Origin of the sequence: Metaclostridioides mangenotii (assembly GCF_018917235.1) — a bacterium.
Classification (GTDB): Bacteria; Bacillota; Clostridia; order Peptostreptococcales; family Peptostreptococcaceae; genus Metaclostridioides.
Map to the genome: position 1 here is coordinate 57,672 of NZ_JAHLOF010000002.1, position 57,671 is coordinate 115,342.

The 57,671-nt window shown below is 30.0% G+C and carries 55 protein-coding genes (2 of these 55 cut by a window edge); 14 read left to right on the plus strand and 41 right to left on the minus strand.

Going from position 1 to position 57,671, the window contains the following annotated elements; genetic code table 11:
* The 7 genes from KQI18_RS03580 to KQI18_RS03610 form a co-directional block, all read right to left on the minus strand.
* Positions 1 to 732, minus strand: partial view of an N-acetylmuramoyl-L-alanine amidase gene (locus KQI18_RS03580; RefSeq protein ID WP_216466303.1) — the 5' end (the start) only. 1,296 nt of this gene lie to the left of the window's left edge; the window shows 732 of its 2,028 coding nt (coding positions 1–732); its start codon is at positions 730 to 732; the stop codon falls past the left edge of the window.
* A 182-nt stretch (positions 733 to 914) separates the two neighbouring features.
* On the minus strand, positions 915 to 2,216 hold the full coding sequence (locus KQI18_RS03585; protein ID WP_216466304.1) for an acyltransferase family protein: 1,302 nt from the start codon (positions 2,214 to 2,216) through the stop codon (positions 915 to 917).
* 129 nt (positions 2,217 to 2,345) lie between these two features.
* The gene (locus KQI18_RS03590) at positions 2,346 to 4,223 is read right to left on the minus strand and encodes a cell wall-binding repeat-containing protein (protein ID WP_216466305.1); all 1,878 of its coding nucleotides are present in this window, start codon (positions 4,221 to 4,223) and stop codon (positions 2,346 to 2,348) included.
* 311 nt (positions 4,224 to 4,534) lie between these two features.
* On the minus strand, positions 4,535 to 6,886 hold the full coding sequence (gene secA, locus KQI18_RS03595; protein WP_216466306.1) for a preprotein translocase subunit SecA: 2,352 nt from the start codon (positions 6,884 to 6,886) through the stop codon (positions 4,535 to 4,537).
* Between the two features lie 305 nt (positions 6,887 to 7,191).
* A complete protein-coding gene (locus KQI18_RS03600; protein ID WP_216466307.1) occupies positions 7,192 to 9,294 on the minus strand; it encodes a cell wall-binding repeat-containing protein in 2,103 nt (700 codons plus the stop codon).
* Positions 9,295 to 9,492: 198 nt separating this feature from the next.
* Complete coding sequence (locus tag KQI18_RS03605) at positions 9,493 to 9,771, minus strand: Mor transcription activator family protein (RefSeq protein ID WP_216466308.1); 279 nt, start codon at positions 9,769 to 9,771, stop codon at positions 9,493 to 9,495.
* A 187-nt stretch (positions 9,772 to 9,958) separates the two neighbouring features.
* Positions 9,959 to 10,210, minus strand: a complete 252-nt coding sequence (locus tag KQI18_RS03610; RefSeq protein WP_216466309.1) for a Mor transcription activator family protein — start codon at positions 10,208 to 10,210, stop codon at positions 9,959 to 9,961.
* A gap of 193 nt (positions 10,211 to 10,403) precedes the next feature.
* Here KQI18_RS03610 and KQI18_RS03615 point away from each other — a divergent pair, with 193 nt between their 5' ends.
* The 5 genes from KQI18_RS03615 (at position 10,404) to KQI18_RS03635 (ending at position 13,704) form a co-directional block, all read left to right on the plus strand.
* On the plus strand, positions 10,404 to 10,625 hold the full coding sequence (locus KQI18_RS03615) for a DUF1659 domain-containing protein (RefSeq protein ID WP_216466310.1): 222 nt from the start codon (positions 10,404 to 10,406) through the stop codon (positions 10,623 to 10,625).
* Between the two features lie 32 nt (positions 10,626 to 10,657).
* Positions 10,658 to 10,882, plus strand: coding sequence for a DUF2922 domain-containing protein (locus tag KQI18_RS03620; protein WP_216466311.1), 225 nt, complete (start codon positions 10,658 to 10,660; stop codon positions 10,880 to 10,882).
* A gap of 12 nt (positions 10,883 to 10,894) precedes the next feature.
* Positions 10,895 to 11,041 carry a YvrJ family protein gene (locus KQI18_RS03625; protein ID WP_216466312.1) on the plus strand — a complete coding sequence of 49 codons (147 nt, stop codon included), beginning with the start codon at positions 10,895 to 10,897 and terminating at the stop codon, positions 11,039 to 11,041.
* A gap of 338 nt (positions 11,042 to 11,379) precedes the next feature.
* Positions 11,380 to 11,850: a pyridoxamine 5'-phosphate oxidase family protein gene (locus tag KQI18_RS03630; protein WP_216466313.1), complete on the plus strand. Its 471-nt coding sequence runs from the start codon at positions 11,380 to 11,382 to the stop codon at positions 11,848 to 11,850.
* A gap of 792 nt (positions 11,851 to 12,642) precedes the next feature.
* On the plus strand, positions 12,643 to 13,704 hold the full coding sequence (locus KQI18_RS03635) for an NAD(P)-dependent alcohol dehydrogenase (protein WP_330654351.1): 1,062 nt from the start codon (positions 12,643 to 12,645) through the stop codon (positions 13,702 to 13,704).
* 122 nt (positions 13,705 to 13,826) lie between these two features.
* Here the strand turns inward: KQI18_RS03635 and KQI18_RS03640 are convergent, their stop codons facing one another.
* From KQI18_RS03640 to KQI18_RS03745, 22 genes are all read right to left on the minus strand, one after another.
* On the minus strand, positions 13,827 to 14,456 hold the full coding sequence (locus KQI18_RS03640) for a hypothetical protein (RefSeq protein WP_216466314.1): 630 nt from the start codon (positions 14,454 to 14,456) through the stop codon (positions 13,827 to 13,829).
* A 61-nt stretch (positions 14,457 to 14,517) separates the two neighbouring features.
* Positions 14,518 to 15,108: a hypothetical protein gene (locus KQI18_RS03645; RefSeq protein ID WP_216466315.1), complete on the minus strand. Its 591-nt coding sequence runs from the start codon at positions 15,106 to 15,108 to the stop codon at positions 14,518 to 14,520.
* A gap of 256 nt (positions 15,109 to 15,364) precedes the next feature.
* Positions 15,365 to 16,093, minus strand: a complete 729-nt coding sequence (locus tag KQI18_RS03650) for a DUF5714 domain-containing protein (protein WP_216466316.1) — start codon at positions 16,091 to 16,093, stop codon at positions 15,365 to 15,367.
* 511 nt (positions 16,094 to 16,604) lie between these two features.
* Complete coding sequence (locus KQI18_RS03655; RefSeq protein WP_216466317.1) at positions 16,605 to 19,373, minus strand: AAA domain-containing protein; 2,769 nt, start codon at positions 19,371 to 19,373, stop codon at positions 16,605 to 16,607.
* Positions 19,374 to 19,488: 115 nt separating this feature from the next.
* Positions 19,489 to 20,784 (minus strand): hypothetical protein, encoded by a 1,296-nt coding sequence (locus KQI18_RS03660; protein WP_216466318.1) that lies wholly within the window; start codon positions 20,782 to 20,784, stop codon positions 19,489 to 19,491.
* 430 nt (positions 20,785 to 21,214) lie between these two features.
* Complete coding sequence (locus tag KQI18_RS03665) at positions 21,215 to 22,387, minus strand: lysylphosphatidylglycerol synthase transmembrane domain-containing protein (protein WP_216466319.1); 1,173 nt, start codon at positions 22,385 to 22,387, stop codon at positions 21,215 to 21,217.
* A 2-nt stretch (positions 22,388 to 22,389) separates the two neighbouring features.
* Positions 22,390 to 23,100 (minus strand): polysaccharide deacetylase family protein, encoded by a 711-nt coding sequence (locus KQI18_RS03670; protein WP_216466320.1) that lies wholly within the window; start codon positions 23,098 to 23,100, stop codon positions 22,390 to 22,392.
* Positions 23,091 to 24,260, minus strand: coding sequence for an MGDG synthase family glycosyltransferase (locus tag KQI18_RS03675; protein WP_216466321.1), 1,170 nt, complete (start codon positions 24,258 to 24,260; stop codon positions 23,091 to 23,093). Before KQI18_RS03675 ends, KQI18_RS03670 begins: the two co-directional genes overlap by 10 nt.
* A 270-nt stretch (positions 24,261 to 24,530) precedes the next feature.
* Positions 24,531 to 25,859, minus strand: a complete 1,329-nt coding sequence (locus KQI18_RS03680) for a HAMP domain-containing sensor histidine kinase (RefSeq protein ID WP_216466322.1) — start codon at positions 25,857 to 25,859, stop codon at positions 24,531 to 24,533.
* Positions 25,852 to 26,556, minus strand: a complete 705-nt coding sequence (locus KQI18_RS03685) for a response regulator transcription factor (RefSeq protein ID WP_216466323.1) — start codon at positions 26,554 to 26,556, stop codon at positions 25,852 to 25,854. The genes KQI18_RS03680 and KQI18_RS03685 overlap by 8 nt, the downstream gene beginning before the upstream one ends.
* 196 nt (positions 26,557 to 26,752) lie before the next feature.
* A complete protein-coding gene (locus KQI18_RS03690) occupies positions 26,753 to 27,529 on the minus strand; it encodes a hypothetical protein (protein ID WP_216466324.1) in 777 nt (258 codons plus the stop codon).
* Positions 27,522 to 28,004 carry an RNA polymerase sigma factor gene (locus KQI18_RS03695; RefSeq protein ID WP_216466325.1) on the minus strand — a complete coding sequence of 161 codons (483 nt, stop codon included), beginning with the start codon at positions 28,002 to 28,004 and terminating at the stop codon, positions 27,522 to 27,524. Before KQI18_RS03695 ends, KQI18_RS03690 begins: the two co-directional genes overlap by 8 nt.
* Before the next feature lie 226 nt (positions 28,005 to 28,230).
* Positions 28,231 to 28,374: a six-cysteine ranthipeptide SCIFF gene (gene scfA / locus KQI18_RS03700; protein ID WP_065365606.1), complete on the minus strand. Its 144-nt coding sequence runs from the start codon at positions 28,372 to 28,374 to the stop codon at positions 28,231 to 28,233.
* A 63-nt stretch (positions 28,375 to 28,437) separates the two neighbouring features.
* On the minus strand, positions 28,438 to 28,800 hold the full coding sequence (locus KQI18_RS03705) for a TIGR04086 family membrane protein (protein WP_216466326.1): 363 nt from the start codon (positions 28,798 to 28,800) through the stop codon (positions 28,438 to 28,440).
* A 48-nt stretch (positions 28,801 to 28,848) separates the two neighbouring features.
* Positions 28,849 to 29,160 (minus strand): preprotein translocase subunit YajC, encoded by a 312-nt coding sequence (yajC, locus tag KQI18_RS03710; RefSeq protein ID WP_216466328.1) that lies wholly within the window; start codon positions 29,158 to 29,160, stop codon positions 28,849 to 28,851.
* A 108-nt stretch (positions 29,161 to 29,268) separates the two neighbouring features.
* Positions 29,269 to 30,390 carry a tRNA guanosine(34) transglycosylase Tgt gene (tgt, locus tag KQI18_RS03715; RefSeq protein ID WP_216466331.1) on the minus strand — a complete coding sequence of 374 codons (1,122 nt, stop codon included), beginning with the start codon at positions 30,388 to 30,390 and terminating at the stop codon, positions 29,269 to 29,271.
* A 52-nt stretch (positions 30,391 to 30,442) separates the two neighbouring features.
* Positions 30,443 to 30,934, minus strand: coding sequence for a phosphate-starvation-inducible PsiE family protein (locus tag KQI18_RS03720; protein ID WP_216466333.1), 492 nt, complete (start codon positions 30,932 to 30,934; stop codon positions 30,443 to 30,445).
* 139 nt (positions 30,935 to 31,073) lie between these two features.
* Positions 31,074 to 32,099 (minus strand): tRNA preQ1(34) S-adenosylmethionine ribosyltransferase-isomerase QueA, encoded by a 1,026-nt coding sequence (queA, locus tag KQI18_RS03725; RefSeq protein WP_216466334.1) that lies wholly within the window; start codon positions 32,097 to 32,099, stop codon positions 31,074 to 31,076.
* A gap of 98 nt (positions 32,100 to 32,197) precedes the next feature.
* Complete coding sequence (gene ruvB, locus KQI18_RS03730) at positions 32,198 to 33,217, minus strand: Holliday junction branch migration DNA helicase RuvB (RefSeq protein WP_216466336.1); 1,020 nt, start codon at positions 33,215 to 33,217, stop codon at positions 32,198 to 32,200.
* Between the two features lie 27 nt (positions 33,218 to 33,244).
* On the minus strand, positions 33,245 to 33,838 hold the full coding sequence (gene ruvA / locus KQI18_RS03735; protein WP_216466337.1) for a Holliday junction branch migration protein RuvA: 594 nt from the start codon (positions 33,836 to 33,838) through the stop codon (positions 33,245 to 33,247).
* The gene (gene ruvC, locus KQI18_RS03740; protein WP_216466338.1) at positions 33,831 to 34,340 is read right to left on the minus strand and encodes a crossover junction endodeoxyribonuclease RuvC; all 510 of its coding nucleotides are present in this window, start codon (positions 34,338 to 34,340) and stop codon (positions 33,831 to 33,833) included. The genes ruvA and ruvC overlap by 8 nt, the downstream gene beginning before the upstream one ends.
* 272 nt (positions 34,341 to 34,612) lie before the next feature.
* Positions 34,613 to 35,233, minus strand: coding sequence for a hypothetical protein (locus tag KQI18_RS03745; protein ID WP_216466340.1), 621 nt, complete (start codon positions 35,231 to 35,233; stop codon positions 34,613 to 34,615).
* 147 nt (positions 35,234 to 35,380) lie between these two features.
* Here KQI18_RS03745 and KQI18_RS03750 point away from each other — a divergent pair, with 147 nt between their 5' ends.
* Both KQI18_RS03750 and KQI18_RS03755 read left to right on the plus strand, forming a co-directional pair.
* Positions 35,381 to 35,704, plus strand: a complete 324-nt coding sequence (locus tag KQI18_RS03750; RefSeq protein ID WP_216466342.1) for a DUF1540 domain-containing protein — start codon at positions 35,381 to 35,383, stop codon at positions 35,702 to 35,704.
* 209 nt (positions 35,705 to 35,913) lie between these two features.
* On the plus strand, positions 35,914 to 36,687 hold the full coding sequence (locus tag KQI18_RS03755) for a DUF975 family protein (protein WP_216466343.1): 774 nt from the start codon (positions 35,914 to 35,916) through the stop codon (positions 36,685 to 36,687).
* Between the two features lie 209 nt (positions 36,688 to 36,896).
* Here KQI18_RS03755 and KQI18_RS03760 read toward each other — a convergent pair whose 3' ends face one another.
* Entirely contained in the window at positions 36,897 to 37,358 is a 462-nt protein-coding gene (locus KQI18_RS03760; protein ID WP_216466344.1) for a GNAT family N-acetyltransferase, read from the minus strand.
* Positions 37,359 to 38,051: 693 nt separating this feature from the next.
* On the opposite strand from KQI18_RS03760, the gene KQI18_RS03765 reads away from it, so the two are divergent.
* Genes KQI18_RS03765 through KQI18_RS03775 form a run of 3 tightly spaced genes read left to right on the plus strand, consistent with a single transcriptional unit; the run spans position 38,052 to position 40,029 of the window.
* The gene (locus KQI18_RS03765) at positions 38,052 to 39,278 is read left to right on the plus strand and encodes a GHKL domain-containing protein (RefSeq protein WP_216466346.1); all 1,227 of its coding nucleotides are present in this window, start codon (positions 38,052 to 38,054) and stop codon (positions 39,276 to 39,278) included.
* 18 nt (positions 39,279 to 39,296) lie between these two features.
* On the plus strand, positions 39,297 to 39,899 hold the full coding sequence (locus KQI18_RS03770; RefSeq protein WP_216466347.1) for an accessory gene regulator ArgB-like protein: 603 nt from the start codon (positions 39,297 to 39,299) through the stop codon (positions 39,897 to 39,899).
* Positions 39,883 to 40,029 (plus strand): AgrD family cyclic lactone autoinducer peptide, encoded by a 147-nt coding sequence (locus KQI18_RS03775; RefSeq protein ID WP_216466349.1) that lies wholly within the window; start codon positions 39,883 to 39,885, stop codon positions 40,027 to 40,029. Before KQI18_RS03770 ends, KQI18_RS03775 begins: the two co-directional genes overlap by 17 nt.
* 201 nt (positions 40,030 to 40,230) lie before the next feature.
* On the opposite strand, the gene KQI18_RS03780 is transcribed toward KQI18_RS03775, so the two are convergent.
* Positions 40,231 to 41,169: an SGNH/GDSL hydrolase family protein gene (locus tag KQI18_RS03780; RefSeq protein WP_216466351.1), complete on the minus strand. Its 939-nt coding sequence runs from the start codon at positions 41,167 to 41,169 to the stop codon at positions 40,231 to 40,233.
* A 231-nt stretch (positions 41,170 to 41,400) separates the two neighbouring features.
* Here KQI18_RS03780 and KQI18_RS03785 point away from each other — a divergent pair, with 231 nt between their 5' ends.
* Both KQI18_RS03785 and KQI18_RS03790 read left to right on the plus strand, forming a co-directional pair.
* On the plus strand, positions 41,401 to 41,958 hold the full coding sequence (locus KQI18_RS03785; RefSeq protein ID WP_216466352.1) for a sigma-70 family RNA polymerase sigma factor: 558 nt from the start codon (positions 41,401 to 41,403) through the stop codon (positions 41,956 to 41,958).
* 1 nt (position 41,959) lies between these two features.
* Positions 41,960 to 43,018 carry a DUF4179 domain-containing protein gene (locus KQI18_RS03790; protein ID WP_216466353.1) on the plus strand — a complete coding sequence of 353 codons (1,059 nt, stop codon included), beginning with the start codon at positions 41,960 to 41,962 and terminating at the stop codon, positions 43,016 to 43,018.
* Positions 43,019 to 43,093: 75 nt separating this feature from the next.
* Here the strand turns inward: KQI18_RS03790 and KQI18_RS03795 are convergent, their stop codons facing one another.
* From KQI18_RS03795 to KQI18_RS03805, 3 genes are all read right to left on the minus strand, one after another.
* Positions 43,094 to 44,902, minus strand: a complete 1,809-nt coding sequence (locus tag KQI18_RS03795) for an ABC transporter ATP-binding protein (RefSeq protein WP_216466354.1) — start codon at positions 44,900 to 44,902, stop codon at positions 43,094 to 43,096.
* A complete protein-coding gene (locus tag KQI18_RS03800; RefSeq protein WP_216466355.1) occupies positions 44,902 to 46,629 on the minus strand; it encodes an ABC transporter ATP-binding protein in 1,728 nt (575 codons plus the stop codon). The genes KQI18_RS03795 and KQI18_RS03800 overlap by 1 nt, the downstream gene beginning before the upstream one ends.
* A 227-nt stretch (positions 46,630 to 46,856) precedes the next feature.
* Positions 46,857 to 48,155, minus strand: coding sequence for a cytochrome c biogenesis protein/redoxin (locus KQI18_RS03805; protein WP_216466356.1), 1,299 nt, complete (start codon positions 48,153 to 48,155; stop codon positions 46,857 to 46,859).
* 228 nt (positions 48,156 to 48,383) lie between these two features.
* Here KQI18_RS03805 and KQI18_RS03810 point away from each other — a divergent pair, with 228 nt between their 5' ends.
* Entirely contained in the window at positions 48,384 to 49,799 is a 1,416-nt protein-coding gene (locus tag KQI18_RS03810; RefSeq protein WP_216466357.1) for a potassium/proton antiporter, read from the plus strand.
* Positions 49,800 to 49,903: 104 nt separating this feature from the next.
* Here KQI18_RS03810 and KQI18_RS03815 read toward each other — a convergent pair whose 3' ends face one another.
* Positions 49,904 to 51,082, minus strand: a complete 1,179-nt coding sequence (locus KQI18_RS03815) for a cation diffusion facilitator family transporter (RefSeq protein WP_216466358.1) — start codon at positions 51,080 to 51,082, stop codon at positions 49,904 to 49,906.
* A 220-nt stretch (positions 51,083 to 51,302) separates the two neighbouring features.
* On the opposite strand from KQI18_RS03815, the gene KQI18_RS03820 reads away from it, so the two are divergent.
* Positions 51,303 to 51,815: a ferritin gene (locus KQI18_RS03820; protein WP_216466359.1), complete on the plus strand. Its 513-nt coding sequence runs from the start codon at positions 51,303 to 51,305 to the stop codon at positions 51,813 to 51,815.
* A gap of 77 nt (positions 51,816 to 51,892) precedes the next feature.
* On the opposite strand, the gene KQI18_RS03825 is transcribed toward KQI18_RS03820, so the two are convergent.
* From KQI18_RS03825 to KQI18_RS03850, 6 genes are all read right to left on the minus strand, one after another.
* Positions 51,893 to 52,777 carry a putative RNA methyltransferase gene (locus tag KQI18_RS03825; RefSeq protein ID WP_216466360.1) on the minus strand — a complete coding sequence of 295 codons (885 nt, stop codon included), beginning with the start codon at positions 52,775 to 52,777 and terminating at the stop codon, positions 51,893 to 51,895.
* 311 nt (positions 52,778 to 53,088) lie between these two features.
* Complete coding sequence (locus KQI18_RS03830) at positions 53,089 to 54,060, minus strand: acyl-CoA dehydratase activase (protein ID WP_216466361.1); 972 nt, start codon at positions 54,058 to 54,060, stop codon at positions 53,089 to 53,091.
* Positions 54,060 to 55,139 carry a 2-hydroxyacyl-CoA dehydratase gene (locus KQI18_RS03835; protein WP_216466362.1) on the minus strand — a complete coding sequence of 360 codons (1,080 nt, stop codon included), beginning with the start codon at positions 55,137 to 55,139 and terminating at the stop codon, positions 54,060 to 54,062. The genes KQI18_RS03830 and KQI18_RS03835 overlap by 1 nt, the downstream gene beginning before the upstream one ends.
* 2 nt (positions 55,140 to 55,141) lie before the next feature.
* Complete coding sequence (locus KQI18_RS03840; protein WP_216466363.1) at positions 55,142 to 56,098, minus strand: acyl-CoA dehydratase activase-related protein; 957 nt, start codon at positions 56,096 to 56,098, stop codon at positions 55,142 to 55,144.
* Between the two features lie 230 nt (positions 56,099 to 56,328).
* A complete protein-coding gene (locus tag KQI18_RS03845) occupies positions 56,329 to 57,036 on the minus strand; it encodes a flavodoxin family protein (RefSeq protein ID WP_216466364.1) in 708 nt (235 codons plus the stop codon).
* A 201-nt stretch (positions 57,037 to 57,237) separates the two neighbouring features.
* A protein-coding gene (locus KQI18_RS03850; protein WP_216466365.1) for a DUF3793 family protein crosses the window boundary here: on the minus strand, positions 57,238 to 57,671 show its 3' portion. 202 nt of this gene lie beyond the right edge of the window; the window shows 434 of its 636 coding nt (coding positions 203–636); its start codon lies off the right edge, out of view; it ends in the stop codon at positions 57,238 to 57,240.

A 57,671-nucleotide genomic window follows, 5' to 3' on the forward strand; every position in this document is an offset into this window, starting at 1 on the left:
TATTATCTTATTTGGATTTAATCTCTTTAATTCTTGCTTAGTGCTACTTGGAAGACTATTTTTGTAAGATAAAAGTATCGGTGCATCATTAGCTGTAGCTAATGGAGTACCCGCTATTCCGTCCGCACTAGCCTCTCCATTAACAATTACTACAGTTTTAGTCCCATTAGGATATGCTTCTTTACTTATAGCAGCTGCTGTATCATATCTTTCAGCACCTGATAATTGTGTTACTGGAGCTGAAGTCTTTTGTGTAAATGCGCGAAGTTCTTTTGGTGAATTCGCATTGCTTATAATAAACTCTTGTGTTACATCGTAGTCGCTAAGTTTAAGACCCATATTTTGAAGATCTTCTTTATTTAAAACCTCAGATTTTTCAGGGTTGTTTATTTTTATACTTTGTAGTTCCCATACGTTTAAGTACTCTGGATCTTTATTGTATTCAATCACACCTTCATATTGTCCAGTCGCACTATTGTAGTTTAGAGTTGCTTCAAGCTCCATATCATAACATAAAAAATTAAGCGTTATGCTGTCAGCATTCGGCTTCTCTTTAAATTTTACACTAGCGTTTGACTTTGTCCCAAGAAGTACACTTTTCTTTTCTAAATTTATATTTAAGTCCGAGTTGTTATTCTCAACTGTACTAGCATTAGCTACTATAGCTACATTTGGTGTCACCATCGCCATAGATAATATTCCGGCTGCAAAAATTTTGTTTAATTTTTTCATAGATCCCCCTCCTAAATTACTCATCTATTTTTAATCTTTTTCCATTATAGCACAATGAATTACAAATTGTAACATTTTTGTAATATATTAAGAATAAAAGTAACAAATTTTTACATTGCTTGTTATTTTTCCCTACATAACTGGATCACAGGAGAGTCTATACAAATATTACCAAAACAGATCTATAACTTAATAACTATATTCCTTTTATATATAAACATCATGATAACCATCCAAAGTATTAAATATCCTATGGAGAAAACTAAAGAATCCCAAGTACTACCTGCCCAAGGTGTTATATAAGTATTAGTGAAGTCACCCGATAAAATTATCTGATTATATGGTGGAATATCAGACGTCACCATTTTATTCCAAAATAAAGTTTGTATACTCTCAAGCAACACATATATAAATATAGGACTGCTTCCAAGGGCTATAATAGGAGTAAATACTTTATTTAAATTGAAAATATCGCAAATCAAATATAATATAGAAAGCAAAACCCCATAATATCCTGCTGTAAGTAGAACAAACGAGCTAGACCACAGCTTCTTATTGTATGGAAAATATTCATTGAACTGTTTTGAAAGTACCAGCATCAGTATACCAAAAGCCAATAGTATAAAGAATTTCTTATACTCTCCTAGCTTTTTATTATTAACAATACATCCCATACTGCACCCTAGCATTCCAGAAGATATAGCTACAATACTTGTCAAAAATCCATCAGGTTCAAAATTAGGATTATATAGATGTCCATCAAAGAAAAACATATCCACCCTTTGCGCTAAACTACCCTCTAATTGGAAGCCATAAGGTTTAGCTACAAAGTAATAACCAACTATTATACATGCTGATATTGCAATCATTGAAGATATTATAAATAAATCCTTCTTTTTAGCTTTTTTCATAAGTAGATAAGTAAAGCTAGTTACCAGATATACTATTGACATTCTTTGAAGAACCCCTAGTATTCTTATAGTGTTTAAATCCTGATCCTTTAAATAGTTTAAAAACAGTCCAATCATAAAAAGCATAACACTTCTTCTTAATATATTTAGAGATATCTTCTGTATAGACTCTTTCTTTTTAAGTCTTCTATCTATCGATACGGGAATAGTAACCCCTAAAGCAATAACAAAGAATGGAAAACCTAAGTCGGCCAAAACATAACCATTCCACTCTACATGTCTAAGTTGAGGATAGATTCTCGCCCAATTCCCCGGGTTATTACATATTATCATTAGCGCTATAGTCAATCCTCTTATAACATCAATTGATTTAATCCTATTTTTTGCACCGCTGTATATACTAGATTTACTTGATTTACCTGATTTTTTACTTTTACCGTATTTGACACTGCTAGAACCTTGATCGTTTAAATCTTCTAATACATCTCTACCATCTACAGATTTACTTGCTTTAGTTAGTGTATCTTTTGATTTTTTCAAAAATAAAGGTTTTAAAATCGCCGTACTGCCCATAAAATCACCGCCATAAATAAGTCTTTGAAGCTAAAAGACTCACTGAAATTAAAGTTAATTTTCAATGAGTCTTATTTGTTTGCCTAGTTACGCTGTTTATTAAGTCTTAGTTCCCTGATATCTTACTTATTACCATCCTAATATACTTGCTAATTTAGTATAAACAGCTGTTTTTATTCCGTTACCTATTTGTATAACATTTGATGGTTTAACTTCTTTAGCTTTAATAGAATTCTCTTGAGAATCAGTTATTTGATCTGTCGCAAGAAGTATTGGACCATTTCCAGCAGCAAGTGGACCTGCTGCAAGAGCATCTATAAGCATATTATTGTTTCCATATCCATCTTTTGCAACATATAGAGTATCTATTTTATCATAATATTTTTCTATTACTTTTGCATTAGTATCGTGTCTAGTCTCTCCTTCAACTCTCTCTACTTTGCTATCTTTAGCAACTAATTTTAAGTCATTTTCTAGAGAATTAGACACATTATTTGATCCACCGATTATATCGATTTCTTTGTCTTTAAGCATAGTCATTGATTCATTAGATAATCCTGACCAACCATTTACTATTATTGGAGAATTACCTTCTGCAGCCTTTGCAGCTATACTCATAGCATCTGGCTCACCCTTAGCTCCAACAACATACGCTTTAGTAGCTGGATTTGTCTCTGTCATAGCTTTTGCAACTTCTAGTGAAGTCGTATGTCTATCGTCTCCAGATATTCTCTCAACATTTTTTGTTATATTAGTAAGTTGTTTTTCTGCTTCTTTAGAAACAGCTGACTCCCCACCTACTATGTATATGTTAGCTGAAGGCTTTGTTTTTATAACTGATTTTATGTAATCTAAAGTAACTTGTGGTACTTCAGTGTCTGAAGCTAACACTATAGGAGCTGACTTCATCTTAGCAAATGGAGTTGCTGCAAGACCATCAACTATCTTATTTGAGTTTACTATTACTATATTGTCATTAAGTCCAGATTCTTTAGCAATCTCAATAGCAGTTGAATATCTGTCCTCACCAGCTACTACATTTACTTTTACTTCATTTTTAGCTAGAGCGTTTTTTGATTTCTCTAAATTCGTTTTGCTTGTACTCTCAACTGTAAGTTCTATTGGATTTCCAGAAGCATCTATGTATTTAACTACATAGCTGTATTTTCCTGTTTGTTCATCTTTTTCTGAAATTTCTCCTATTAACTTATCTTTATCCTTTGCTATTTCTACACCTTTAGCTGATAATCTGAAACCATCATATATATCAGAAGAATCTACAATAGCAAGTTCCCCGTTTTTAACAGTAACTTCTTTTATATCTTTATCTGGTATAGCTTCTGGATCTGCATCTGCAAATGCAACTATCGTACTTAAATCTAGTTCATTTTTTAGCTCTATCTCTTTACCATCTTTATCTAATGGCTTAGCTTTAAGGTTTACCTTGTTATCTCCAATGTTTAGATTAATAGTTTTCTTAGATTCGTTGGCTTTACTCTCTAAAGTTATACTTAATATATCTTTATCAGTTGTACTCTTTTTAAGTTCTGCACTTACATTTGCTATACTGTATATACCTTCTCTATTTTCAGCAACTTCATTAGCAGTTTTTATGTTTTGTACCTCTCCTGAAAGATCTGCATATGTTTTATATGATCCAACAGCTTTTGATACATACTTACCGTCAGCATCCTTTGCATGACCTTTATCTTTTATAGTTACTACTAACTGAGCATTATTAGGAATATCATTGATCATTTTCTTAAGGTCATCTGACTTAGTGATAACTTCATTACCCGCTTTAATTTCATAAACTGGAGCTACAGTCTCACCATCACCATTGTATTTAATCTTTAATAAGTTTTCTACTTCTTTAATTAAACTACCTGCTTCTTTTACAGTTATAGTTTCTTTTGTTACAGTGTTTTCTTCTGCGGCAAAAACTGGTGCCACTGATGTAGCTACTGTTGCTCCCGCCATTAATACTGCAAGGTATTTTTTATTCATATATTTACCTCCATTTATTTTTTATTCTAATCAATTCATTATATTACATTTTTTTGTAGCTTTCAACAATTTTACCACTATTAACCTAATATGAGAAAAAAAGGTTACAATTTTGTAACATCTTTCTTTTAAAAAGCAATTATTCAATAGACATCCGAAAATCTTTATAGTATAATAGCTAATAGGAAGAAAGAAATTTAAAACATCTCTTTTTTTCCGTATTTCTCACACGAAAAAAGAGACCGATTAATCGGTCTCTTTTTTATTTATTTTTTACTTTTTAAAGTTAAAGTCAATATTAATTAAATATGTTATTCTGCATCGTCAAACATGTACAGATATTTAACAGTGTTTATTCTAATATTTCTATTTAGCTCATCGAACATTCCAAACCCTTCGATCTCATATTCTTTGACCGGATCTTTTTGACCTATGGCTCTTAGACCTATATACTGTCTCAACTGATCCATCGCATCGATATGATCGACCCAGTATGAATCAACCACCTGAAGTAAAATCCTCTTCTCAAGAGTTTTCACTCTATCTATACCTGTAACCATCTTTTTAAAATCATATATCTTTTTAGATATATCGTAAGTATACTCAACAAGTTCATCTACACTTTTACTGTCCATATCCGGAATAAGTACTGTGTTTAGAGGCATAAACGCATTGTAGAGGAATTTTAAATATCTTACATAATCCCTATTTTTTGTTAAGTACTTCTCAGCAGACTCTTCTATTATGCTTCTTACCATCTTTTGAATCTCTTCTGATAGATCAGCACCGTCAAGGACTTTGTCTCTCTCTCCGTAGATTATCTTTCTCTGTTGATTTATAACATCATCGTATTTAAGTACATTTTTTCTTATCTCGAAGTTTTTACCTTCTATTGCTCTTTGTGCCCTCTCTATATTTTTAGATAGGTTTTTACTCTCAAGAGCATCATTTTCTTCGCCTTTCATTCGGCTCATTATCTTCTCTATACTCTTACCACCGTATAGTTTGATAACCTCATCTTCAAGACTCACGAAGAATCTAGATGTCCCAGGATCACCTTGACGGCCAGAACGACCTCTTAGCTGATTGTCTATTCTTCTCGTCTCATGTCTCTCAGTACCAATTACGTAAAGTCCACCTAGTGCCTTTACTTGCTCCTCTTCTTCTTTATCTCCTGCACCTAAAGCAATATCAGTTCCCCTACCTGCCATATTTGTAGCGATAGTCACCGAATCGAGTTTACCAGCTTTAGCTACTATAGCCGCTTCCTTGTCGTGTTGCTTTGCATTAAGCACTTGATGTTTTATACCTCTCTTCTTCAATAACTCAGAAAGCATCTCTGACTTATCTATAGAAACTGTACCAACAAGTATCGGTTGTCTAGTCTTATGTATTCTTTCTATTTCATCTACAACAGCATCGTACTTAGCCTTTTCTGTTCTAAATACTTTTTCTTGAAGATCCGCTCTAATAACAGGTCTGTTTGTAGGAATCTGTATAACATTCATATTATATGTAGACTCAAACTCAGTCTCTTCAGTCTTGGCTGTACCTGTCATACCTGATAGTTTTTTGTATAATCTAAAGAAATTTTGGAATGTAACTGTAGCCATTGTCTTAGATTCGTTTTTGATCTCAACTCTCTCTTTAGCCTCAACAGCTTGGTGTAGCCCATCTGAATATCTACGTCCATCCATAATTCTACCAGTAAATTCATCAACTATAAGGATTTCTCCGTCTTTTATAACATAGTCCACGTCTTTATCCATTAGCTTATGTGCTCTTAGAGCTTGGTTGATGTGATGGTAAATCTCTATATTATTTACGTGTGTTAGATTTTCAAGTCCAAAGAATGACTCTGCCTTTTTAAGCCCTGACTCAGTCAAATTTGCATAGTTATCCTTTTCATCCACTTCATAATCTTCTTCCTTTAATGTTTCAATTAGTACATTCGCTTGTTCGTATAGACTAGTACTTTCATCACCAGGTCCAGAGATTATAAGAGGTGTCCTAGCTTCGTCTATAAGTATAGAGTCGACCTCATCGACAATTGCAAAGTTAAGATCTCTTTGAACCTTGTCCTCTTTTTTTACAACCATGTTATCTCTCAAGTAGTCAAAACCAAACTCATTGTTTGTACCGTATACAATATCACAGTTGTATTGAGCTTTTCTAATAGTTGGATCCTGATCTTGAATTATGACTCCAACGGACATGCCTAAGAATTCATAAACCGGTTGCATCTGCTCTTTGTCACGTTGTGCTAGATAATCGTTGACAGTTATAACATGTGCACCATCTCCAGACAGAGCGTTTAAGTATACCGGAGCTATAGCAACTAACGTTTTACCTTCTCCAGTTTTCATCTCTGCAATTTTGCCTTGATGAAGAACAATACCACCGATAAGCTGAACTCTATACTGTCTCATACCTAGTATTCTTCTACTAGCTTCTCTTGCAACAGCAAAAGCTTCTGCTAAAATATCATCAAGTGTTTCACCATTATGTAATCTTTCTTTAAAGATAGCAGTCATACCTTGTAACTCTTCATCTGACATTGCCTGCATCTTTTCTTCTAAAGCTTCTATTTTATCTACTATATGATTAAGTGATTTAATTTCTATTTTATCCGATTTATCTACAATTTTATCTAATAACGACATTTTCTTACCTCCCTGTAAAAAATCTACAATTTCTATTATACATTAATTTTTAGAATAAATCTTCTTTTTTAGCCTGAAGAAAACGTCTTCTTGTTTAAAAATTTAAGTAATGGACATTTAATGGAAAATATAGTATAATCGTTTTACTTGAAATAAAGTGGTTACATCTTATTTTAAGTATTTCTCACAAATAAAGTACCTATTATTTAATAGGTACTTTTTATTGTTAAGAATTTTATAAATATAAACAAAAAGATCCCTCCTAAGAGAGATCTTTTCTATATCATAGATTTCATAAGTAAATCTTATAAATCAAAATGGTCTACAATAACTTTTATAACGTCTTTTGTTAAACCTTGACCTACTTGATATAATTTATTAGCTGCATTTTTATCAGCAACAGTCTTAACAAAATCATCTTGATCACTTGATAATTTATCACCAGCTAATACAACAGGTGCTTGTTTAGTTGCAGCAAATGGAGCTATAGCTAAGGCATCTATTAATTGTCCATCTCCACCAGCATAACCATTCTTTGCTATAAACATTGTATTCTTCTTTGTTTTAAAGTGACTATTTAAAACAGCAGCATTTGTATCAGCTCTATCTGCGCCAGATAATCTCGTTGTTTTACCTGCTATTTTATTATCATCTTGTATATCTTTTAATACTTTTGTTGAAACTTTAGTAGTTCCTCCAACTATTGTAACATCTTTTAAATCAGACATATCTTTAAGTTGATCTTTAACATCTCTAGTTAATGCATCTTTTTGAGTAACTAGAATTGGAGCATTCTTTTCAGCTGCAATAGATGCAACACTCATAGCATCAGCCAATCCATCACCACCAACAACGTAAGCAGTCTCTTGTTTAGATCCATCTAAATGGTCTTGTAATTCATCAGCTATCTCTGCAGAAGTAGCATATCTATCTTCTCCAGATACTCTTACAACATTGGCGTTCAATTTATTGATTAATTGTTTTTCTACATCTTTAGATATTGTATTAGTTCCACCTATTAGGTAAACATCACAATCTTCATCTACAACTCTTTCAATTTCTTTCATAGTCATTTGTGGTACTTCATTAGCTTTTGTTAATAGTATTGGTGCACTAACAGCTTTTGCTAAAGGTGCTGAAGCTAATCCATCTACTATTGCATTTTCTCCTACTAATACAACTGCCTTAGCTTTTTTTTCAACTGCACCAGTTTCTTTATAATCTAAGAAAGCTTCTTTACTTATTTCAACAGCTGTTTCGAATCTGTCTGTCCCAGATAAAGATGTTACTTTTCCAGAAGAAACTTTTGTTCCGTTAGTTATAGCATTAACTATTGTATCTAAATCTTTTTTATTGTCTGATTTTAAAACATACTTAACTGGTTTCTCATTATCAGAACCTTTTTTAGCTGTAAATTCTATAGTTAATTCATATCCATCATTTACTGTTTTTATTTTATTATTATCTGTTTGACTATATTTAATAGTGTATCTTGCACCATTTAATACATAAGTTGCACCTTTTACTTGATCAGCATCGGCATCAATTAATGTGTTAACTAAATCTTCACCTTTGTCTGTATAACCATCTTCTGAAGTGTAGAATTTATCAAGATTTTCTTTTATAGTAGTTGTACTTCCAACAGTATATTTACCTACAATTGAAGATGCTTTAGTTATATATTTTTCTTTGTCTTCAGCATTTTTTAATTTCTTGAATCCATTGATTCTCGAAAGAACATTATCATCAGTTGTAGTAGGATCTACTTCAACATCATTTCCTTCTACTGGTTTGTTAAAATCAACTTTATAATCACCAGATGCAAATTCAATTGTTTTTCCACTTAATAATTTCATTTCTACAGTAACTAATTTATCAGAATAATCAGCTGCTTCAATTGCATCTCCATCAATATCGAGCGCTGTAACAGTTCTTACACCTACTGGTAAACCAGCAGTTTTTCCTGCATAATCTGTCGCAATTTTTGCTAATTCTGTAGAATCTATAAATTCATATTTAGTATATTCTTGTTTTGTTATAGATCCATTTACAGTATTATGTCCTTTATCAGTAACTAGAACATGAAAATCTCTGTCTTCTAAATCTGCTTGCTCCATTTGTGATTTTAAATCATGTATATCTGTTATTCTAGAATTAGGTATTACTTTATTGTCTTTATCAAGCTCTTCAATTTTGTATACTGATCTTCTGTATTCTTTACCAGACTCAACTTCTCCATCGCCATTAGTTTCAGCTGGATCAGAATATTTAGTATTTAATAACTTCTCAACCTCTTTTACTAAATCATCTTGAGTAAAATCTTTAACCTCTGCAGCAAATACTGGTGCAACAGAAGTAGCTACAGTAGCAGCAGCCATAACAACTGCTAAGTTTCTTTTCTTGTTCATAATTTCGTTTCCTCCCAACAATATATTAATTACATCTCTCTTTATGTAAATTAACCGTTGTTTCTCGTATTTCTCACATACCTATCATATACTAAAATTTACTCCATTTCAATAGATTTTACCATTTTTATTTCCTTAAATTTGAAATACAATTAAATTTTACTAATTATTTTTTATGTTTTTCACTGTGTTTTATTACTATTTTTTATTCTTAATTATATTTCTTATATGAGTCTCAGACATATGAAATTCTCTGGCTAACTCTCCATAATTTTTCCCATTAAATTCTTTTAATATCAATCTGTCACGTGATTTTCTCAGTATACATTCCTGAGTAGGTAAATATATATGCCCCCCACCCCACTTTTGACTTAACTCTAATAGGTCTTCAATACCTACGACTTTTAAAATTTCTCTTACATTTGCTTTTACATCATCTTCCCTAAACTCCTTGATCAATTTACTAATATTTATCATACTAATCTCCCCCTTAAGTATATTATCTTTTATATGTTTCAATACATATTCATTAAATTACTTAATTTTTGATAGGATTTCACGTCTAGTTTTCGCTGATGATATACAAAATGTTTTTTAAACTTTGTAATTTACACTTCTATATAATTTATATTCTACCTATTTTTGTATACATTTTCATTTATATTTATATATTTTTTACTATTCTTCTTACACTAACAACACTTATGCCATATTTAATAGCTAATTCGTTGACATTTACTCCATTGTATTTTCCAATTATATCTCTATTCCTAGCTTGTCTAATTAGGCTACTATATATTGGAATATACATATTAATTCCTCCATAAAGCTTTGATATCTCTAAGAAATTTTCTATTCCTATTACCTCTATCATTGCATGAAAATTGTTAGGTATGTCATTTAATTTAATCAGCATATATTTTCCCCCTTTCAATTGATTGATTATATTTTAGCCTTTTCTAGATAATAGTTGAATATAAATTAGTTGGACAAACTTTTTTTAAGTTTATTTTGATAACACATGTTATAACTACATGAATATACTTCTTGTTATTATAAAGATACAAAGTAAATGTGCACATACTTTGAATAAAATTAGGAGGTAATATATGGCTATTGTTTCAACTAAAAATACATCTAGTATAAAACTTAGTTTAGATTGCGGTATTGATGGAAAAGGAAAGACTGTCGTTAAAAGTAAATCATTTAATAATTTAAAATCTGACGCAACTGACGACGATATTTATGAGGTTGTTGAATCTACTATAGGCTTACAAGATTTTACTTTGTTAAAAGTAAATAGAATAGACAATTCGACTTTATCTAAGTAATTAAAATGTAAAATAAAATATGGAGGTATGCTATGGAAACTAATAGAAAGTTAGTTATGAGTTTTAAAACTTCGGCTGATAAAACAGTATCTATATCACTTGATAATCCTAAGATTGATTTGACTGAGGAAGAAATAAGAACAACTATGAGTTTAGTTTTAAATAAGAATATATTTGCAGTAGATGGAAAGGATTATGTTTCTTTGGTTAGCGCAAAGGTTGTCGAGACTGATACTACTGTTTATGAGTTAGTATAGGTTGGTGGTAGTATGTATGAGGATATACAATTTTTGATTGCTAATGTCGGCTTTCCTATTGCTTTGTCTATGTACTTGCTTATTAGGATTGAAGGTAAGTTGGTCGGACTTAGTGACAGTATCGATAAGTTGGCTAGGAGTATATTAAAAATAAATTAAACTAAAACTAAAGCCATTGAAGGATATCCTTCAATGGCTTTTTATATCATTTTGCAAATTTATATATCATCCTTATTATCATTATTTATAGTCAATTATATTTTTATTAAAGACTTAACATCTGTTTATTGTTTATTATCATTATTGGTTATTATTAATCAAGATAATTTATTAAATTTTATACTATATTTATTACTGTTTGATAAATTCAATTTGACCATTCATATAATCAATAATCTATAAATTTTTTTAATCTATTAATATATTAAGACGTGATATAATTGGATTAATTACTAATAATATAAAATAGTACATAATTTAAACTGGAGGGATTGCATATGTTTAAAGAAATGAGAAGAAAAGATAGAATGTTGAGTATCAAAGAGTCAAAAGACATCTTAAAAAACTGTGAATATGGAGTTCTGTCATCAATAAGCGATAATGGACACCCATATGGCGTACCTCTTAGCTATGTTTATTTCGACGATGCTATATATTTTCACAGTGCAAGAGAAGGTCACAAAATAGAAAACATTAAAAACAACGAGAAAGTTTCTTTCAGCGCAGTTAGAAATACAGAAATACTACCAGGTGAATTCTCTACCAATTATGAAAGTGTAATCGTCTTTGGAACAGCTAGTGAAGCTCTTGACGACGAAAAGTACTCTGCTCTTATGGAACTTATTAATAAATACGATCCCGATTCAAACAAAACAGATAAAGGCAAAAAATACATAGATGCTCTAACAAAACAAACTTATGTTGTAAAGATATCAATAGATCATATCACTGGAAAATCTAGAAGATAAATTTAATTCTAATATTTAATATTTAATATCGTTAAAATTTTAAAAAATGTGGATAAGCTGTTATTCGAAATAACAGCTTATTTTATTTTTTTAAAAATAATATAAATCTGGTAAAAACTTGTATAAGCTGTTAAATTATAAAAGGAGAATCACCGTATATAAGTACTACTTTTTATGAATTTTTAATAATATAAATAAGTTGATAAATAATAGGAGTGTGTTTTATGTTTCGTCGCAATAAATTGGTTATTTTCAATAGAGTTATTTCTTCTACATTTATAATATTGACTTTGCTATTGTTTTTAACAATGTTTTTTGACATTGAAATTAGCTATAATATAGTTCAACGTTTTTTGGTTATTTATCTTTTTAGTATCTTTGCATTTTTAGCTAGTTTGTTTTTTACTACCGTCATACTTTTATTTATAGTTGATAGACAAACATCAAAAAGAAAGATTTTAAAATTTGTAAAATTATTTTTAAGTTTTATTGCATTATCTTTATTATTTAAAATTTTAAAGCCCGGAGACTTAGACATAATGCATATAATAGTAATATCATTCGGTTCTTCAATAGGAATTATCTATTACGATTTAATCCACAATACTTAATATTAAATTTTATGTTATTCACAAATTAGTTACTAAACTATATATAAATATTAACTATAGAAATTTTTTATATAGTTTTATGTTGACAATCAAAATATAAAGCAATATTATTAAACTAAAGATTAATAATTTATTAACAAACATATCTACAAATTAACCAATTGGAGAGGAGATTATCTATATGAAGATGAAAGGCTTTGCAATGTTGGGAATAGGAAATGTTGGTTGGATCGAAAAGGATGTACCAAAATGCGGTCCTTTAGATGCAATTGTAAAACCACTCGCTGTATCACCATGTACTTCTGATATTCACACAGTATGGGAAGGTGCAATAGGTGAACGTTCTGATATGATATTGGGACATGAAGCAGTAGGTGAGGTTGTAGAGGTTGGATGTGATGTTAAGTCATTTAAAGCTGGAGACAAAGTAATTGTTCCTGCTATTACACCTGATTGGGGTTCTCTTGAAGCTCAAGCTGGATACTCAATGCATTCGGGTGGTATGTTAGCTGGATGGAAATTCTCTAACTTTAAAGATGGAGTTTTCTGTGAGTTCTTCCATGTTAATGAAGCTGATGCAAATTTAGCTATACTTCCTCAAGGTATTGATGTAGCAGATGCTGTTATGCTAAGTGATATGGTTCCAACAGGATTTCACGGTGTAGAGTTAGCTGATGTTCAGTTTGGAGATTCTGTATGCGTAATAGGTATCGGACCAGTAGGCCTTATGGCTGTTGCCGGTGCAGCTCTAAGAGGTGCATCCCATTTATATGGAGTTGGTTCACGTGCAAACTGTGTTGCTGCTGCCAAAGAATACGGCGCTACAGATATAATAAACTACAAAGAAGGCGACATAGTTACTCAAATTATGGACAAGACTCACGGTAAAGGCGTTGATAAAGTTATAATTGCAGGAGGAGATAACGATACTTTTGCCCAAGCTATAGAAATGCTAAAACCTGGTGGTCGTATAGGTAATGTGAACTATCTTGGTTCTGGAGACTATATAAAAATCCCAAGAGTTGAATGGGGTTGCGGTATGGGACACAAGGTAATCGCTGGAGGTCTTATGCCTGGTGGAAGACTACGTATGGAAAAACTAGTTTCTCTAATGGAAACAGGTCGACTTGACACAAGTAAATTATTAACTCATAAATTCAATGGGTTTGATCATATGGAAGAAGCTCTTATGTTGATGAAGGACAAACCTAGAGATTTAATAAAACCAGTAGTAATATTTTAAATAAAAATAGATAATAAATGCAGTAGAAAAGCTTATATCACTTTTCTGCTGCATATTTTTTATTATACGTGGGGTTGAATTTTGTACTCTTTATTTTTAACTCTCAATATTATAAGGACTTGTTAATCTAAATCTTCACCTAATTCAGCTTCTAACTCTCCGAATAAGTTGTATATTTTATTTCCTTTGATTTCACTATCCAAAACTTTTATCCTATCTTGATATTCATTGTATTCTTTTTCAGATATAAGATTATTCTTATCATAATTTCCTGCCTCTTCCTCGAGTTCGTTAATCAATTCTTTTACATTCTTATTTTTTAATTTATCCTCTATTTCTAGTCTCTCTTTGCAGGCGTTTGATTTGTCAGTACAAGCTACTATGATTTTATAGTGTATGTTATTGATTTTATCATCTCTAGAATTAAATTTAGAAAATCCATCAGCCATTTCCCCAAATTTATTTTTATCATTTTTTATATTTTGGATCATAAAGTCATACTTTTCATCTCCGGGGCCTAAATATTCATAATCTGTGTCTACATCATCTATAGTATTCTCAAACTCATTGATATACTTTCCGGATACTTCATCAACTATTGATTTCACCCTAGATATATACTGCTTTTTAGATACTGTTTCAATATTTTTATTTTTATTTGAATCTCCACTTTTTGTATCCCCGATATTGTCTTTAGCACATCCAACTACAAAAATTAACACAACTATTAATAAACATACGATTTTTTTCATAAACTACCCCCACTATTTTTATCATTACTAATATATGTACGATTATCAATTTTTCTAAGCGTTAATCTAAGTTTTCTCCCAATGCTACTTCTAATTCACTCCAAATATCTTCTAATGTCACGCCATCGATTAATCCACCTAACTCATAAATCCTTTTTTCAATATCACTGTATTCCTTTTGAGATATAAGGTTTTCTGGTACAGTTCCAGCCTCTATCTCTAGTTCGTTGACATTCTCCTTTATTCCTACACCCGTAATTTTGTCTTCTAACTCGTCTATTTCTTTGTAGTAATTTGATTTATCAATACATGTCTTTATCAATTTTTCATGCAATTGGTTTATCTCTTTGTCTTTACTTTTAAACTTTGAAAGTTGTTCTCCCATTTCTTTGTACTTTATTTCGCCGGTCTTAAAACTTTCTAGAATTTCTTGGTACTCGTAGTTATCTGGGCTTTTCTCATACATCTCTGCATAGTTTTCTGTAATATCTAAATAATCGTTTCCGTACTTTGAAAACATTTCATCAATTGTTGAACTAAGTCTCTCTGCATATTCCTTTTTTGACAACGTCTCTACTCCATCACTTTTTTCAGTACACCCCACTGTTAAAACCGAAAACAACACCAATAAAGTTACTAATATTTTTTTCATAAAGTCTACCCTCACAATTTAAATTTGAACTGCTTTCCTCAATTTTACTCAAATTATACCAATTATCGTCGACCATATCAAACAAATTGTAAGGCATTTTTGTATATATTAATAACTTAGATTTATTATTTAGTTTTTAATTGATAATTTATAAGAAAGAGTCAAATATTGATAACTTGCATCCCTATATAATTTTATCTCATATTTGCATTTATTGTAGCGCTTAATTAGCACTCTTCTAAACAATTCGGTATCGTTACATAGCTGTCTTTTTATAGTAAAATAAGCAATCTTCTTTTATACACTCATTATTTTCTCTAAAAAATCCACAAACAATGTTTTCTGGAACCTCCATTTTTATATCTTTAAACTTTTCAGTATTCTTTACAGCTTCAATAATAGCTAAAAATAAATCTCTTTTACAACATCTAGGTCCTCCATGCTCTGCGATAGATTTTAATGCTGATGCTGTCATTAAATTTGCATTCTGCCACTCTTTTTTATTTAATGGCGAACATCGAGTTATAATACTGTAGTAAATTCCTGTACTCACGGCCGCTCCACAACATCCATGCATACCACAAAAACCTCCTGGAACTTGCTTACCTCTAACTACCATTTCTTTTAACGACTCTTCTAAGTTAATTTCTCCACCGCTATTTGAATAAGCTGTTAAAAGGCTGGCACCAACTAATATATGGTGTTCTGGTCCATGCATGTAAATGTATGGAAAAGTCATTATACTTTTTGCAATTTCTATTGGATTTGTAGATTCACTCTTCAAACATATATCTACTATTGTTTCTATTCCTTTCTTACTATGGCACTCATCACAAATATAGTGTCCACTTTCACATTTAGCATTGCTCGTATATTCAATATGGCATATTCCACACACCATACTTTCTACTTTTTCTAAATACTTAAGTTCTCCTCCACATACAAGACAAGCATTTGCTTTGCGTTTAGTTATAATATCGCTCATTAAATACATCTCCCTTTATATATAAAAATATTCTAAAATAAAACTCATAATATTCTACTCTTAAGCTTCTTACCTTCTCTACTTGTTGTTATCTGTTACATAATGGATGTCTTTATAAGCTCTCATACTTTTTATTTTATCATATCCAATATCTGAAAAGTATTTTATTAATTATCAATAAACTGTGTCTTAATTGATAAAATCAAACTCGCTATAAATAATATTCTACAAATATTCATTAAAACTATCAGCAAATAATTTAAATTCATCTGGGCCTTACAAATGCCCTTTTTTCCCTTTATCAGAAATACATAAAATCAATAAATAACATCGAAATTCCACCATTATTTATACAGTCAAAAAAATGAATCCATTTAATATATGTCGCGTCAACCCCTATCCTAATCTCTATTTATGCCTATACAAATCAAAATATAGATAATTTTGCATAATCTACCTATATATAAAATTCATACCCATCTTCTGGTTCTCCAACTTAAATAAAAACCGATTAATTCAGTTGCGCACTTTTTAAACCTGTATTTTTAGTTTCTTTTTCTGCATTAGATATCGCATCTTCTACCTTGTATCCTTCCACACTTCCATTAGTTGGCAGACGCAAAATAGGTATCCCATATTTCTTTAAAATAATATTCTTTAATTTATCACGTTTTAACTGTTCTGGTTTGTTTTCATGAAATGAAAAGCCATCTACCTCAATTACTAAAATGCAACTTCTATCTTGTCTTCTAAATATTATAAAGTCTAGAGAAGATCTATTATTTACAAATTTTTCTTCTTCTTTAGTTAGCAATTTAGTATCCTTTAATAAATTACGTAAAAATACACCTTGACTATATCCATAAGAGTTATATTGTTCTTTATTCAATATTCCATCTAAAGTTACTCTCATAACCTCTTCAGATTTATATTTTGCATTAGAATTCATTTTTTCTTTTATAGGGAGTAATCTATCTGAAAACTCTTTATACAATAAATCAAATACCGATACTACCTGACTATTTATTACATTTTCATCCAATGTGTTATATTCTATGTATCTTATGAGATTACTAATGTTTTTCCCATTTTCTGAAAACGAATCTGGATGCGTAACTAAAACGAATTGTTTTATAGCTCTTGAAACACCTACATTAATTATTTTTGGATCATCGACAAAATTAATTCCAATCTTACCTTGGCATGATTTGTCTAATACGGTAGACATAATTATTGATTTTTTTTCACGTCCTTGATATTTATGGACAGTATCACTTTGAATACTATCATCTAACAACTCCATTGCTTTATCTGCCTGCTTACGATATGGTGTAACAATGCCAATATCTTCACTCTGTGCATCAATTACTTTATTTTTCAAAACTTCTTCTTTAATTACATCAAGTTCACGTTGATTGTAGGTTCCTTTAGCGTCACCATTTGTAATTTTTCTCATATGATTTCCTTTTGATGTCTTATAAATAATCAACGGATTATTGGATGAATCTGAATCAGTATAAGGTATTAACTGTCCATCATAATACTCTTGATTGCAAAATTCAATTATCTGAGGATGGCAACGATAATGTTCTCTTAAAGTCACACAAGGTATACTTTTTTCTAACTTTAACATTGATGTTAATATATTATTCTCAAAATAATTGTACTTATTAGATGGTGGATCAATTTTAATTTTTATATTTGTAATTTGTGGGAGTTGTTTTGTATCTCCAACAATAACAACATTTTTACAACATGAAAGTGCTAAAACCCCTGTAAGCAAATCTACCTGTGATGCCTCATCAATAATTACATAGTCTAACATATAATCTTCTGGTATAGAAGCGCGTAATGAATGTGTAGTACTAAAAATTATTGGAAATCTTTTTATAAAATCATTAAAATGATTCTTATAATCTTTTTTGGTTATCTCAGATTCTTTTAAATGTCCATGACTTAAATATAAACTTTTTTTAAATATCTTTTCTGAATATTCCTGGTGATCTTTAAGCATCTTATCAAAGGAAGCATTTTCTAGTTCTTTATCTAACTGTTTAAGTCTATTCTCAAATTCTTTTATCTTCATAAAATAAAACTTTCTTTGCAAAGACAATAAAGTAGATATCTCATTCTGACTCCAATATTTAAAGTCAAGAACACCATATTTTAAAAATAATTTTATTTTATATAATATTTTTTTAGTTTTACCATTATCTTTTGCAAAATTAGTCTCTGCTATAAATGACATTAACTTATCTGGATTTTTACACAAAAGTGGTAATTTGCTTATATATTCTACATTTTGTGCATTAAAATAATTTTCAAAATGCTCCTGTTCTAATTTCCAAGCTCTTAATTTATTTATTAGTTGATATTTTTCTCGATCTTTTTCCTGTAGATCGTTCAATTTACTATTGAGGTTTTTAATTTCTTCAAATAATATATTTTCTTCTTTATCTATATTCCAACCACTTACCTCAGGCATTGGCATATTTTTAAAAAATTCTTCTTTATTATCATTTTTTCCAAGTAAAGCTGTTAAAAAACCATATCCAGGGTTTTTCAACTTCTCAATTACATTTTTTATCGCTTCATTATTATTTGATACAACAGCCACACTTTTGCCTTGAATTGTAACAATATTAGATACAATATTTAAAATAGTCTGTGTCTTACCCGTTCCTGGAGGTCCCTCAATTATAGAAATTGGAGATTCAAGTGCATTTTCAAGGGCTTTTTTTTGACTCAGATTAAAGCTGAATGGAAAGATGGCTCTATTAATATCAATTTTTCTACTTTCAATACTTTTTTCAGATAAATATATACTAAGTACACTTTTTGGATGAACATAATTAAGTTTATTCATTTCTTTTTCTAAAAAGCTTTTTTCTTCATATTTATTCTCTTTATATTTAGAAATTGTTTTAAAATAATCTAATATATTATCATATTCTGATTTTTTATCAACAAAATAAAATTCATCTGACTTAACAACATCAACTTCTCCATTACATTTATATATTCTATATTTATCAAAATCATTTAAAATATATTTCGCTTCATAATTTGGTCTATCGTTAATATATAGAATTTTATCTTCAAGATTTATCACCTTTGGATTTACAAGTATATCAACTTTATCTCTATTATATTTATATGGTTTATTGCTGCTTTTATAGGTAACTATTACTTTATTGCTATTTTTATCAACTGTAAAATCCTGTATTTCTAAAGTTTTATCTTCACCATTTATTATAACCATAACTTTTTTCATATCCATAATATTGATTTAGAATCCTCCTAAATATTATATTTTTTCAATATCCCCTCAATAAATACACTTCTTAATTTATTTTTATAAATAATCTTTATCTAAAATTAGTAGATTAATTTTATTAGAAGGTTTTTTCATTATGCAGATATTGAGTAGCAACAGAGATTAATGATATACATCGTCTATAAAAATAATCATAGTGCCTATTATCTTCAATATTTATTTTCGTTGTTTCATGGTGACGGATTCTAAAGTTATTTCCGATAGATGTAAGTTCAGAAAATTCTTTTTCGAAAAGCTCTTTATAATGCTCTTGACTTCCACTCATGTTACTAATTATTTTATTTACTGATTTCTTTTTATCCAAATTAGGCGAATAATACGTTTTTAATCTTTCGAAAGCATCCCATAGTTTTTCAACAGCGATATTAATATTACCTTTGTCATAATAATTGGCAGCTTCTTGAAGTAACTCTTTAAGCCCTGCTTCTTGTATCTGTGCTAACGTACTATTTATAATTTGTCTGGTAAATGTATTTTCAACTTTACCATGACTTAGCTTTAAATTAATATTATTCAATTTAAACATAGCGTTTACTTCTGATTCAAAATTGTTATCATAGTTATATTTTTCAAAAAACTCAATCACATCTATTACGTAATATGGCACACTATAGCATACAAAGTCTTGTAGGTTATCAGTTTCCACATATTGATTTTTCCTATTATAACACATAGGTATGTAAAATTTCTTAATGTCATATATAACTTGTTCTCTAGTTTCAACATAATATTTACATCCATTTACATCAGTTTCTTGATATACATTATTATATCTTTCTAAAAGTTGATATATTTGATTCCTTACGTTTCTTTTAATTGATAGTACTAATTTTTTCTTTTTTATATCCTTTTCATTTCGTAAAGAATATGGAATAAACATATTGTTTTCTTCTGGACTGAATATTCTCCAACTATAAACATCACGGTTAGATATTTTTTCTGAAGGATATAGTTCATACATGTCATTTTTCAAAAGCTGGTTGACTTTATCATAAAACTCTTTCCAATGCTCTTTTTCAATCCTTACTGCTGGATGAAATATCTCACATATGAATTTCAAATATTCCTCATCAGTTCCATCTTTCAAACCGAAACGTTCATCCTCAAATACCCAACAAAAAGGATAGTCATCATTGATTGTGTGTTGCCTGATATCACCTTCGGCATCAGAATACCTTGTGTCCTTACTTGACATATTATTCAAATCATATAGCCTCTTAAGAAAATCAATTTCTTCCAATCTCCCAAAATAAGGGTAAGTGATTTTTTCTACATCCCATAATACATTAATATCTATTCCATTTTGAAACAATTCAAAAATATCACGTTTCGTTATTTCACTAATTCGGTTCACTGTATTAATTTCTCCTTTGCGTTTATCTCTCTATTGAACATTTTAATATAAATTCATCTTTCAATTATCGCTATCTCTTTTTTCATAAAAGCGTTCGAAAAATCGTATTTTGTATAATTAAACATCATGCTATCAATTTATAAGATTATATTATATTTGTAAATCTACATCATATTACTTTACTATATTTTACCATTGTCATAATTAAAATAAAAGTAAATGCAACATCGTCACAATACTTTGAACATATCTTAAGCTCAACATAAGAACATAAAAAGATGCCTCATTTTAATAGAAGCATCTCTTATACTTAATTTCATTTCTAATGTAAAAACAAAATAAAAAAGTATATGAGATATGGTAATCAATTTAACCATAACTCATATACTATTCTTAATTAAAATTGCTATTCTCTCTTACTCCGATAATTTCATATACGTATCTCTTTTTTATTTATCATGTACTTTTTAAAATCAAAATTTCTTATATTTGCAAGTCTATATACTTTTTTCTTTGAACTTTCTCTCCTTACTTGCTTAACATGTATAAAGAGTGTAATAATCCCACTTATTACTAAAAATGCGTAGAAGTTTAAGATTCTACTTACTAGCATCGCAGGTATTAGCATACTTCCAACAAAGAATACTTTAAACATATTCAAAAACCCTGTTTCAGTTGCTCCAACTGCTCCTGGAAGAGGAAGCGATGAAACTGCAAGTGTAAGTATTGCCTGAACAGCTATTATGTCTAATGCACCGTATCCTTTTAGGTTAAAAGCTCTGTAAACAAAGTACGGTACCAAGAACATTGCAGTCACTTGAACTATTGTTATCACACAAACTTTAAACATAAGAAAAGGATTATTTTTGATATGTTCTGCTCCTTTTTGGTACTCTAGAATTTGTCTATCGACTGTATCCATTGCTTTATCAATATTTTTTACTATTTTAACTTTAGCAAGTACTCTTACTAAAAATTTAATAGCTGTATTTACAAATTTTTTAGAAAATACTATACCGATCATTCCACCGATTAAAATCACATTTGAAATAACCCCGTAGATTAATAGTATCTTCATTGCTCCTAAATCTTCTTTTATAAATGAATATCTCACTAAAAACATTATACCTGCATAAAGTAGAGCTACAAGTTGGTGAAATACTGATAAAATCAAAAGTGTAAGTGATGAATAGGATATGTTAATTTTGTCCTTGTTCATGTAGTAAACTTGAGCTGGCTGACCTCCTGATGCTGAAGGTGTTATAGAGCTAAAATAAAATCCTACAAATGAATATCCGAGTCCTTTAAGTAACGATACTTTTTGACCCAAGGTTTTCATTATCAGGTTTATTCCGACAGCCTCACAACCTAGGTACAAAAACATCATAGAAAATCCAATCAATATATAAACCGGGTTTATTTTTTGAATAACTCCTATCAAAGATGAAAATGATTGATCCTTGAAGATGTAGTATCCAGTTATCGCCATAAGCAATACCATAAATGTCAGACTTCCTATATATTTATTGTTGTTGTTTTTATTTTTTTTAGTAATTGCCCTTGAGATTATATATTTTTTCTTCTTTCCTACTTTTTTGCCCATTGTTAGCTCCTTTCTGGTGTGATAAATCTAAATCCAGATGCCTTGAGTTCAGGTAGCGCAATTTTTAAAGCATCAATGGTTCTTCTTGGCGCTCCTTCTGCTCCTCCTGAGTTTTCTCCAGAATCGTGAAGACAAATTATTGAGTTTCCTCTAGTTCTCCTTTTTAGTCTCTCAACTATTACTTCTACTGTTGCATCTTTTTCCCAGTCCTCTGCCATTACACTCCAAAGTATTATTTTAAGGTTGTGTTTTCTTGCAAAGGCGACTGAGAAGATATTTGTATGTCCCCATGGTGGTCTGTAATGTTTTACATCTACACCTAATTTTTTCATTATATTTAGACTTTCTAAAAAATCTTTTTTAGTATAAAAATAACTGTAAAGCCATGCGTTTTTATGCTCTAATGAGTGCAACGCTACCTCATGACCTTCCTCTAACATCCTGTTTATTATATCTGGATTTCCCTTAGCATTATTTGCCACTACAAAGAAAGTCGCTCTGACGTTATTATCTTTTAGAATGTCTAATAAATCGTTTGTATATCTTGGATCAGGGCCATCATCAAACGTAAGCATAATCCTTTTTTTCCCTTTTGTTTTTTTTGTTATGTTTCTATTATAAAGCTTATTGTAATATGTTGGTAGTATTGAATGTGCTAAAAATAAAAGTAATATTATTGTACTTCCAATTAATATAAAATTTATTATATGCATCTAGTGCACTCTCCTTGTGCCTCACCTTCTAGATAATCCAACATCTCTATTAGCTTAAAATCGTCCAAATTATGTTTTATAGATCTTAAGTTTTGTTTAAAAGTAATCAAAAGTTCGTCATCATAAATAATTTTTTTTATATTATCTATATGTTCCTTTGGATTTTTGCTTAATACTCTTCCTATGTTCTTATCTAGAATAAAAGCTGCGTTATTAATCTCATGTAGTAAAAATGGTGTAAATACTAGCAGTGGAAGTTCTGCATGTATTGTTTCAAACAGAGTAATTCCCCCTGGTTTTGTTATTATAAGGTCTGCTTTTTCCATATATTTATCTACACGGTTAGTATACCCCACAACTTCTATGTTATTGTACATAGAGTGTAGTTTGTAGTACATTTTTTCGTTGTTTCCTGTTATAACTGTTGTTTTTACGCCCTCTAATTCATTAAGATCTTCATAAAATTTACTTGATTTAGGAAGTAATCCAAGCCCACCTCCCATTATAAGTATATTTTTTTCGTTTTGGTCTTTTATCAATTTAGCTATATTTGAATTTAATTTATTATTTATATTTATGTCATTTGTATCTTCATTATAAATTCTTCTTATGTTTTTAAATTCTCTTCTAACAGGTATTCCGTTTACTAAAATCTTAGAAACATCTATTCCTTTTTCAACTAATTCGTTTTTAGTATATTCATCTGCAACTATGTAGCAATCAGTATTTTTACTGATCCATTCTGAATGACTACTCAAATCTGTTATGCAAGTTAATAATGGTACTTTGTATCCTGTTTTTTCTTTATATCTTGATACAAGCTGCGAACAAAATGGGAATGTAGATATTACTACAGTTGGTCTGATTTCATTTAAAAGATCTTCTAACTTCTTTAAAAAATTTTCAAATACAAATGGAGTAGAATCTATTTTCCCGTTTTCTGTAAATCTATAAAATAAATTATACAGTTTGCTTCCTTTGTTTACTAGAACATTAAAGGCTTTATACATGGTATCTGTATACTCTGGCATGATGTACTCAAATATATCTACTACCATTGTTTCAGCACCAAAATATAAATCCTCAATCTCTTCAGCTAACGAATTAGATGCTGAAAGATGTCCCATACCAAATTTACTTGTAAGAATTAGTACTTTCATATTTCTCATCCTCTCTTTAGCAAAAGTGAATTATAAGTCTTTGTCACTCACTATAACTAGCAATATAGTTTCGCAAGTTTTCCATAAATTATTACGACTGATTTCGATTTAATAATATTTAAATCGATTTCTTTCACTATGTAATATTATCTGCTATATATAATATTTTATTAGCTAAATCTTTAGAAATACTTAGTATAATTCTTAAGAATTCTTAATTTTTTTAAAGGCTTGATTTTAGAGGTTTTTATTAATTTTTTTTAAAAAAATTTAATCTTTTCTAGAGCTTATCGGAATGCCAATTTCAACCATAAATTCTTTTTCATCATTAAAGATATTTAAGAAACCATTGTGATTTTTTACTATTTCTTTACAGTTCTTAATACCTATACCAAAACTTTCTGATTGATCTTTTGATTTAGAAACACGATTTGCCTGCTTTATAAGCAGAAAATTTTTTGTTGTTCTAGCTGAAAATTCAATTGGTGTATCTTTATCAGCATACTTTATTATATTTGAACATATGTTAGTGAAAATCCTTCTAAATTGGGTTATATCTACATCAATATGTATTTGGTTATGTAACTCATTTTTAAATTTGACCTCAAATCCACTCTCTTCTAATTCAAATGTCGTGTCTAAAATCAGCTGGAATATAAATTCATTTGCATTGATTCTTTCGAATTCATAATCGATATCTCCTGGAGACGATACAAAATGAATAAACAAGTTTTCGGATAATTTTTTAATCTGATAAGCATTTACCCTTGCATTTTCAATATATCTGTCCAACTGCTCTTTGTCTTGGTACTTTCCATCCGCAATAAGATCCAAATAACATATTACAGATGTCAGTGGTGTTCTTATATCGTGGGATATTGATGTCACCATATCTTTATTTTTTTGCCTCATTTCACTTTCTAGTACAAGTTGATCAGTTATTACTCCACTCATTTCATTGATGCTGTTTGCAAGGGAACTTAATTCGTCATTTCCTTTTACAGGAATTCTGTACTCTAGGCTTCCTGATTCTGCTATCTTTATTCCCTGCTCAATCTTTTTGATATACTTCATCTTTCGGCTAAACAACAAAAGGAATGTCACTATAAAAGTTACTGCTAAAAAAGCTACCGACGCAGCATTTATAAAGTTTTGAAATCTTGCATTAAAAAACGCTGTTATTGTTACCTCCGCAGTCGTATCTTTAAACTCTAAAGTGTAGTTGTTCATAAAATCGTTGCTTTGAAGTTCTCTTTGCTCCTCTTCATCAGATACCTTCTTTGGATAATTTACAGTATCGTACATTATTTTTTTATCCTTGTGTATATTCATATACACATACCATTTGTCGTCATTCCAGTAAGATACCATTTCTGCATCAGTTGATTTTAAATCATTCTCTTCAATATAAGTCTGAAGATCTTCTACTAACTTTGTTAAATGGCTTTGAAAATAGTGTTTTTCTTCAGATGCACTATTTACAACACCTTCAAGCATGTTATAAAATGGTACATTTAATGCAAAAGCTACAAATATAGATACAATGATATAAAATAGAATTTTCCAACCTAGCCTAGAGGGTTTTAATTTTTTAATCAATATAGTACCCCTTTCCCCAAGCAGTCTTTATGTACTGAGGATCTCGTTTATCCTTTTCTAACTTCTTTCTTAGGTTCCTTATATGAACCATTATAGTGTTGTTTGCTGTATAGAAGTATGGCTCATTCCATATACTTTCGTATAAATTCTTCGATGAAAAAACCTTCTTTCTATTTTTCATCATTAGTTCTAGCATATCGTACTCTATTGTTGTTAGAGAAATAATTTCACCTTTTAATTTAACTTCTTTGGTGTCTATATTTATACTTAGATCTCTTACAGTCATCTCTTTAGGTTCTTCTTCTATATTTATGCCTTGGTATACATAATATCTTCTTATAAGAGATTTAACTCTAGAAGTAAACTCAGAATAAGAGAACGGCTTAAGCAGATAGTCGTCTCCACCAGATGAAAAACCTATTACTTTGTCAGATTCTTGAGTCTTTGCTGTCAAAAACAATATAGGTGCATTGGTTTTTTCTCTGATTTCTCTGCATGCCGTAAATCCATTTTTTACAGGCATTACTACATCTAAAATTATAAGATCTACATTTTCATCGACTAAATCTATAGCCTCCTGACCATTGGTAGCCTTAATTACTATATATCCCTCATTTGATAGCAGTATGTCCACTATCTCTATTATCTCTGGGCTGTCATCAGCAACTAATACTGTTTTTTGTAAATTATTGTTCATATCGAGCTAATCACCTCTTTATATGTAGTCCGTACAAATCTGGTTTTTTTATTTATCCAAAGCTGTTCGGACTTTTTTCTATATTATATTTATACCATACTAACTTAATTTTTCACAACTTTACAAGATAACTAAAACAGGCGATAGCTAATTATAGCTATCGCCTTTTACATTATATATCTAAAAAATTGTTATTTTATTTATTTAGAGAATCAATCAGTTGATGAGCCATCTCAGCCAGTTCTTCTTGTGTAACATCTGAGTCAATTGCTGTAAACATATAACTTATTCCATCTTGCATCCAACTTAAATGTTTAGACTCTGAAACCTCCACCTCATCACTACCATAACTGAATACATATTTTCCTGAAGCTTCATCTTTTTTATCTTGTTCAGTTAACTTATAATCAGCTGGTACTACCTTGTTTAAGTAAGTTATATATTTTAAATCAATACCTTTATAGTTTTCTAGAAGTTTTTCACCATCAGACTCTTCACCTAATTTGCCTTTTGCTAGTCCTAGACTTAAGTTGTCATCGCCTTTTTCGTATTCAATATCTAAAGTGTTTTGTTTTCCTAGACTATTTTTATTTTCATCTAAAAATTCATTTTTTACTTTATGACCACTTTTAAACTCGTATCCTGTATCAAATTTTTCTACCAACTTAGGTTCAAAATTAAAATCTTTATTTATCTTTTCAGCACTTGGCATTGAATAGTACGTAGGTATTGTACTAGAGCTGCCGACTATAGAAGCTATTTTACCGCCTGCAAGTACAGTAGTACCAACAGCCACAGTAGCAACTAAAGCTACCAAAACCCCTCTTTTTATTGGTATCTTTCTAAATATTGATCTATTATTCATTTCACTAATCTCCTTTTTATCTCGCAAGCTAAACAAAGTATCACTCACCTTATTATGAAAACTTTCTGGTGGATCAGGAAAGATATTGTTCCAATTGTCTTTATTCATAATCTACCTCCATAATCTCTAATTTGTTTTTTAGTAGTTTTCGTCCTTTAGCCAACCTACTTTTTACGGTTCCGGCAGGTATTTTTAATATCTGTTTAATTTCCTTTACAGAATAGCCCTCCACATAAAAAAGAACAACAGTTATTCTTATTCGCTCAGGGAGTTTTGTTATAGCAAGATACAATTCACTATAGTCCTCTTTATCCTCAGCTTTTACAAACTCAAAACATTCCTCATAGGGTACATTGGGCTTTTCTTTGCGTTTTAAATGATAGCATTCATTTAATAAGATTCTGATAAGCCATGTTTTAAAGTACTGCTCTTCTTTTAATGTATTTAATTTTTCATAAGCTTTTAAAATTGCACTTTGAACCGCATCCTCACAATCTTGATCTTTGCTCAAAATTGTTTTAGATACATGATATAAAGTACGTTCAGCTTCTAGAACTTTCTCTATAAATAAATTTTTATTCAATTAGCTTCCTACCTTCCCTAGCAAATCGCAGCGCTACTTATTTGCCTCTTCACTAATTAGACGTTTAAAGGAGTGAAATGGTTCATTTTATTTTAAATTTATTTTATTATAATTATAATTGCATAAAAAAATACTCGGTCAACTGGACTTTGCGACATTTTAATCGTAACGCAAAATTGCATAATGCAACTACCCAATTGATCGAGCATTTATGTAGTAACTTTCTCTATCTTTCGCACTCTTGATTTGCAACTGTGCAAGAAGTCTTGCAAGCTGATTGACAAGAAGTTTGACATTCTCCGCATCCACCTTTTTCAGCGCTTTGCTTTAAAGTAGCTCCTGATAAAGTTTTTATGTGTTTTTTCTCCATGACTATACCTCCATTCCCATTGTGCTATACTGATTATATCATAAAATGACATTATGAGAAACTCTATTTGAAGTTGACTCCCAAAACTCCACCAATTCCACCGGCTGCAGTCATAAGAAGGATTCTGTATAACATTGTAGATTCAAAAACAAAGCTATCTTGAACGAGAAAGACAGTTAAAAATACGCATACTATGTACATTAGACCAACTAATAGGCCATAAAAAAGACCCTTTTCCTTTATTTTCTTAGATGCATAGAATCCACCAAAAGCTGCAGAAATAGTTGTGATAAAGGATGCCGCCATGGTAATCGTCTCTGCACTCATGCTAGTAAACGTCAAAAACAAGCTGTATATAAGAAGTATAGCTAATGTCATAATATAAGCAAAACCAAGACCTTTAAAAATATAATTTGATTTCTCCATTAAAAAACCTCCTCCTGAATTAAATATATTCAAGAGGAGGTGTTTAAATTACTTTTCTTCTTTGTCTTCTTTAACTTCTACTTCTTCTTTTTTAGATTCAACAGTTCCTATAGCCCATCTTTGGAACGGAACTTTAGTTCTGCTTGGACCTATTTCAAGAGTTAAGTTGTCATCATCAACTTTAGCAACAGTAGCTATGATTCCTCCTATAGTAGTAACTTTGTCTCCTACTTGAAGGCTTTCTCTCATTTCTTTTAACTGCTTATCTCTTTTCTTTTGAGGTCTCATAAGTAAGAAATAGAATAAACCAAATACGACTACCCATACGGCTATTACAGGTAATAGTGATTGTTGTGGCATGCTTTTCACTCCTTGTTCTTCATAATTATATCTTGTTAATTTAAATTATGCCTTTTAAAGCGTTATAGAGTATTATACATTAAAATGATAATAATTCATAGTGAATCGCTATAATTCGTACCCATATTTTGTAAAAAACTCTTCTCTAAAATCCAGAAGCCTATCTTCAATGATTGCTTCTCTTACTTTAGCCATAAGATCTAGTAGGAAGTGTAAATTGTGTGTAGTTATAAGTCTAGCCCCTAAGATTTCATTAGTCTTAACTAAATGTCTTATATAAGCTTTTGTGTAATTTTGACATGTATAACAACTACACTCTGGATCTAACGTAGTAAAGTCTTCTGCATAACTTGCATTTCTAACTACTACTTTACCTTGGCTAGTCATTGCTGTACCATTTCTAGCTATACGAGTAGGAAGCACGCAGTCAAACATGTCTACCCCTCTGATTACACCTTCAATAAGGTCATCTGGACTTCCGACACCCATCAGGTATCTAGGTTTGTCAGCTGGCATAAGCGGTGTTGTGTATTCAAGTACTTCGTACATCAACGGCTTTGGTTCACCAACGCTAAGTCCACCGATTGCATATCCTGGTAGATCTATTGAAGTAATTTCTTTAGCGGATTGTTCTCTAAGATCTTTGTACATTCCACCTTGAATTATACCGAATAACGCTTGTTTCTCAGTATTATTATGAGCTTCTTTACATCTTTCTAACCATCTAGTAGTTCTTTCTAGAGATTTTTTTACATAATCCCTGTCTGCTGGATACGGTGCACACTCATCAAATGCCATCATTATATCTGATCCAAGTGCATTTTGTATCTCCACTGCTTTTTCTGGTGTTAAGAAGTGTTTTGATCCGTCAAGGTGGGATCTGAACTCAACACCTTCTTCAACAATTTTTCTAAGTGGACCTAAGCTGAATACTTGAAATCCTCCGCTGTCTGTCAATATAGGTTTATCCCAATTCATAAACTTGTGAAGTCCACCTGCTTTTTTAACAATTTCATGACCCGGTCTCATGTACAGATGATACGTATTGCTAAGTATTATCTGTGATCCAATTTCTTTTAGTTCTTCTGGAGTCATGCTCTTAACTGTCGCCTGTGTTCCAACTGGCATAAAAATTGGTGTATCAATAACGCCATGTGGCGTGTGTAATCTTCCTAGTCTAGCACCACTTTGTTTGCAAGTTTTTATAAGTTCATATCTTACTGCATACATATATTATTTCTCCTAATCATTAGTTACTACCTGTTAAACTTCTATACTTATATTAATTTTCGTATTCTTCTTCGTATTTAACATTGATTTCATCCAAAATCTTGTCATCACATTTTCCATCAATGGAGTCAATCTCTGTTATATAACTTCCTTTTTGAATTAAAAATCTCTTTATTGCAAAAAGACCGGCCATAGCAACTACCCCTAATAAAACATCCATCATACCTTCATTTTTAGGAAGTAAAAGCATTTTTCTAGCTATTGCATACAACAATGCCTCAATAAACGCACCTGGAATATGAAGTGATAGCATTATAACTAGCTCAACTCCAATCACAAGTAATAGTACTTGTGCCAATATATTGTTTAGTGTTTGGTATTCAACAATATTTTTAAAATCTGTTATATATTCAAACCATATAAGTCTAAATATATCCATAACACCAAGGCATATTGTAAGTAAAACAACTACTGCTAGAAGTTTTTCTAGTAAAAATGCAATTTTTAGTACTTTGCTATTACTGTTTTTTGCTAATTCTTTCATAGAAACCCCCCTTCATTTTTGACCTTATTTTAATTAATTTTAATGGTTTTTATTTTATAGTCTATATTTACAGTTATGATTATATATACTTTTTCTAGAACTTTATTTTTTATAATCATAAGTATGGGTTTTTAGTTTTCTACTTAATTATCATAGCATCTCCAAAACTGAAAAATCTGTATTTTTCCTCGACAGCTACATTATATGCATTTAGAATATTTTTTTTACTACTCAGTGCACTAACAAGCATTATAAGTGTAGACTCAGGTAAGTGGAAGTTAGTTATTAGTCTGTCCACAATTTTAAACTCATACCCTGGATATATAAATATATCTGTCCAACCACTCGTCTCTTTTATTATGCCATTTTCTTCACTAGCTGATTCAACAGTTCTACAACTTGTAGTTCCCACACATACCACATTTTTTCCAGCTTTTTTAGCTTTGTTAATTTTTTCAGCTGCTTTTCTATCTACCATATAGTACTCTGAATGCATATGGTGTTCTAAAACATCGTCGACCTTAACTGGCCTAAATGTACCAAGTCCTACGTGTAGAGTAATAAATGCAATTTCTACACCTTTTTTCTGTATTTGATCCAAAAGTTCTTCAGTAAAATGTAGCCCTGCTGTTGGAGCTGCAGCCGAACCATTGTGTTTTGAGTATACTGTTTGGTATCTATCTTTTTCTTCTAATTTTTCTGTGATATATGGAGGCAGTGGCATGCTTCCCAGCTCATCAAGAATCTCCTCAAATATCCCATCGTAGCTGAACTTAACTATTCTAGATCCGTCTTCTCCCATTCCAATGACTTCACTGATTAGTTTTCCCCCACCAAAAGAGAATTTGGTACCTATTTTTGCTCTCTTACCTGGTTTTACTAGTGTTTCCCAAGTATCATCTTCTGTTCTTTTTAATAATAAAAACTCTATCTTTCCGCCAGATCCAACTTTTTCTCCAATCAATCTAGCAGGAATTACCCTTGTATTATTTAATACTAAACAATCTCCTGGATTTAAATAATCTATTATATCTTTAAATATCTTATGTTCTACTTCGCCAGTTTTTTTGTCAAGTACCATCAGTCTAGAACTAGATCTATCCTCTATTGGCACTTGAGCAATTAATTCTTCTGGCAAATCAAATTTAAAATCACTTGTCTTCAAAACTAGACTCCCTTTCAAAAAAAATTCACCTTACTATTATATCAAAAAATAGATATATAAACTACTGGTATAAATTTAAAAAGTCCCGTGATACTATGCTATTTGTCACGGGGCTTTTCTATATTTAAGTGTTCATATGCTAACGGCATTGCTGACCTTCCTCTAGGACCTCTATTTATAAATCCAAGTTGCAGTAAATAAGGCTCAAAAACATCTTCAATTGTGTTTCTATCCTCACCGATTGAAGCTGCTAAAGTATCAAGTCCAACTGGCCCTCCACCAAATTTTTCTATTATGGTATGTAATAATTTTTCATCTACGTAATCAAGCCCTAGGTTATCAATCCCAAGCAGCTCTAGTGCATCCTTTGCTGTTTCATCCCTAATTATTCCATCTGATTTAACTTGAGCATAATCTCTTACTCTCTTTAAAAGTCTATTAGCTATCCTTGGAGTACCTCTTGAACGTTTAGCAAGTTCTAATGCTCCTGACTCATGAATCTCTGCATCCAAAATAGAAGAAGACCTCAAAACTATCTGCGCAAGTTCATCTACTGTGTAATAATCAAGCTTACATATTACACCAAATCTATCTCTTAAAGGATTTGTTAGCATACCTGCCCTAGTAGTTGCCCCTATTAAAGTAAATTTAGGAAGATCTAATCTTATACTCCTAGCAGAAGGACCTTTTCCTATAATAATATCCAAACAGAAATCCTCCATTGCAGGATATAGAACCTCCTCTACACTTCTATTTATCCTGTGAATCTCATCTATAAAAAGTACGTCATTTTCATTTAAGTTAGTAAGTATAGCCGCCAAATCTCCGGCTCTCTCTATAGCTGGACCAGAAGTTATCCTAAGATTAACTCCCATTTCATTGGCTATTATACTTGCAAGAGTCGTCTTACCAAGTCCCGGTGGACCATACAGAAGAACATGGTCAAGTTGTTCGTTTCTAGACTTTGCGGCTTGAATAAATATGCTAAGCTGTTCTTTGGATTTTTCTTGCCCCAAATATTCTTCAAGTGTCTTCGGTCTTAAACTGTTTTCTATATCAACATCATCTGTCTGCATAGAAGATGTGATTATTCTATTTTCGTCATCAAATTCGTTCATAACTTCTCCCCCCTTCTAGATCAGCTTTTACTTGGTCATTAAATAGCTTAGAGATTTCTTTATTATATCCTCAGTATTTAGACCATCTTTTTTACATTTTTGTACAGCCTCTTTTGATTCCATAGGGCTGTAACCAAGAGCGACAAGTGCTTCAACAGCCTCATCTTGAGAAACAAGTATAGGCTTTTCAGAGAATAGTGTCGGTTCAAATGCCACACTTTCTTTATCTATCTTATCTTTAAGCTCTAGTATAATTCTCTCAGCTGTCTTTTTCCCAACTCCAGGCGCCTTTGAAAGGTTTGCTATATCGTCACTTAATATAAATGCTCCTAACTTTTCGGGAGATGAAAATGAAAGTATAGACAATCCCACTTTTGGACCGATCTTGGAAACTGAAGTCAAAAGTTCAAACATTCTAAGCTCTTCTTTAGTAGAAAATCCACATATGTTTAAGTCATCTTCTCTAACTATTAACTTTGTGTATATCTTAGCTTCCTTTCCAACTCTCATATCTGCAATAGTGTTTGTAGATGCATTAATCTCATATCCTATATTATTATTCTCTATAACTATGTAATTTAAGTTGATCTCTTCAACTGTTCCTTTTATATAATTAAACATATTTGCCCCCTATATTTTTCAAAGTCTTTTCAAGTTTATTTGAATGCGCATGACAGACAGCAACAGCTAATGCATCAGCTACATCATCAGGTTTTGGTACAGCTTTCAAATTTAAAAATGCAGTTACCATCTGTTGAACTTGGGATTTTTGTGCTCTACCATATCCCACAACACCTTGTTTTACTTGAAGTGGTGTATACTCGTATACTGGCTTGTTATTATGAGAACACGCAAGCATAGTAACCCCTCTAGCTTGTGCAACTGTAATAGCAGTCTTTACGTTTTTATTAAAAAACAGTTCCTCTATTCCGACTTCATCTATATTATAATTCTTTATAATCGTATCTATTCCTTTGTACACTAGCTCTAGTCTTCTAGATACGTCCATGTGTGCTGGTGTAGTAACAGCTCCGTAGTCAATAGGAGTAAATTTATTGTTTTTGTACTCTACTACTCCATATCCAACTATAGCTATCCCTGGATCTATTCCCAAGATTATCATAAATAACGTCCTTCCCCAATATCTCTAACATATTTTTTATATGTACGTCTACAACTTAATTTTTTATTTTTATTTTAAAATCGTTTATATTTTTGTTTACAAAACTTATGTTCTAAATAATTATAACATAAATACAAGTCAAAATAAGCCATAACATACATTATGTAAATAAAATGGCAAAATAAAAAGAACTATCTACTGTAAACAGATTACTAAAGATAGCTCCTTATGCTAATACATTATTTATACTATAAATTAATTCTAACTTAAAACTAACTTGCAAAATCCTCTAATCTTGCGTATGCCTCATCTTCAGTGTCCATTATTACACCCTTTTCGATTTCATCTTGTACTGTTTTAGGAAGAGAATCCAAAGTTATTTTAGTCTTTTCTACTAAAGTCTTTTTACCTTTTTGGTCGTACTTATAAAGTGCTATATGACCTTTGTTAGATTCTATAGCGTACTTACCTCTTTTAGTATTTTCGCTCATCGTATCGACTTTTTCATCCGATTCATAATTAGAATCCTCTAGTACAATTTCATCTTTAGCTAAACTTTTTACTACTTTACCTGGGTATTCATTTTTAAAGTATTCCTTGATTTCATTTTCTGTTTTTCCCAAAACCTCATTTGGAACTATTCCTGCCATTATATAAGTTTTCTTGTAATTTGTCTCTGTCTCACCTTCATTTTGTAGCCAAACCTCACAGTCTTCATTTAAACCATATGGTTTTTGTACTTTTGTCTCTGTCATATTCGATGTTTTTTTGATAGACATATCCCTGTTTGCAGCAAATGATCCTATATAAAATCCACTTCCAAATACTATAATTGCTGTTACCACATAAGCAGATATTTTTTGATAATTATAACGTCTTCTTTTTTCAAACAATATATTCGCCTCCTTTTCTAATATTCTCTCCAAATAGGAAGCTTTTATACAATTTATGTAAATAATAGGAAAAAAATTGTTGTTGATGTTATACTTATAAATTTATTTGGACATACTGGTAATAAAGAATGATTAGGAGGTAGTTTTATGTCTAAAATAAATTGTAATGTAACAAATTGTTCTTACTATGATAACAATCTTTGTTACGCAGAAAAAATAAATATTTCAGGTAAGTCTGCTAAGAATAGTGAAAGCACTAACTGTAGTTCATTCTTAGAAAAAGAACACTATAGTAGATTGACTAACAATACTAACAATGGTCAAACTGATCTAGTCTGTAATGTAAGTTATTGTGAGCATAATGGCGAAGGAGATACTTGTAAACTTCAAAATATTCAAGTTGAGCCAAAAACTGAAAAGCCTATTATGTACTCTGAGACTTATTGTGGTAGCTATGAAAGTAGAATGTAATTTATAAAAAATTAAAAAATTTTAAAATTATTTTTAATTCAAAAAGTATTATTTTATGCAACTTTAATATAAAGTTTATATATTTTATATAAGTCATTATGCATTTAATAATACTTTTTTATTGTAAATTATTAACATTTAACCTTTTTAATAATACTCGAATAAGTTAAAATTAAGTTTAGATATAAATATATCAAGGGGGAATTATTATGGTTTCAAATTCTGTATTAAAAGAAAGGGCAAAAAGTCAATTGAAAGGTCACTTGGGTTCAGCAATCTTTGTGGCATTCTTGACATCTTTAGTGTTTTTTATGACTGAAAGCATACTTGAATCAGAGGCTACAAGCTCAATTATCTTATTTTTATTATTACAATTATTTATAGCTGCACCATTATATGTTGGTAAGATTAAATTTTTACTAGACCTTGCACTAGATAAAAACCCTAAAATTTCAGAGATTGCATTTGGTTACAAAAACTTAACTAAATCTATGATTTTAGGAATTGTTTTATTTGCTGGATACTTAGCACTCGGGTTATTATTTTCAATGTTTGGATATATAATATTTGAATTTACTGATGTGAATGTATTTACTTTAATAATAGGGATATTTTTAGGAATTGGCTTGATTATTTTATTTTATTACATTGTTGTGCTATTTTCTATGTCATATTATGTATTCTGCGAAAATCCAGATATGCATATTTTTGAATGCATTAAAAGAGGCGTTAGTTTAATGCAAGGTCATGTAATGGAATTTTTTATACTTGGACTTAGCTTCTTGGGTTGGTATATACTACCAATAGCAATAGGATTAATCATCTATTTAATATACTGTATCTTTAATGTATTAGGAATTATTTTTATATTAAGTTTAATAGCTATTTTATGTGCAGTACCATATATGCTATGGTTATCAATATACATGGAAGTTACGTATATTAATTTTTATTTAGAACTTAATAGTTTTGAGATTGAATAAAAAAATATATTATATCTATAGCTCTTTTATTTTGTCTATATTTACATTTGGCAATGTGCTAGTTTTTTTAGTGTCTTATATGAATGCTACTCAAGCTAATTACTAAGTTGAACTAAATATTTTTATAATAGAGTAATTTATAAGGGACTAATATAAGCACCCTGATTTTTCAGGATTTATATAGTCCCTTTATATATACTCTAACCATATTACAATCTCATTCTAAGCCTAATCATATCTAAACATTCAATACCATTTTCTACTATCTTCTCACTGTAGTTGTTCTTAAAGAAGTCCACATCAACTCCAATGATTCTAAATCCACATTTTTGGTAAAAAGCGAGCTGTGAAATACTTGAGTTACCAGTACCGACCTCTAAATACCTAGCCCCTTTACTTTTGGATAAATTCACCGCGTTTTCAACAAGTAACTTCCCGACACCTGTATTTTGACAGGATTCTCTAACTGCTATGTTTACGATTTCTAGTGTATCTAAAGACTTTCTTGATAACAAATATACGCCAACAGTCTCATTCTTTAAAATGGCGATATGACACTCCCCTTCACTTATATATCTTTCTACCATGTCAATAGAAGGATCAGCTAAATAAAGCAAATCGTATGGTATTGTATCATTACAGTTCATTTTTCTTATAGTTATATTATTCATTTTTATCCTCCGATATTTTTTCTATTTAATATAATTGTTTTATAAATGATATTAAAATAATTATAAAACTGTACAGCATATGCAAAATAATATTATATTTAATATCTCTCGTTTTAAAATAAACATATTCCAGAGATGTAGATATTGCTAATTTAGGGACTACTGATATTAAAGAAGGTGTAAAAATTAGTAAATTTTTAATAATTTGATTTGAGAACAGTTGGCTAATTTCCTCAAAGCTCACAGAGATTCCAAATACAAAGAATGATACCAAAGAAATAAATACTGCACCACATAAATCATATCTGAAATATTCATAAGCCCTCGGATTTTTATAAATTTCAATTAAAGATATAATAATTATCTAATGTAAAATTATACCTTATTATAGCAATATAATAAGATAATGTTTACATTATTGCAAATCCTTAAACCTAATTTCCTAATTAGAATAAAAGGTAGCTACCTTATTTGAACTACACTGATGCCATATCTTTTTTTGAAATTCTTTTTGAGTATTAATGTATGCGAGATAAGGTCTCATTTCTATATAGATCATCAGATATTTTTAAATTATTGTGTAAAATAAAAAAGGAATTATAAACTTTTTGGCGAATATATACTATGTTTAACGTCTAATTTTAGTGAAATTATATGTTAGCTTAAGACTCATGTCGTATGTGGAGGTAAATAATGTTAGAAACAAATTTTTATTGGACACTATTAATGTTAATATCAACATCGATTGAATGGTTTGTATTAAAATTTATTTTAGATGAATCCAGTAAGTTAAATAGTAGTAAAATTTTTGCAAATCTTTGTTTTGTAGTATCTATTATAACAATTATTTTAATGACTGCATTTGATGTAAATGTATATTTAAAATTGTTTGTAAGTTTAGCCATAACGTTTATAATATACAAAATAAATTACGATACAACTATTTTAAAATGCATAGTTATAACTTTACTATATTGGATGTTAGTAATTAGTTTTGATGCACTAGGCTCTACAATAGTAATAGCTTTGAATAAAGTAGCAAATTTAAATATATTACTACAACAAAATGTCTTTAGGTTAGAATTGATTATTTTAACTAAATCATTACTCTTAATGATTGTACCTGTTGTTAAAGGAATTAAACTCTATACAAAAATAGATAACAAAGGATACTTATATATTTGCATACCAATTTTAGCAAATATATTGAGTATTGTTGCGATAACAGGTTTTATGTTTCAAGGTTCAAATTTCAATTATACTAAAAGCATAATAATGTTTACGATTTCATTCATACTATTATTATCCAATATATCATTAGTAATTTTGTTATCAAGATTAATAAGAGATAATGAGGTTAGATTAGAAAATAAGATAATAATAGAAAAAATGAACATGCAATACGAGTACTATTCCAATTTACAAAAGTTTGAAATGGGTACTATATTTGAAACGAAAAACTTATTATTAGATGTTCTTTTAACTGAAAAAAAATACATTTGTGACTCAAACAATATAGAATTTTCCGTAGACATAGACTTCTCTAAATGCTTATTTATGGATATTACAGATGTTTGTTGTATATTTACAAACATAATTGATATTTCAATGGAGGAATGTAAAAAAATAAGAGGAAGGCATAGGTCTAAAGTTATAAAAATTTCTGGAGATGTAGTAAATAATTATTACGTAATTAAATGTGAAAGTTCTAAACCCAATATAACGGTTTACAGTAAAGATACAATTATTACTGACGATCAAGATGATACAGTTAAGTGTGGAATATGTATTAACAGTATAAAAAAGTCAGTTAAGAAATATCGCGGTGAACTTGTAATTTCTTCAGATGATGATCTTACAACAACAATCCTCATACCAATAAATAAACGATTTTCACGAATTAGTACATTAAATAAATAATTTTAGAGGGTGTAATTAGTGATAAAAAACAGTGCTTGTAAAATAACTTCATACCTTATAAGTAATCATGAAATAAATAATGAAGAATACGATATTTATTTATATGCATTTGAGACAATAATAGCGTTCATAATCAATATAGCTGTAATATTATTTGTGGGATTTATATTTGATAGATTTACTGAGACGTTGTTGTTTTTATTATTTTACTGCCCTATTAGACAATTTAGTGGTGGTTATCATGCAGATAATTATAAAAAATGCTTATTAGCATTTATAATATTGTATCTAGCTAATATGTACATAATAGAAAAATTACTTAGTTTTAAATCAAATTCTATTGTGATTATTTTAATGACAATAAGTTATATAGGAATATATTTATTATCACCCCAAGAACATAGAAATAATCCTTTAAGTAAATCAGAAGTTAAAAAATATAAAAAAATTGTTATATATCTATCTAGTTTTCTTTTTGTAACATCAACTATAGGCATTAATTTTACAATAATAAAAGAGTATGCAACTTATACAGCTTCCGTTATTGTATGTATTTTTATAATGTTGATTTTAGGTATCATAAAAAAAAGGGAGGAATTATATCATGAAGAAAAATTTTAAGTCACTAGCATTAGGAAAAGTAGGCTCTCTAGCTGTCAGTACACTAAAATTATCAGCTAATTCAACATCGTCATTTTTATCGCATCAACCAAAAATGCCAAAAAATGTACAAAAATTCAAAAAGAAGTAAAGTACTTCATCTAGAAATAAAATGGTTGCTTTTTTTAAAGCAACCATTTTATTTTTAATTTATTCTCTACATTCATATGTTGATTTATCATTCTTTCTTTTAATTGTTCTAATGCATCTTTTAATTATACTGGTTATTTAATACCTATCTGACTGCAATTTACTAGTATACCTAAACACTCGTGTGCTATTACCTATCAAACTATCTAAACAATAAGCCTATTTTTGTGAATATATCTTTCCAGCACTTTACAAAACTATCTAAAGTATTTTCTTGTTTTGATGTTATTGCTGTTATTTCCTGGGGAATATTATCATCTAATGTATCTAAAATAGTTTTATATATCTCATTCTGTCCTTTCTCATTTGGATGGATATCGAAGTACGCCATATTAGTCATAACTTCTCTGCTATTTGATTTAAATACATTGTAAACATCTGCTACTAAATACTTGTCTTCATAAGACTTTTGTTTAATAGATCTGTTAATCTGACTGATATAGACATCTGCAACACTTGACATTGGTTTTAAAACTGCAGTTTCTGTAAAAGGGTTGTACAGAGTTTGTACCACTAATATAACATCTGGATTTTGACTTTTTATATGATTAATGATGATTGGAAAATCTCTATCAAATTCCCTGAGCCCATCCTTTAATTTTCCAGTTATTTTTGGGGATTTCAGCCCGTCAGATGTAAGTAAATCTAAAAGGGGTTCCGGATTATCTCTGATAGCTTTTTCTACTTCATAAGAAGATGCATTATAAGCTAATCCTAATGACTCTTTAATTGAATAAACCAAAGGTTGTAGTAAGTTATTTCCTCCAATTGATAGTGTTATGACTTCTGCACTTCTAATATAGCTATTGATATCATTATCATTGGATCTGAATATTCCAACTAAATCGCTAGTATCTATTCCGTTGACAGCTAAGTTGATTGATTTTTTGTTTATACTTCTCGCTAGTTTATTTGAAAATTTTTGCTTTTCTTTATCTTTAAGTCCTAAACCCGTCGAAATCGAATCTCCCAAAACCACATACTCGAATTTACTTTGTTCAGCGTATACACTCACACTAATTGCGATAGTTAAAAAAGACAGCATAAATGCGGTCATAATTCGTTTCAATAAGCTAATCAAATTAACTCCTCTCTTCTTAATAAAATCTTATAGTAAATCTATTAATGTGTTAATTATTTGAAACATCGTTATAAAACTATATGTAAATATTTAAATATATATTAGTATTATAGATAAATATAAAAATTAAATTACTTTTATAATTTTTCATTAAAATATGATAGATTAAGATGATTAGATTCGTATTAATAGACAAATACATAAATAAGCTTATTTGAAATGGAGGTAAAAATGAAGATAGATGAAAACAATTTTATTTCAGAACTTAGAAATAAAAATGAAAAGGCCTTATATTTTGTTATCGATAACTACGGTTGGATAATAAAATCAACTGTAAAAAAATCTCTTTATAATCTTATAGGTCATCAAGAGGAATGTATAAACGATGTCTTACTCGCTGTTTGGGATAATATAGATTCATTTGATGAAGAAAAAAATTCTTTTAAAAATTGGTTAGCAGCTATATCAAAATATAAAGCTATAGACTATCAGAGGAAGTATCTAAAAAACTTAAAAGATGAAAACATTGAAAATACAGAGATTGCTTCAACAGATAATCTACTTGAAAAAGTATTAGAAAAAGAAGTTCAGAAAAGTCTTGAAAAATTACTTACACCTCTTAAACCTGAGGATAAACAAATTTTCCTAATGGTGTACCTTGAAGAAAAGGATTTAGACGAAGTAAGCAAAGAATTAGGACTTACCAAAAGCGTCATATACAATAGATTATCAAGAGGTAGAAAAAAGTTGAAAACTACAATTAATAATCTTGAAACTAGGAGGATATAAAATGAATAACGATATAAATAAAGATATACTTTGTCTGCTTAATGAAACTCAAATTGATTTAGATAAATTAGATAAAAATGATTTTACTGATATAGAATCAAAGAAAATAAAAAAGAATTTTAGAAAATCTATAAAGAAAAGGGATAAGCATTACAACCTTAAGAAATTTGTAATTGCTGCCTCAGTAGTTGTCTTATCAATGTCCTTTTTGAGTAGCAGTATAGGTGGGCAAATATGGGCTAATATAGCTATCGTAACTAAAGACATGGCATCTATTCTGGGTATAAACAACGATATTGATAAATACAGCACTATTGTAAATAAAGAAATTACTAAACATGGAATTACTGTAAAATTAAATGAAGTTATTTTAGATGACGATGAATTAATAGTATCTTCTAGTTTTGTATCGGATAAAAAAGTTAAAGATTACCTTATCTCTAATGAATCTATATACGTAAATGGAAAATCTATTTCCAGTGGTGCACGAGGTGGCGGTATTGATATTGATGAGTACACTAGACAGTATGTAATGAAAAACGACTTATCAACACCTATTTCAAAATCAGATGACATTGATTTTAAGATCGTGTTTGATAATATTGAAAGAGATGGAAAAAGCATTCCAGGTAATTGGACGTTTGAATTTAAAGCAAACGGTAGTGAACTAGCAAAGACTACACAAAAAATGAATTTAAAACAAGAAATAAATATAAATAAAAACGAAAAATTGACATTAGAAAAATACAAAAGAAATGATCTGGGTGATAAAATATACTTCTCTTACAATCACTCAAGAGGTACTTTATATGATATTAAACTAACAGGAAAAGACGATCTAGGAAATAAAGTTGAATTTTACTTAGCTAGTAGCGATAAAGATGGAGGTTTCTTTGAAAATGAAAATATAGAATCAGTTATAGATGAAACAGCAACAAAACTAACTCTAACTCCGTACGCTGTAAAGATGCCAGAAAAAAGTGGAAAAATGCCTAATGACTTTAAAAAAGTTGGAGAGCCATTTACTATAGACTTAACAAAATTATCGACAAGTAAATAATATATAAAGAAAAATAAAAAAGGTCAAGGAGCTTTTTATAAATTAAATTTCATGCACCTTGACCTTATTTTATTGCTATTTTTTATCTAACTTGGCTTTGTTATCTTTATTGGCAAACTGACTATTGTATAGATTCTCATAGAATCCACCTTTAGCCATTAACTCATCATGAGTTCCCTGTTCAATTATGGTTCCTTGATTCATAACTAAAATCAAATCAGCATTTCTTATAGTAGATAGTCTATGGGCTATTACGAAACTTGTTCTGTCCTTCATAATGTTTTTCATAGCTTCTTGAAGCATAAGTTCTAGTCTTGTATCTACTGAACTTGTAGCCTCATCTAATATAAGTATTGATGGATTTGATAAAAACGCTCTTGCTATAGTTAAAAGCTGCTTCTCACCTATTGAGATATTTGAAGCCTCTTCATTAATTTTCATATTGTAGCCGTCTGGAAGAGTTTTTATAAAGTGATGTACGTTTGCTCTTTTTGCGGCTTCAACTATTTCTTCTTTAGTCGCACCAAATCTACCATATTCAATGTTTTCATAAATTGATCCACTAAATAACCAAGTATCCTGAAGAACCATTCCAAATAGCGATCTCAGGTCTTCTCTGGCCATATCTCTTATGTCTATACCATCGATCTTAATTGCTCCACCTTTTACATCGTAGAATCTCATTAGTAAATTTATAAGCGTTGTTTTTCCAGCTCCAGTAGGTCCAACGATTGCTACCATTTGACCGCTTTTTACTTCGGCATTTAGATCATCTATAAGTATATTGTCGTCTTCATAACCAAATTTAACATGTTCAAAACTTACATTTCCTTCTAATTTAGATATATCTACTTTAGTCTCTGCATCTTCGACCATTTCTTCTTCATCAAGTATTTCAATAACTCTCTGGATAGCTGAATATGCAGATTGAATTACTGTTGATAACTGAGTTACCTGAGACAGAGGTTGATTTATTTGCCAAATATAACGTATAAAAGCTTGTAAGTTACCTACAGTAATACTTCCTGCAATAACATTCAATGCTCCTACAAACGAAACCGCGACTATCCCAAAGTAAGTAAGTAAAGAAATTAGTGGATTCATCAAACTAGATATAAACTGAGCTTTAAATCCATAATTACGTAGATTATTATTCGCTTCTTTAAACTCAGCTATTGCATCTTGCTCTTTTCCGTATAATTTTATTTCATTAAAACCAGTGTACATCTCTTGTACTTTTCCATTTAAGACGCCAAGTGCGTCTTGTTGAGCATTGAACTGGCTTTGTGATTTTTTAACTATAAATCTTGATATAACATAACTTAGAGGAATTATTAGCATTGTAAAAAGCGCCATCTTAACGTTAATAGTAAACATCATACCTATTGCCAATGAAAAGACTAGTATTCCATTAATTATCTGTATAAAACTCTGTTGAAAAGCATTAGATATTGTATCAATATCATTTGATACGCGGCTTAGTACGTCTCCAAGACTGTTTTTATCAAAATAACTTATTGGAAGCCTTCTTATTTTATTTTCAACTGCTGTTCTTAGGTCTCTTATACTATTCTGTATAGCATTAGCAAGTAGACAACCTGCACTGTAAGTTAGTATCGCTTTCGCTAGATAAATTACAGCTAATATTCCCATAATTTTTAGTATATAATCAAAATTAACTGAAGCCCCTTCTACCCCCTTGTAGATATCTACTACATCTTTTGCTAATTGAGTAGTTATCATACCTTCGATTCTAGGGTCTATTGAGTTTAAAATCGCCGAAGTAATTACGAAAAGTATCGCAACTAAAAATGAAATTCTATAGGGTTTTATGAAAGGAGACATTTTTTTATAAGTTGATCCAAAATTTTTAGATTTTTTCATTAACCCAATTCCTCCTTTTTAAGTTGTGATGTAGCTATTTCGTAGTATACTTTTGAATTTTTAAGAAGTTCTTTATGTGTTCCAATAGATACTACTTCTCCTTCATCTAAAACTATTATTTTATCTGCATCCATTATAGAACTTATTCTCTGAGCTACTATAAGTACTGCAGAATCTTTTGTTTCTTCTTTTAATCTGGCTCTAAGTTCAGAATCCGTTTTAAAGTCTAGAGCCGAAAAACTATCGTCAAATACATATATTTCTGCGTCTCTAACTAATGCTCTAGCAATGGAAAGTCTCTGTTTTTGACCTCCAGATACGTTTGCTCCACCTTCACTAAGTTCTTCATCAAACTTTTTAGGTTTACGTTTTATAAAATCATAAGCTTGAGCTACTTTAGCTGAGTACTTGATTTCATCTTCGTTTGCATTTTTCTTACCAAATCTAATATTATTCTTTATGCTTCCTGAGAAAAGTAAAGCTTTTTGAGGTATAAATCCTATTTTTGATCTTAGTGCTTTTAAATCATAATCTCTTACATCTACACCATCTACTTTTATACTTCCAGCTGTAACATCATAAAATCTTGGTATCAAGTTTATCAGTGAACTCTTTCCACTACCTGTGCTCCCGATAAATGCCACAGTCTCTCCAGCCTTTGCTGTAAATGATACATTCTTAAGTACATCTGCTTCCCCATCTGGATATGCGAATGTAACATTTTTAAATTCTATTTGTCCTCTAATTTCTGTCTCTTTCACTCCATTTTCAGGATTTTTTATAATCGGATCTTCATTGAGTAGGTCTTGTATTCTGCTAGCTGACACTGCAGCCCTTGGATACATTATAAATACCATAGAGAACAACATAATTGAGAACATTGCATGGAATAAATACTCTAAAAACGCTACTAACTGACCAACTTGTAACGTGCCATTGTTTATTTTACCACTGGATACCCAAAATACTGCAAGTGTGGCTATGTTTAGTATCAAGAAAAATATCGGTTGCGTGATAGCCATTAATCTAAACAACTTTTTAGAAACCTTAGCATAAAACTCATTGGTCTCCCCGAACCTTTCAGTCTCGTATTTGTCTTTTCTAAAAGCTCTAATTACTCTTATTCCTGTTAAGTTTTCTCTTAATATTCTATTTAATTTATCTAGACTTTTTTGTTGTGTATCAGATATCTTGTGAGAAATTTTAGCTATTATGAAAACTCCAAAGAATATAAAAGGTATTGTTGCCATTATTATTAATGATAGCTGAGCACTAGTTATAAATGTCATGATGACACTTATCAAAAATACTATTGGTGTAAGAAATGCCATTCTGAGTAGAATATTGACAAAGTTTTGAAGTTGATATACATCGTTTGTAGTTCTTACTATCATCGATGAAACTCCAAATTTGTTGTACTCAGTATGGGAAAACTCTTGTGATTTCTCAAAAATTCTATTTCTTATGTCTCTAGCAACGCCTGTAGATACTTTCGATGAACAGTAACCTAAAAGCATGCTTCCAAATCCACCGATTATAGATATAAATATCATTACTAATATCATCTTCTTTATATAAGGAATATCTCCATTAGTTATACCATCGTCTATGATTTTAGCAAGCACTGTAGGAATTCCAAGTTCAACAAGTGCGAAACTAAATACACCAACGAAGTTTAATGCTATCAAAAGTTTATAGTTCTTGAGATATTTTAATATTAACTTCATCTGACATCTCCTCTCTCTAATTTAATTATTTCACTTAAACTTCTTATATATGTACTTAAGTTATGCGTATTTCTTTAAATAATCCTCTTAAAAACTATGTTTAATTAGCTCTGAAATAGTTACAAAAAAAGAGATAGGGTCTACCCGCCCCCTAATCTCTTTAATAACTTCAAGTCATAATTTGTCTAATCTTATAAATTCTACCATATAGAAAAAACAAAGTCAATTTATAACTTCTTGCCTTCCAAAGTTTGTTTTATAATCTGTTTCATTATATCTTTACTAAGAGCCCCGACTGTATATCCATATATTTTACCGTCTTTATCAATCATAAAAGTTGTAGGATACGAATTAATATTATAGTCAGTAAATATCTCTCCTGTTTTATCTATGACTGTAGGGAAAGTGTAATTGTTTTCGTCTAAATAGTCTTTTATATCTTGCTCAGTTTGATCGTGAGTACCTGTTACCCCCAAAATTACTACCTCATCTTTATTTAAATTATATTCCTTATATAACTCTTCAATATGAGGCATCTCTTCTTTGCAAGGTGGACACCACGTTGCCCAGAAATTTAAAAATACTACTTTACCTTTGTATTCTGATAGTTTATGCTCTTTTCCATTTTGATCTAATAATGTAAAATCAAACGCTGGCAATTCTCCAGGTTTGGCTTGTTCACTGTTTGAATCTGAAACATCATCATCTTTTGAACTACCTTTATCTTCATCATTGTCTTTACTTTCTTTAGCATTATTTTTATCTGATTTTTGAGATATACTTTGATTGCTGTCATTTGTATTTAAGTATCCTGTCAATGAATTAATCCAGCCAGTATATGTCATAATTCCCATTGCAATTAGTATTACTCCACCAACCTTTATAGTGTACTTCACTATGTGTTTTTTTCTATCTATAAACTGAAGTGCTTGAGTAGTAAATACACCTAGCAGTAAAAACGGGATTATAAAACCAATTGTATAAACTAATACAAGCACATTTCCAGCAATCGCACTTTTAGCACTTGATGCAAGTATAAGTACAGAAGACAGTGCTGGACCTACACAAGGCGTCCACGCAAAGCTAAACGTAAATCCCATTACAAATGCTACTATTGGATTCATCTTATTTAAATTTTGGTTTATATTTATCTTTAAATTTCTGTTTAAAAAATTAAAATTTAGAAACCCAATTTGAATTAATCCTAAAACTATAATAATAATCCCACCGATTTTACTAAATACAAGTTTATTGTCACTAAAAAACCTTCCTAGTGCAGAAAATGATAATCCTAAGATAAAAAATGAAGCAGATATTCCAAGCACAAAGAATAATGTGTGGAATAATACCTTGCTTCTTTCGTATGTAATATTTCCATTAAGATCTACTTTTTTTGCATTACCTGCTAAATAGCTCATATATATAGGTATAAGAGGAATCACACAAGGTGAAAAAAATGATATTATACCTTCTATAAATACAAGAAAGAAATTTATATGCCCAATTGAAAGAATATTTTCAAACATCTACTACCTCCTAAAAATAAGTTATATCAATAATATCTTTTAAATATATACCCATAAATTTATTTGTTAATTGCATAATTGTAAATTTTCACTATTGATATACTCTTAACATACACTTATAATTATATTATAGGTTTTATTAAATATAAGCAATAAGTCTAATAAATTTAACTTTTTATGCACAAAATAAACCTGAAATTTAATAAGGTTGGGAGGTATGATAGAAATATGATCAATGTGATGATTATTTGTTCTATTATTTTACTATTATGTATAGCCTCGAGCAAACTGCTCTACAGATTTGGTATACCGACACTTGCGATATTTATAATTCTCGGAATGCTATTTGGCTCTGATGGTATTGTCGGTATATATTTTAGTGATTATGAATTATCAAGGCAGATTTGCTCTTTCGGCTTAATATTTATAATGTTTTACGGTGGTTTTGGTACCAATTGGAAAGCAGGAAAACCTGTATTTATTCCATCTGTACTCATGTCGACACTCGGAGTTATAATTACCGCGTCACTTACCGGTTTATTCTGTTTCTTCGTTTTAAAAACTTCACTTCTTGAGGGATTATTGATCGGTTCAGTCGTTGCATCTACAGATGCAGCATCAGTATTCGCGATTTTGCGTTCTAGAAAATTAAATCTAAAAGATGGTTTAGGATCTCTACTTGAGATCGAAAGTGGTAGTAATGACCCAATTTCATATATGTTAACTGTTATTATAGTTTCTCTTTTTATGGGAAATGGAGAATCTACAGTTTTAACAATGTTGTTTTCTCAGATAGTATTTGGCCTATTGATCGGTTTTGTACTCGCTAAAATTACAGTTGTTGTACTTCAAAAAATAAATCTCGAAATCGACGGACTTTATCCTATCCTTGTAACTGCAATAGTTATACTTGGTTATGCATTAAGTGAAACAGTCGGCGGTAATGGGTATATCTGTGTTTATTTAATAGGTATAATCGTTGGAAACAGTAGTATAATGCACAAACGAAGTCTTTTTCATTTCTTTGATGGAATTTCATGGATTATGCAGATAATGCTGTTCTTTACATTAGGATTATTATCTTTCCCATCTGAAATACCTAAAATCATTGTTCCTGCTGTTGTTGTGTCTTTATTTATGATCTTTGTAGCAAGACCTATTGCGACGTTCTCAATACTTAGCTGGTTTAAGTTCCCGATTAAACATCAGTTATTTGTATCCTGGGTTGGCCTTAGAGGTGCAGCTTCAGTTGTTTTTGCAATATATGCTGTATCTTTTAATCTAAATATAAGTCAGGATATATTCCATATAGTATTTTTCGTAGCACTTTTCTCAGTATTAGTCCAGGGTACACTGATACCTACTTTTGCTAGAAAACTGGACTTAGTAGATGACAATGAATCTATTTTCAAGACATTTACTGACTACGAAGAAGAATCTTTAACCCACCTAATGGAAGTTGAAATTACAAAGAGTAGCCCTTGGGTCAACAAGACTTTGTCTGAGGCTAATATTCCTCAGAGTATTCTCGTTGTAATGATCAAACGTAACAATAAAGCTATCGTTCCTAAAGGTTCTACCAAGATAAAACTCGGAGATGTTTTGGTTTTAAATGGTATAGATTTTGATAAAATACCGGTATAAATTGTAAAACTTAAACGTAATAAGAGGGATGCAGTGATAATTATCCATTCATAACTTAACTGGTTAATAATTACTACATCCCTCATTTTAATTGTAAATTAAATCTAATAGAACTTTCTATCTATACCTATAATACATCCATAACATGGATGGGCTTCTTTTACTAATTTAGTGATATTTTTTTTGATCTCGTCCTTAGTAACATTTCTATCTAATTCATTTGGATCAACTACTACATCGAATATTAGATTTTTTCTTTCACCTTTTCCAACAATTCTAAAATCGTGAATAGATAATATATAAGGATTTTGTTTCAACATATCTTCAAGCTCTTGTCTTGTTTCGTAAATTTCTTCATCTTGAACATTAACAGGATCCATGTGTATTACTAAGTATATTTTTAGTTTTTCTGAAAGCTCTCTCTCAGCTGTATCTATTATTTCGTGTATATCAAGTATATCTTTGTCAGATGGAATTTCAGCATGTATAGATGCAATACTTTTTCCAACACCGTAATTGTGGATTATTAAATCGTGTACACCTATTACCATATCATATGACATCAATCCATCGATTATTGAATTTACGAGTTCTTCATCTGGAGCTTCTCCTAGTAACGGATTTATGGTATCTTTTACTAAAGAAAATCCAGCATACAAAATTAATAAAGCTACAACTATACCTACATAACCATCAATAGATATACTTGTAAATTTAGCTGCTAAAAATGATAAAACAACACAGCTTGATGTAACAACATCCCCCATAGCATCTAAAGCAGCTGCTTTAAGTGCAGAAGAATCTATTTTCTTACCTATAAAATTATTAAATCTACTGAGCCATATTTTTATAAGTATCGATACAAAAAGTATTATAAATGGTATTATTTCAAATTTAATTGGAACTGGATTTAGAATTCTCTCGAATGATGATTTAATAAATTGAACACCAACTAACATAACCATAAATGCAACTACAAGCGCTGAAATATATTCAAGTCTTCCGTGTCCGAATGGATGCTCTTCATCTGGGGGTACACTTGAAAGTTTAAAACCTATTATAGTTACTATTGATGAAGCCATGTCCGACAGGTTATTAAATGCATCAGCCATTACAGCTATACTTGATGTAAGAATCCCTATAGCTAATTTAAATCCAAATAGTAAAAAATTCATCAAAATTCCAACTACCCCTGCAAGATAGCCGTATTTATTTCTAACATATTCATCTTGTGTATTATCTCTGTCTTTTATAAAGGATTTTACTAATAAATTTGAAATCAATTTTATTCCTCCTAATACTCGTATTGCTTTAAAGATTTTGGGTTATACTAACCTCATCTTATATATTATACCCAAATTGTTTAGTATTCTACCTAAATTTGGTTGAAAATGTATTATATCATAAAAATAGCAATATTTTCTATTTATATTTGCTTATTAGCTGAAAAAATTATAAACTATAGCTAAGGTACAAAAATAAATTCTTATAAGAGGTGATCAAATGGTAAGTAAAAAATTATTTGATGAGCTAAATGACCAAGTGAATTTTGAAATATATTCATCATACGTTTATTTAGCTATGGCATCTTATGCCGAATCAATAGACCTAAGTGGTTTTGCTAACTTCTTCAGAGTTCAAGTTCAAGAGGAACTTGCTCACGCAATGAAGTTATACGACTACATATTCCAAAAAGATGGTGTAGTTACTTTAGACGAGATTCCTAAGCCAAAAGCTGAGTACAAAGATATTTTAGAGGTTATTGAAGAAGCTTACGCTCACGAAAAATTAGTAACTAGAAAAATATACGATCTTATAGATTCTGCAACTGAAGAAAGAGAACATGCTACTATAAGTATACTTAAATGGTACGTTGACGAGCAAGTTGAAGAAGAGGACAGCTTTAATAATTTAGTTAAAAAAGTTAAAAGAGCTAAAGACAACCAAGTCGCTCTTTATATGCTTGATGATGAACTAGCTCAAAGAGTTTACGTTCCTCCAACTACAACTAACTAAAAATAATGAAATAAATTGAAGTAACCCAAAACCATGTTTTGGGTTACTTTTTTTCAGTACTACTTATGTGCATTGACCTAACGAATACTTCCAACAAGTAGCTTTAGATCTATAGTTATTTTATCTATATCTAATTTCATAATATTTTTCAACTTTATATCTGGAATTTTAGCTGTCAAAGGTGTCATTTTTAAAAGATCCATAAATACGCTATGATCTATTTTTACTGAATACCTTATTCTATCCTCGTAAATTAAATTTAAATTTTCTTTAAATTTATCTACTATCTTTTTGTTTGAATAAAAATCTTTCTCTATATATCCCGATAGATTTTCTCTTATTTCTTTTAGATATCCTTCTTCTGGAACTACTTTTATCACTACTCCTTGAGGATTTAGTATTCGCTTAAATTCTCTGTAGTTTGCCGGTGATAACATGTTTAAAATTATACTTATTTTTTTATCATGTACCGGTAAATTAGATAAATCTGAAACACACCAAAGTATGTTTTGTTCTTCTCTAGCTGCTATTTGTATAGCTTCTTTTGATATATCTACACCCATTAGTTTTGATCTATCTGAAATAGCTTCAGCTTTTGATAGATAATTCAATAAGTAACCTTCACCACTACCAGCGTCAAGTATAAGACTTTCCGATTTATTCTTCATATTATCTAATACAATGTGACTTATCTCTTCAAATAGACATCTATAAACTCCACATGTGTATACTCTCTTCCTGGATTCAAATAAAGCTTTATTGTAAATATCACTATTATTAGATTTAAGTAAGTTTATATATCCCTTTTTAGCTATATCAAAACAGTGATTTTTACTGCATATAAGGCTATTTCCTTCAATTTCACAAAAACTACTATGGCACTGAGGACATCTCATTTTTGATTTGTTAATTTCTAAATCATTTTTTATTCTATCTAATTTTTTTATTTTTGTTGTTTCCATTGCACAATCTCCTCGTATTGATAAACTGGTCAATTTACGGGATTGTGCCTATTATAATAGATTTTCTAAGATGATAGTCACAAACCCGTGCTATCCTCTTAATCTTATGTAATAAACCATTTTTAACCTCCTCACTTTAGTCATTGTTATTTATAATCTTATATATCTTTTATAGATATATTATTAGCTTCTTAAGAGTTGCTATTTTATTAATCAACTATTAAATTTAAAAAATTCATTAACATTAACTATTGTTGTACATAAATAAATTTACAATTTAATTCTATTATATATTATTTAATCTAACTTTTTTATACATTTTTTTTCATTTCTTTACGAATACTGTGCACCCCTGCCTCACAACGATTTCCCCAAGCATCAAGGAACTCGTCATTACGCATTACACAAACTATTTCACAATTATTAGAACAGTTCTCACATTCTTTACCGGTAGTAGTAAATTCAATATCTTTAATTCCGAAGTTAAAAACTTTTTCCTTTTTAGATTTTTTTGCTAAAATAGCAGAACCTAAGCATCCCATTAAATGACCATAATCATCGACATGGATTTTTTCACCTAAAGTATTTTCAAAAGCCCTTATAACACCTACATTTTTACTAACTCCACCTTGGAAAACTATCGGAGCTTTAATAGACTTTCCCTTACCAACATTATTAAGATAATTTACAACAACCGATCTACAAAGTCCAGCAATAATATCTTCTTTTTTATGACCGATTTGTGCTTTATGAACTAAATCAGATTCAGCAAAAACAGTACAACGACCAGCAATTTTAGTTGGATTTTCAGAATGCAATGCATACTCTCCAAATTCTTCAACTTCCATTCCAAGTCGCTTAGCCTGTGAAGACAAGAAGGATCCCGTTCCAGCTGCACATAATGTATTCATAGCATAATCAGTAACAATTCCATTATTCATAACTATGATTTTACTATCTTGTCCACCTATTTCGAGGATTGTTTTAACATCAGGATAAATAGAAAGTGTGCCAATAGCATGAGCAGTTATTTCATTTTTTACAACTTGAGCCTGCAAAATTGTTCCTATAAGTTCTCTAGCAGAACCAGTAGTCCCTACAGCTACTACCTGTACATCCTGTGGTATTTGTTTTTCTAAATCTTCTAAAACTCTCTTTACTGCATTAATAGGATTACCTTCTGTCCAAAGATAAGTTTTAGCCATAAAGTTATTATTTTCATCTATAATTACACCTTTAGTAGATATAGATCCAATATCAATACCTAAATAAGATTTTTTCATTATATTATCTCCTTTCTCATCATAAGCATATCATAAAAAGCTTCAATCCTTGTTTTTACGCCAGTTTCTGATGTCTGAGAATCAAAACTAAAGTATAATATCGGAATATTATAATCCCTACTTACTTTTTGTACTGGTGGCATAGAATTAACTTCAGGGGTACAGCCAAATGGCTTAACATGTATAATTCCATCAAAACCTTCTTTTGATAATTGTATTGATTTTGCTACACTATCTGTACCATCAGCTCCAATGGCATATTTTAAGTATGGATTTGCCTCTTTCATTATTTTTTTCTCGCTATGGTCTTTTGAAAATAATAGATAGGAAGCAGTAATGTATCTTCTAACCTCTATTCCTTTTTTAGCTAACTCTTTTTCTATAAAATAGTTACTAAAAGGTTCCATCAATACATATAATTCACCTACGATTCCAACTTTTAAAGGATTTTTGGGTTTATCTATAGGAATTTGTTTAAATTCATTTAAATACTTTTCATATACACTATTAACTTCCTTAGGAGTATTTGTTCTGCTTAAATCATTATGAAAGTTTTTTTCCAATTTTTCAAAACTGCCTTCATTAATTTCAAACCCTATATTTTCTCTAATATATTTTTCAATATTATCAATGGCATTAACATGAGAGTAAGCTAAACGAAATGACGAGTAGAACTGCTTAAAATTTAAATTAGAATTCACTACTTTAAATTTTTTATAAAAACTTATAGGATTAACATCGAGAGTATCTACAATTTTAAAAAAATCAAAATCATATCCTAAATCTCTTAAAATTTGTTCTTGTACTTCTCCATAATACCCAAAGCGGCACCCACCACCCGCTTGTACTAAAAAATTTGCACCGTTATCTAATGCCTCAATATAGTTTCCTAAGTTATATTTGAAAGGAACACAAACAAATTCTGGGCTATGTTTAGTGCCTAAATCTATTGTTTTTCTAGTTATAGGGGGCGCTATAATAACTTTTCCATCTAAAGTATCTTCAACTAGCTTACTAACAGGAATGTGATAATTTCCCATGTGCGGAAAGCTAATAATTCTTTCTTTAACATTACTCATATCTACATTTCTCCAGTCTTAATAAATTCTATACTATCTTGTTTTTTCATAGATATTATATCAACAAAACTTTCTAACCTAGTACGCAAACCAGCCTCTCCTTGTAATTCATCTAATACTACAGAAATAAGAGGTATATCCTTAATTTTTCTTTTACATAACTCTGTAACTAAAGAATCCGGGCCACATGGAAATGTTACTAGAAAAATAATCCCATCTATTTTATTTTTGTAGTGTTCAATAGCCCCTATTAAGTGTTTATTATAACTCCAATACAAGTCTGAAGATATTTTCTTTGATTCATTTATTGCGATATTCTCGTCTAGTAGATCAGCATATATAGGCTCAGTATTTAGTTGTTTTAAATACTTAACAACTGGTTGACCAATAAATTCATCATAAATATTATAAGGATGTGAAACAATTAAGATTTTTAGTTTATCTTTATTCTCTAATAAATCCTTTTGCTCCATTTCAGCTTTTTTATCCTTGATTAATTGAGCATTCTTTGCTTTCCTATAAGCATTACGAATTTTTATAGGATTTTTAGTAAAGTTTAAACCTAATTGATAAAAACCTGCATATTCCTTATTTCCATTTTCAACATCTAAGTTATAATCTAATAATTTTATATCATCAAATGTGTTTCTTACAATATCGTAAAGTGCATGAAACTTCGTGCAAGTAATTTCTTTGTCTCCATAACTAACAATACGAGGAATAAAAACATAGTCAACCTTGCCCCTTAATGAATTAACATGACCCATAAAAACTTTTGATGATAAACAACTCTCATCTATAGAATAAGAAATACCATCATCTAGTAATTTTTTTGTAGTTTTTGGACTTAATACAACATTACATCCAATCTCTCTAAAAAAAGTCTCCCAAAGAACACTGTGTTTAAAATATAAAAGTGCCCTTGGAATTCCTACTGTATACTTTTGACTTACATTCATATTTTTTAACTCCTTTTCCATAAATTATATAAAATGTCATTGATATTAGTTAAATTGTCTAATTTTCAAAAATCATTTAATATTATTACCATTAATTTGAATAAATATAATACTTACTATAAATTAATGTATAATATGGTAATAAGAGTAAAATTAATATTTATTTCTTCTCGAAAATGATTGCACAAACTGTATGCTAGAAGTGATAAAATTTAGAGTAAAAAGATTTGTTAATTCCAAGGCTTTTTACCGCCAATCCAACCATTATTTTTCCAATAGTCTGCATCAACCGTTCCCCATGTATTTCCTCTCTGCATTTTTAATACTAAATTGAATAAAACTCGTGTTAAAATTTTCGGATTTTTTCTTTTATTTGTACTCCATCTATCTATTTTCCTACTCAATTTTTCCAACTTTTTGTTTAGCTTTGGATCATTTAATATATCATCTTTAGAGTTTGACAAAACTCTATATCCAATGGTTTCGTATCTTGCTATCCCCCAGAACAAAAAATTCATTTTGAAAGTTTTATTAGTGTGACCTATCCCTCCACCAGCTGCTGATGATATCCCGACTGCAAATTTATTAAACATATTTTTCTCCGGTCTATGTAACATCCACATATATGCTGTATGATCAAGAAAGGCTTTCATACTACCACTTACATCAAACACATATACAGGAGAACTAAATATAAGTACATCTGCCGATAACATTGATTCTATAATTGGTGATAACTCAGTATAATGTGGACAACTTTCTTTACTTTGTAATATGCATTGCATGCAACCTGTGCAGAACTTATTAAAATCTTTTTTTAAAAAATACTCTTCTTTATTTATTTCTATTAAATTCGCTAATTTATTAATTAAAATATCTACACAGCGATGTGTATTGCCATTTTTGTTGCTAGAGTTAATTACAGTCACATTCAACATACTTCTCCCCCTTAAATGTTTATTAATATAATAATTATATTCAATCCGATTAAGAAATGATTTTAATTATATTATACAGAGATATTGTATAATTTTTTGTTATTTTATCTTGTTGGATTCAATATTGTATATATACATACAAATAAAAATAGCTGTATCAATAGTAAATTTCACTAATGATACAGCTTATATCTTATTAATTTATTGAGCTTTCTTAATAGGATAATAAAAGTATTCTCTAATAGATCTAGTAATATCAATGGCTGCATTGCCAATGATTATATTATCCATTGTATGTTCTTTTATCTTATCGTACTTATCAAACATTTCCTTTGCATATTCAAAGTCGTTGTATACTTTCCAATATCCACACATCAAACATTTTTTAACTGAGCAATCCATAAAATCCTTTACATCTTTTATAGGTATTCCCAGGAACAAACCGAGTTCATGTGGACAATGGTATTTTGCATATCTGACTTTTAATTTATTGATGTAATCTTCAACACTTCCATTTTTATAACCTAGATCAGTTAGAAATTTGTTATTCTCGTATAGAGACACGCACTCCTCTATAGACTTAGAATCATAAATCATAAGTACAACTACATCTTCGTTTTCACGTAACTCTGTAA

Excerpts from the sequence above, each read along its gene's own strand:
- KQI18_RS03775 (WP_216466349.1), top strand. The coding sequence starts at position 39,883 with ATGAAGAAAAATTTTAAGTCACTAGCATTAGGAAAAGTAGGCTCTCTA.
- KQI18_RS03785 (WP_216466352.1), top strand. The coding sequence starts at position 41,401 with ATGAAGATAGATGAAAACAATTTTATTTCAGAACTTAGAAATAAAAAT.
- KQI18_RS03625 (WP_216466312.1), top strand. The coding sequence starts at position 10,895 with ATGTATGAGGATATACAATTTTTGATTGCTAATGTCGGCTTTCCTATT.
- KQI18_RS03795 (WP_216466354.1), bottom strand. The coding sequence starts at position 44,902 with ATGAAAAAATCTAAAAATTTTGGATCAACTTATAAAAAAATGTCTCCT.
- KQI18_RS03805 (WP_216466356.1), bottom strand. The coding sequence starts at position 48,155 with ATGTTTGAAAATATTCTTTCAATTGGGCATATAAATTTCTTTCTTGTA.
- KQI18_RS03630 (WP_216466313.1), top strand. The coding sequence starts at position 11,380 with ATGTTTAAAGAAATGAGAAGAAAAGATAGAATGTTGAGTATCAAAGAG.
- KQI18_RS03750 (WP_216466342.1), top strand. The coding sequence starts at position 35,381 with ATGTCTAAAATAAATTGTAATGTAACAAATTGTTCTTACTATGATAAC.
- scfA (WP_065365606.1), bottom strand. The coding sequence starts at position 28,374 with ATGGAGAAAAAACACATAAAAACTTTATCAGGAGCTACTTTAAAGCAA.
- yajC (WP_216466328.1), bottom strand. The coding sequence starts at position 29,160 with ATGCCACAACAATCACTATTACCTGTAATAGCCGTATGGGTAGTCGTA.
- KQI18_RS03610 (WP_216466309.1), bottom strand. The coding sequence starts at position 10,210 with ATGCTGATTAAATTAAATGACATACCTAACAATTTTCATGCAATGATA.
- KQI18_RS03790 (WP_216466353.1), top strand. The coding sequence starts at position 41,960 with ATGAATAACGATATAAATAAAGATATACTTTGTCTGCTTAATGAAACT.
- KQI18_RS03720 (WP_216466333.1), bottom strand. The coding sequence starts at position 30,934 with ATGAAAGAATTAGCAAAAAACAGTAATAGCAAAGTACTAAAAATTGCA.
- KQI18_RS03705 (WP_216466326.1), bottom strand. The coding sequence starts at position 28,800 with ATGGAGAAATCAAATTATATTTTTAAAGGTCTTGGTTTTGCTTATATT.
- KQI18_RS03665 (WP_216466319.1), bottom strand. The coding sequence starts at position 22,387 with ATGGGCAAAAAAGTAGGAAAGAAGAAAAAATATATAATCTCAAGGGCA.
- KQI18_RS03615 (WP_216466310.1), top strand. The coding sequence starts at position 10,404 with ATGGCTATTGTTTCAACTAAAAATACATCTAGTATAAAACTTAGTTTA.
- KQI18_RS03845 (WP_216466364.1), bottom strand. The coding sequence starts at position 57,036 with ATGTTGAATGTGACTGTAATTAACTCTAGCAACAAAAATGGCAATACA.
- KQI18_RS03690 (WP_216466324.1), bottom strand. The coding sequence starts at position 27,529 with ATGAATAAAGACAATTGGAACAATATCTTTCCTGATCCACCAGAAAGT.
- secA (WP_216466306.1), bottom strand. The coding sequence starts at position 6,886 with ATGTCGTTATTAGATAAAATTGTAGATAAATCGGATAAAATAGAAATT.
- KQI18_RS03760 (WP_216466344.1), bottom strand. The coding sequence starts at position 37,358 with ATGAATAATATAACTATAAGAAAAATGAACTGTAATGATACAATACCA.
- KQI18_RS03670 (WP_216466320.1), bottom strand. The coding sequence starts at position 23,100 with ATGCATATAATAAATTTTATATTAATTGGAAGTACAATAATATTACTT.
- KQI18_RS03585 (WP_216466304.1), bottom strand. The coding sequence starts at position 2,216 with ATGGGCAGTACGGCGATTTTAAAACCTTTATTTTTGAAAAAATCAAAA.
- KQI18_RS03620 (WP_216466311.1), top strand. The coding sequence starts at position 10,658 with ATGGAAACTAATAGAAAGTTAGTTATGAGTTTTAAAACTTCGGCTGAT.
- KQI18_RS03800 (WP_216466355.1), bottom strand. The coding sequence starts at position 46,629 with ATGAAGTTAATATTAAAATATCTCAAGAACTATAAACTTTTGATAGCA.
- KQI18_RS03600 (WP_216466307.1), bottom strand. The coding sequence starts at position 9,294 with ATGAACAAGAAAAGAAACTTAGCAGTTGTTATGGCTGCTGCTACTGTA.
- KQI18_RS03605 (WP_216466308.1), bottom strand. The coding sequence starts at position 9,771 with ATGATAAATATTAGTAAATTGATCAAGGAGTTTAGGGAAGATGATGTA.
- KQI18_RS03835 (WP_216466362.1), bottom strand. The coding sequence starts at position 55,139 with ATGAGTAATGTTAAAGAAAGAATTATTAGCTTTCCGCACATGGGAAAT.
- KQI18_RS03635 (WP_330654351.1), top strand. The coding sequence starts at position 12,643 with ATGAAGATGAAAGGCTTTGCAATGTTGGGAATAGGAAATGTTGGTTGG.
- tgt (WP_216466331.1), bottom strand. The coding sequence starts at position 30,390 with ATGTATGCAGTAAGATATGAACTTATAAAAACTTGCAAACAAAGTGGT.
- KQI18_RS03825 (WP_216466360.1), bottom strand. The coding sequence starts at position 52,777 with ATGGAAACAACAAAAATAAAAAAATTAGATAGAATAAAAAATGATTTA.
- KQI18_RS03755 (WP_216466343.1), top strand. The coding sequence starts at position 35,914 with ATGGTTTCAAATTCTGTATTAAAAGAAAGGGCAAAAAGTCAATTGAAA.
- KQI18_RS03830 (WP_216466361.1), bottom strand. The coding sequence starts at position 54,060 with ATGAAAAAATCTTATTTAGGTATTGATATTGGATCTATATCTACTAAA.
- ruvC (WP_216466338.1), bottom strand. The coding sequence starts at position 34,340 with ATGATAATCTTGGGAATAGATCCAGGGATAGCTATAGTTGGATATGGA.
- KQI18_RS03645 (WP_216466315.1), bottom strand. The coding sequence starts at position 15,108 with ATGAAAAAAATATTAGTAACTTTATTGGTGTTGTTTTCGGTTTTAACA.
- KQI18_RS03685 (WP_216466323.1), bottom strand. The coding sequence starts at position 26,556 with ATGAACAATAATTTACAAAAAACAGTATTAGTTGCTGATGACAGCCCA.
- KQI18_RS03675 (WP_216466321.1), bottom strand. The coding sequence starts at position 24,260 with ATGAAAGTACTAATTCTTACAAGTAAATTTGGTATGGGACATCTTTCA.
- KQI18_RS03655 (WP_216466317.1), bottom strand. The coding sequence starts at position 19,373 with ATGGATATGAAAAAAGTTATGGTTATAATAAATGGTGAAGATAAAACT.
- KQI18_RS03840 (WP_216466363.1), bottom strand. The coding sequence starts at position 56,098 with ATGAATGTAAGTCAAAAGTATACAGTAGGAATTCCAAGGGCACTTTTA.
- KQI18_RS03640 (WP_216466314.1), bottom strand. The coding sequence starts at position 14,456 with ATGAAAAAAATCGTATGTTTATTAATAGTTGTGTTAATTTTTGTAGTT.
- KQI18_RS03810 (WP_216466357.1), top strand. The coding sequence starts at position 48,384 with ATGATCAATGTGATGATTATTTGTTCTATTATTTTACTATTATGTATA.
- KQI18_RS03650 (WP_216466316.1), bottom strand. The coding sequence starts at position 16,093 with ATGAGCGATATTATAACTAAACGCAAAGCAAATGCTTGTCTTGTATGT.
- ruvA (WP_216466337.1), bottom strand. The coding sequence starts at position 33,838 with ATGTTTAATTATATAAAAGGAACAGTTGAAGAGATCAACTTAAATTAC.
- ruvB (WP_216466336.1), bottom strand. The coding sequence starts at position 33,217 with ATGAACGAATTTGATGACGAAAATAGAATAATCACATCTTCTATGCAG.
- KQI18_RS03765 (WP_216466346.1), top strand. The coding sequence starts at position 38,052 with ATGTTAGAAACAAATTTTTATTGGACACTATTAATGTTAATATCAACA.
- KQI18_RS03820 (WP_216466359.1), top strand. The coding sequence starts at position 51,303 with ATGGTAAGTAAAAAATTATTTGATGAGCTAAATGACCAAGTGAATTTT.
- KQI18_RS03590 (WP_216466305.1), bottom strand. The coding sequence starts at position 4,223 with ATGAATAAAAAATACCTTGCAGTATTAATGGCGGGAGCAACAGTAGCT.